This is a genomic window from Streptococcus mitis (assembly GCF_002096845.1).
GTDB classification, from domain to species: Bacteria; Bacillota; Bacilli; order Lactobacillales; family Streptococcaceae; genus Streptococcus; species Streptococcus mitis_A.
This window is the reverse complement of sequence record NZ_NCVK01000059.1, coordinates 115,343-170,826: the sequence shown is the minus strand read 5'-3', so window position 1 is coordinate 170,826 and position 55,484 is coordinate 115,343. Positions and strand designations below refer to the sequence as shown.

At 40.7% G+C, this 55,484-nt stretch carries 52 protein-coding genes, 2 pseudogenes and 1 other annotated feature (1 of these 55 cut by a window edge); of the genes and pseudogenes, 16 read left to right on the top strand and 38 right to left on the bottom strand.

What is annotated here, in order from left to right:
- Nucleotides 1-96: 96 nt before the first annotated feature.
- The 4 genes and pseudogenes from B7695_RS09405 to rpsO all read right to left on the bottom strand — a co-directional run.
- Nucleotides 97-234, bottom strand: a pseudogene (locus B7695_RS09405) (ATP-binding cassette domain-containing protein); the annotation flags it as partial.
- A gap of 1 nt (nucleotide 235) precedes the next feature.
- Entirely contained in the window at nucleotides 236-1,282 is a 1,047-nt protein-coding gene (locus tag B7695_RS09400; RefSeq protein WP_084891326.1) for a FecCD family ABC transporter permease, read from the bottom strand.
- A gap of 257 nt (nucleotides 1,283-1,539) precedes the next feature.
- Nucleotides 1,540-2,151: a CadD family cadmium resistance transporter gene (locus B7695_RS09395; RefSeq protein WP_084891324.1), complete on the bottom strand. Its 612-nt coding sequence runs from the start codon at nucleotides 2,149-2,151 to the stop codon at nucleotides 1,540-1,542.
- Nucleotides 2,152-2,940: 789 nt separating this feature from the next.
- Nucleotides 2,941-3,210: a 30S ribosomal protein S15 gene (gene rpsO, locus B7695_RS09390; protein ID WP_001018251.1), complete on the bottom strand. Its 270-nt coding sequence runs from the start codon at nucleotides 3,208-3,210 to the stop codon at nucleotides 2,941-2,943.
- 204 nt (nucleotides 3,211-3,414) lie between these two features.
- On the opposite strand from rpsO, the gene B7695_RS11545 reads away from it, so the two are divergent.
- The 3 genes and pseudogenes from B7695_RS11545 (at nucleotide 3,415) to thrS (ending at nucleotide 6,055) form a co-directional block, all read left to right on the top strand.
- Nucleotides 3,415-3,789, top strand: coding sequence for a hypothetical protein (locus B7695_RS11545; protein ID WP_084891322.1), 375 nt, complete (start codon nucleotides 3,415-3,417; stop codon nucleotides 3,787-3,789).
- Nucleotides 3,790-3,862: 73 nt separating this feature from the next.
- Nucleotides 3,863-4,071 (top strand): annotated as a pseudogene (locus tag B7695_RS11760) (hypothetical protein).
- 40 nt (nucleotides 4,072-4,111) lie between these two features.
- Nucleotides 4,112-6,055, top strand: a complete 1,944-nt coding sequence (thrS, locus tag B7695_RS09380) for a threonine--tRNA ligase (protein ID WP_084891320.1) — start codon at nucleotides 4,112-4,114, stop codon at nucleotides 6,053-6,055.
- Between the two features lie 242 nt (nucleotides 6,056-6,297).
- On the opposite strand, the gene B7695_RS09370 is transcribed toward thrS, so the two are convergent.
- The 4 genes from B7695_RS09370 to B7695_RS09355 all read right to left on the bottom strand — a co-directional run bounded on the left by B7695_RS09370 (nucleotide 6,298) and on the right by B7695_RS09355 (nucleotide 11,590).
- On the bottom strand, nucleotides 6,298-7,347 hold the full coding sequence (locus B7695_RS09370; protein ID WP_084891318.1) for a DUF389 domain-containing protein: 1,050 nt from the start codon (nucleotides 7,345-7,347) through the stop codon (nucleotides 6,298-6,300).
- A gap of 288 nt (nucleotides 7,348-7,635) precedes the next feature.
- Nucleotides 7,636-9,147, bottom strand: a complete 1,512-nt coding sequence (locus B7695_RS09365) for an ATP-binding cassette domain-containing protein (RefSeq protein ID WP_004242726.1) — start codon at nucleotides 9,145-9,147, stop codon at nucleotides 7,636-7,638.
- Between the two features lie 798 nt (nucleotides 9,148-9,945).
- Complete coding sequence (locus B7695_RS09360; protein ID WP_084891316.1) at nucleotides 9,946-10,920, bottom strand: HAMP domain-containing histidine kinase; 975 nt, start codon at nucleotides 10,918-10,920, stop codon at nucleotides 9,946-9,948.
- A complete protein-coding gene (locus B7695_RS09355) occupies nucleotides 10,913-11,590 on the bottom strand; it encodes a response regulator transcription factor (protein WP_000548993.1) in 678 nt (225 codons plus the stop codon). The genes B7695_RS09360 and B7695_RS09355 overlap by 8 nt, the downstream gene beginning before the upstream one ends.
- A 155-nt stretch (nucleotides 11,591-11,745) precedes the next feature.
- Between B7695_RS09355 and B7695_RS09350 the strand changes: the two genes are divergently transcribed.
- Nucleotides 11,746-12,819 (top strand): DUF2974 domain-containing protein, encoded by a 1,074-nt coding sequence (locus tag B7695_RS09350; RefSeq protein ID WP_084891314.1) that lies wholly within the window; start codon nucleotides 11,746-11,748, stop codon nucleotides 12,817-12,819.
- Nucleotides 12,820-12,906: 87 nt separating this feature from the next.
- Here B7695_RS09350 and B7695_RS09345 read toward each other — a convergent pair whose 3' ends face one another.
- From B7695_RS09345 to B7695_RS09335, 3 genes are all read right to left on the bottom strand, one after another.
- Nucleotides 12,907-13,926 carry a YdcF family protein gene (locus B7695_RS09345; protein WP_084891312.1) on the bottom strand — a complete coding sequence of 340 codons (1,020 nt, stop codon included), beginning with the start codon at nucleotides 13,924-13,926 and terminating at the stop codon, nucleotides 12,907-12,909.
- A 68-nt stretch (nucleotides 13,927-13,994) separates the two neighbouring features.
- The gene (locus B7695_RS09340; RefSeq protein WP_001166796.1) at nucleotides 13,995-14,432 is read right to left on the bottom strand and encodes an Rrf2 family transcriptional regulator; all 438 of its coding nucleotides are present in this window, start codon (nucleotides 14,430-14,432) and stop codon (nucleotides 13,995-13,997) included.
- Between the two features lie 75 nt (nucleotides 14,433-14,507).
- The gene (locus B7695_RS09335; RefSeq protein WP_192855774.1) at nucleotides 14,508-15,350 is read right to left on the bottom strand and encodes a metallophosphoesterase family protein; all 843 of its coding nucleotides are present in this window, start codon (nucleotides 15,348-15,350) and stop codon (nucleotides 14,508-14,510) included.
- Between the two features lie 111 nt (nucleotides 15,351-15,461).
- Between B7695_RS09335 and B7695_RS09330 the strand changes: the two genes are divergently transcribed.
- From B7695_RS09330 to B7695_RS09310, 5 genes are all read left to right on the top strand, one after another.
- The gene (locus B7695_RS09330) at nucleotides 15,462-16,112 is read left to right on the top strand and encodes a metal-dependent transcriptional regulator (protein ID WP_084891308.1); all 651 of its coding nucleotides are present in this window, start codon (nucleotides 15,462-15,464) and stop codon (nucleotides 16,110-16,112) included.
- Nucleotides 16,093-16,275 carry a hypothetical protein gene (locus B7695_RS11755; protein WP_084891306.1) on the top strand — a complete coding sequence of 61 codons (183 nt, stop codon included), beginning with the start codon at nucleotides 16,093-16,095 and terminating at the stop codon, nucleotides 16,273-16,275. The genes B7695_RS09330 and B7695_RS11755 overlap by 20 nt, the downstream gene beginning before the upstream one ends.
- The gene (locus tag B7695_RS09320; RefSeq protein ID WP_192855773.1) at nucleotides 16,232-16,942 is read left to right on the top strand and encodes a nicotinamide mononucleotide transporter; all 711 of its coding nucleotides are present in this window, start codon (nucleotides 16,232-16,234) and stop codon (nucleotides 16,940-16,942) included. Before B7695_RS11755 ends, B7695_RS09320 begins: the two co-directional genes overlap by 44 nt.
- Nucleotides 16,943-17,061: 119 nt before the next feature.
- Complete coding sequence (locus B7695_RS09315) at nucleotides 17,062-17,475, top strand: hypothetical protein (RefSeq protein ID WP_084891304.1); 414 nt, start codon at nucleotides 17,062-17,064, stop codon at nucleotides 17,473-17,475.
- An 18-nt stretch (nucleotides 17,476-17,493) separates the two neighbouring features.
- The gene (locus B7695_RS09310; protein ID WP_084891302.1) at nucleotides 17,494-17,907 is read left to right on the top strand and encodes a hypothetical protein; all 414 of its coding nucleotides are present in this window, start codon (nucleotides 17,494-17,496) and stop codon (nucleotides 17,905-17,907) included.
- A gap of 38 nt (nucleotides 17,908-17,945) precedes the next feature.
- Here the strand turns inward: B7695_RS09310 and dtd are convergent, their stop codons facing one another.
- Entirely contained in the window at nucleotides 17,946-18,389 is a 444-nt protein-coding gene (gene dtd, locus B7695_RS09305) for a D-aminoacyl-tRNA deacylase (RefSeq protein WP_084891300.1), read from the bottom strand.
- A 29-nt stretch (nucleotides 18,390-18,418) separates the two neighbouring features.
- Nucleotides 18,419-20,641 carry a RelA/SpoT family protein gene (locus B7695_RS09300; protein ID WP_084891298.1) on the bottom strand — a complete coding sequence of 741 codons (2,223 nt, stop codon included), beginning with the start codon at nucleotides 20,639-20,641 and terminating at the stop codon, nucleotides 18,419-18,421.
- 380 nt (nucleotides 20,642-21,021) lie between these two features.
- On the opposite strand from B7695_RS09300, the gene B7695_RS09295 reads away from it, so the two are divergent.
- Both B7695_RS09295 and B7695_RS09290 read left to right on the top strand, forming a co-directional pair.
- The gene (locus tag B7695_RS09295) at nucleotides 21,022-21,246 is read left to right on the top strand and encodes a hypothetical protein (RefSeq protein WP_345789006.1); all 225 of its coding nucleotides are present in this window, start codon (nucleotides 21,022-21,024) and stop codon (nucleotides 21,244-21,246) included.
- A gap of 126 nt (nucleotides 21,247-21,372) precedes the next feature.
- Nucleotides 21,373-22,002 carry an MBL fold metallo-hydrolase gene (locus B7695_RS09290; protein WP_084891296.1) on the top strand — a complete coding sequence of 210 codons (630 nt, stop codon included), beginning with the start codon at nucleotides 21,373-21,375 and terminating at the stop codon, nucleotides 22,000-22,002.
- Nucleotides 22,003-22,129: 127 nt separating this feature from the next.
- On the opposite strand, the gene pepO is transcribed toward B7695_RS09290, so the two are convergent.
- Nucleotides 22,130-24,022: an endopeptidase PepO gene (gene pepO, locus B7695_RS09285; protein ID WP_084891295.1), complete on the bottom strand. Its 1,893-nt coding sequence runs from the start codon at nucleotides 24,020-24,022 to the stop codon at nucleotides 22,130-22,132.
- A 177-nt stretch (nucleotides 24,023-24,199) separates the two neighbouring features.
- Between pepO and B7695_RS09280 the strand changes: the two genes are divergently transcribed.
- The 4 genes from B7695_RS09280 to tpx all read left to right on the top strand — a co-directional run bounded on the left by B7695_RS09280 (nucleotide 24,200) and on the right by tpx (nucleotide 27,343).
- On the top strand, nucleotides 24,200-24,922 hold the full coding sequence (locus B7695_RS09280) for a metal ABC transporter ATP-binding protein (RefSeq protein ID WP_000619150.1): 723 nt from the start codon (nucleotides 24,200-24,202) through the stop codon (nucleotides 24,920-24,922).
- Nucleotides 24,919-25,767 (top strand): metal ABC transporter permease, encoded by an 849-nt coding sequence (locus tag B7695_RS09275; protein ID WP_000559776.1) that lies wholly within the window; start codon nucleotides 24,919-24,921, stop codon nucleotides 25,765-25,767. Before B7695_RS09280 ends, B7695_RS09275 begins: the two co-directional genes overlap by 4 nt.
- Nucleotides 25,768-25,798: 31 nt before the next feature.
- Entirely contained in the window at nucleotides 25,799-26,728 is a 930-nt protein-coding gene (locus B7695_RS09270; protein ID WP_084891293.1) for a metal ABC transporter substrate-binding protein, read from the top strand.
- A gap of 123 nt (nucleotides 26,729-26,851) precedes the next feature.
- The gene (gene tpx / locus B7695_RS09265) at nucleotides 26,852-27,343 is read left to right on the top strand and encodes a thiol peroxidase (protein WP_000256026.1); all 492 of its coding nucleotides are present in this window, start codon (nucleotides 26,852-26,854) and stop codon (nucleotides 27,341-27,343) included.
- A 95-nt stretch (nucleotides 27,344-27,438) separates the two neighbouring features.
- On the opposite strand, the gene B7695_RS09260 is transcribed toward tpx, so the two are convergent.
- The 18 genes from B7695_RS09260 to pbp2b all read right to left on the bottom strand — a co-directional run bounded on the left by B7695_RS09260 (nucleotide 27,439) and on the right by pbp2b (nucleotide 50,590).
- Nucleotides 27,439-30,147 carry an FtsX-like permease family protein gene (locus tag B7695_RS09260; protein ID WP_084891292.1) on the bottom strand — a complete coding sequence of 903 codons (2,709 nt, stop codon included), beginning with the start codon at nucleotides 30,145-30,147 and terminating at the stop codon, nucleotides 27,439-27,441.
- A gap of 1 nt (nucleotide 30,148) precedes the next feature.
- The gene (locus tag B7695_RS09255; RefSeq protein ID WP_084891290.1) at nucleotides 30,149-30,850 is read right to left on the bottom strand and encodes an ABC transporter ATP-binding protein; all 702 of its coding nucleotides are present in this window, start codon (nucleotides 30,848-30,850) and stop codon (nucleotides 30,149-30,151) included.
- A 281-nt stretch (nucleotides 30,851-31,131) separates the two neighbouring features.
- The gene (locus B7695_RS09245; RefSeq protein ID WP_084891288.1) at nucleotides 31,132-33,543 is read right to left on the bottom strand and encodes a glycoside hydrolase family 95 protein; all 2,412 of its coding nucleotides are present in this window, start codon (nucleotides 33,541-33,543) and stop codon (nucleotides 31,132-31,134) included.
- Between the two features lie 52 nt (nucleotides 33,544-33,595).
- Nucleotides 33,596-34,288, bottom strand: coding sequence for a phosphoglycerate mutase (locus B7695_RS09240; protein ID WP_000240129.1), 693 nt, complete (start codon nucleotides 34,286-34,288; stop codon nucleotides 33,596-33,598).
- Between the two features lie 165 nt (nucleotides 34,289-34,453).
- Nucleotides 34,454-34,972 carry a hypothetical protein gene (locus B7695_RS09235; protein ID WP_084891286.1) on the bottom strand — a complete coding sequence of 173 codons (519 nt, stop codon included), beginning with the start codon at nucleotides 34,970-34,972 and terminating at the stop codon, nucleotides 34,454-34,456.
- 403 nt (nucleotides 34,973-35,375) lie between these two features.
- Nucleotides 35,376-38,168 carry an isoleucine--tRNA ligase gene (ileS, locus tag B7695_RS09230; RefSeq protein ID WP_084891284.1) on the bottom strand — a complete coding sequence of 931 codons (2,793 nt, stop codon included), beginning with the start codon at nucleotides 38,166-38,168 and terminating at the stop codon, nucleotides 35,376-35,378.
- A gap of 45 nt (nucleotides 38,169-38,213) precedes the next feature.
- Nucleotides 38,214-38,426: a binding site (T-box leader), on the bottom strand.
- Nucleotides 38,421-39,302, bottom strand: a complete 882-nt coding sequence (locus B7695_RS09220) for a DivIVA domain-containing protein (RefSeq protein ID WP_345789005.1) — start codon at nucleotides 39,300-39,302, stop codon at nucleotides 38,421-38,423. It overlaps the preceding feature by 6 nt.
- 8 nt (nucleotides 39,303-39,310) lie before the next feature.
- Complete coding sequence (locus B7695_RS09215) at nucleotides 39,311-40,096, bottom strand: YlmH family RNA-binding protein (RefSeq protein WP_142358887.1); 786 nt, start codon at nucleotides 40,094-40,096, stop codon at nucleotides 39,311-39,313.
- The gene (locus tag B7695_RS09210; protein ID WP_000576513.1) at nucleotides 40,093-40,356 is read right to left on the bottom strand and encodes a YggT family protein; all 264 of its coding nucleotides are present in this window, start codon (nucleotides 40,354-40,356) and stop codon (nucleotides 40,093-40,095) included. The genes B7695_RS09215 and B7695_RS09210 overlap by 4 nt, the downstream gene beginning before the upstream one ends.
- A complete protein-coding gene (locus B7695_RS09205) occupies nucleotides 40,356-40,895 on the bottom strand; it encodes a cell division protein SepF (protein ID WP_084891280.1) in 540 nt (179 codons plus the stop codon). Before B7695_RS09205 ends, B7695_RS09210 begins: the two co-directional genes overlap by 1 nt.
- 9 nt (nucleotides 40,896-40,904) lie before the next feature.
- The gene (locus B7695_RS09200; protein WP_084891278.1) at nucleotides 40,905-41,576 is read right to left on the bottom strand and encodes a YggS family pyridoxal phosphate-dependent enzyme; all 672 of its coding nucleotides are present in this window, start codon (nucleotides 41,574-41,576) and stop codon (nucleotides 40,905-40,907) included.
- A 4-nt stretch (nucleotides 41,577-41,580) separates the two neighbouring features.
- Nucleotides 41,581-42,840 (bottom strand): cell division protein FtsZ, encoded by a 1,260-nt coding sequence (ftsZ, locus tag B7695_RS09195; protein ID WP_000144273.1) that lies wholly within the window; start codon nucleotides 42,838-42,840, stop codon nucleotides 41,581-41,583.
- Nucleotides 42,841-42,856: 16 nt separating this feature from the next.
- The gene (gene ftsA / locus B7695_RS09190) at nucleotides 42,857-44,230 is read right to left on the bottom strand and encodes a cell division protein FtsA (RefSeq protein WP_084891276.1); all 1,374 of its coding nucleotides are present in this window, start codon (nucleotides 44,228-44,230) and stop codon (nucleotides 42,857-42,859) included.
- A 219-nt stretch (nucleotides 44,231-44,449) separates the two neighbouring features.
- Entirely contained in the window at nucleotides 44,450-45,154 is a 705-nt protein-coding gene (locus B7695_RS09185; protein WP_084891274.1) for a YwaF family protein, read from the bottom strand.
- 94 nt (nucleotides 45,155-45,248) lie between these two features.
- Entirely contained in the window at nucleotides 45,249-46,622 is a 1,374-nt protein-coding gene (locus B7695_RS09180) for a UDP-N-acetylmuramoyl-tripeptide--D-alanyl-D-alanine ligase (protein WP_084891273.1), read from the bottom strand.
- 84 nt (nucleotides 46,623-46,706) lie between these two features.
- Nucleotides 46,707-47,750, bottom strand: a complete 1,044-nt coding sequence (locus B7695_RS09175; RefSeq protein WP_084891270.1) for a D-alanine--D-alanine ligase — start codon at nucleotides 47,748-47,750, stop codon at nucleotides 46,707-46,709.
- A gap of 175 nt (nucleotides 47,751-47,925) precedes the next feature.
- Nucleotides 47,926-48,522 carry a recombination mediator RecR gene (recR, locus tag B7695_RS09170; protein WP_000966739.1) on the bottom strand — a complete coding sequence of 199 codons (597 nt, stop codon included), beginning with the start codon at nucleotides 48,520-48,522 and terminating at the stop codon, nucleotides 47,926-47,928.
- Between the two features lie 10 nt (nucleotides 48,523-48,532).
- On the bottom strand, nucleotides 48,533-50,590 hold the full coding sequence (gene pbp2b, locus B7695_RS09165; RefSeq protein ID WP_084891268.1) for a penicillin-binding protein PBP2B: 2,058 nt from the start codon (nucleotides 50,588-50,590) through the stop codon (nucleotides 48,533-48,535).
- A 193-nt stretch (nucleotides 50,591-50,783) separates the two neighbouring features.
- On the opposite strand from pbp2b, the gene B7695_RS09160 reads away from it, so the two are divergent.
- On the top strand, nucleotides 50,784-51,635 hold the full coding sequence (locus B7695_RS09160; RefSeq protein WP_084891267.1) for a MurR/RpiR family transcriptional regulator: 852 nt from the start codon (nucleotides 50,784-50,786) through the stop codon (nucleotides 51,633-51,635).
- 61 nt (nucleotides 51,636-51,696) lie between these two features.
- Here B7695_RS09160 and B7695_RS09155 read toward each other — a convergent pair whose 3' ends face one another.
- From B7695_RS09155 to B7695_RS09130, 6 genes are all read right to left on the bottom strand, one after another.
- On the bottom strand, nucleotides 51,697-52,047 hold the full coding sequence (locus B7695_RS09155; protein ID WP_000384864.1) for a type II toxin-antitoxin system RelE/ParE family toxin: 351 nt from the start codon (nucleotides 52,045-52,047) through the stop codon (nucleotides 51,697-51,699).
- On the bottom strand, nucleotides 52,037-52,324 hold the full coding sequence (gene relB / locus B7695_RS09150; protein WP_000951984.1) for a type II toxin-antitoxin system RelB/ParD family antitoxin: 288 nt from the start codon (nucleotides 52,322-52,324) through the stop codon (nucleotides 52,037-52,039). Before relB ends, B7695_RS09155 begins: the two co-directional genes overlap by 11 nt.
- 96 nt (nucleotides 52,325-52,420) lie before the next feature.
- Complete coding sequence (locus B7695_RS09145; RefSeq protein ID WP_084891264.1) at nucleotides 52,421-53,305, bottom strand: ROK family protein; 885 nt, start codon at nucleotides 53,303-53,305, stop codon at nucleotides 52,421-52,423.
- 17 nt (nucleotides 53,306-53,322) lie between these two features.
- A complete protein-coding gene (locus B7695_RS09140) occupies nucleotides 53,323-54,240 on the bottom strand; it encodes a dihydrodipicolinate synthase family protein (RefSeq protein WP_001281499.1) in 918 nt (305 codons plus the stop codon).
- A gap of 172 nt (nucleotides 54,241-54,412) precedes the next feature.
- A complete protein-coding gene (locus B7695_RS09135) occupies nucleotides 54,413-55,057 on the bottom strand; it encodes a YesL family protein (protein WP_084891262.1) in 645 nt (214 codons plus the stop codon).
- 19 nt (nucleotides 55,058-55,076) lie between these two features.
- On the bottom strand, nucleotides 55,077-55,484 hold the 3' portion of the coding sequence (locus B7695_RS09130; protein WP_084891260.1) for a NanQ anomerase/TabA/YiaL family protein. 45 nt of this gene lie beyond the right edge of the window; the window shows 408 of its 453 coding nt (coding positions 46-453); its start codon lies beyond the right edge, outside the window; the stop codon is at nucleotides 55,077-55,079.

Genomic DNA, 55,484 nt, shown 5'->3' with positions numbered 1-55,484 from the left:
CTGACATCCATAGTTAACTGATTATCAAGCATGATTTCACCTCATCTCTAGTATAACAAAAAAGCCATCAAGTTGATGACTTTTTCAGTGGGCTCGTTTAAGCAGGCTGGTTTTTCCACTTCCATTTGGTCCTAGTATCGTGTGAAATTGATGCCCCTCAACTTTAAGAGAGACTCCTTTGAGGATTTTTTTCTCTCCTAGTCCAAAATGGATATCTTGACAAATCAAGTCCATATCAGACCCTCACCTCCCTTCGCCTACCTCCAACAATGTAGATAAAGAAGGGAGCACCTACTAAGGCTGTGAAAATACCAATAGGAAGCTCTGCGTTTGGAATGATGATACGAGAGAGTACGTCTGCCCAGATGACAAAGAGGGCACCCAGCAAGGTTGCAACAGGAAAAAGCCTCTTGTAATTCGTTCCTACTAACCCTCGAGCTAAATGTGGAGTAATCAGACCGACAAATCCAATAATCCCACAGGTTGCCACTAAGACTGCTGTCAGCACAGCCACCATTGTCACATAAAGATACCAATAAAAGCGTAAGGGAATCCCCAAAGTTAAAGCAGCCTCATCTCCCATCATCATCGCATTGAAAACACGATACTGAGTAGAGAAAAATAGAAAGGCTATTCCTACTACTATAGTTGGCAGGATTAAGTCTGCCCAGGAAGTCCCAGCGAGCGATCCCATGGTCCAAAACTTAATGGTCATCACACTATCCGCATTAGCGCCAACTGATATAATAAAGTTTGAAAAAGCCAGAAAGAGAGCGTTGACCACCGTTCCTGATAAGATCAGACTGGAAGTCGTCATCCTTCCCTGCATAGAGGCAATGATGAGGACAGCAATTGTTGCCAAAATAGCTCCAAGAAAAGCTCCAAGGCTAATCATCACTTTGAAACCAAGAATGATGCTCAAGGTTGCCCCTAGAGTTGCACCCGCAGATATTCCTAAGACATAAGGCTCTGCGATGGGATTGTTCACTGTAGACTGCATCACGCTACCACACATAGAAAGACCAGCCCCCACTATCAAACCTAACAATACTCGGGGGAATCTCATGTTCCATACAATGGCAAGAGTAGACTTGGAAACCTCTCCTATCTCAAGAGAAAATCCCAACCTGCTCAAAATAATCCGATAGGTATCTCCTAGATCAATCGCAACAGATCCCATTGAAACTGCTAGAAAGAGAGAAATCCCTAAAATACCTAGCAAAACAACTAAAAGTAACACAAATTGCTGGTCTTGTCGGCTTCCAGAAAATTTGGAAAGCATGCAAACCTCCTTTGATAGAATCTTAAAAATTTAGAAAATTCTAATGAAAAGTATACCATATTTTCAACTGTGTAACAAGCTATGGAAAAAATACAATTAAAATCAGAAAAATTATGGTTGGTTTTTCCATACAGTGCTAGGAACCGTAACCAAAGATAATACTTGAGCATATCGAGGTAAGGTGACAGCATAAAAAGCCCTCTGAAGTCAGAGAGCTGATTTGAGCCCGGGCTAAAATCCTAGTGAAACAAAAAAATCTACACGATCAGAAAAGTCTCTATCGTGCCATTTTCATACATGATGTATAGTCCAAGTAGAATGAATACTAAGGGCACAATGATTCGCTCGTATTTTTCAATTGTCTCGAATATTAACGGAATAGAGGATAACCCCCGACTAATCTCGCAAAAGATAATTATGCCGATTACAAACACAAGCAACGCCACGAGGGTCTGTGACCAATCTAACGAAGCAAAATAAGGTATATAGATACCTAAATTATCTCCGCCAGACGCAATTGTCAGCAATGTAACTGTCCAAAACAGTTGATTTGCCTTGCTTTGTTCTAATCTTTCAATAATTTCTTCCTCTTCTTCCTCACCTTCTCCAACAATTGCAAAGCGAATCCCTAAATAGATAGGGATTAAACCAAGCAATCCAACCATCCATTCTTCAGGCACGAAATTAACGACATACGCAGCAACTAAACTCGCCCCTACAAGTAAGCCTGTGCCTAGATATTGTCCCGCATAAATATGCCATTTTTGTTTATTCTGTGATAGCTGTGCAAATAAAATAAATAAAATAATTAAATAATCGATACTGGTGGAAATATAAACACCAATAGCAGATATGATTGTCTGTCCCATAAAAAAACCTCCTGTATTGGTCAGTAATAAATCAGTAGATTTTAGGAAAGCACAGACACATTAATTTAGCTATCGCTAGTGGGTAATGTCGAACATAGGAAAGCATTTTACTCCTCCTCAAAACGTCGTTACAAAGTAATTTCTAACTGGAATTCGTGACTACTTCCATGTAAAGTATAACACATTATACTTTACTTCGTAAAGTGTAGGCTCTCCGAGGGGGCTTGCAGACAGCTACTCGGCTTTTCAAGCCGAGTAGCTACGCACCTTTATGGTGTAATTAGCTGATACCATTTGAGGTTTTTGTAGTCTCCAAAATTGTGACCGATAAAACCTCAATAAAAAAGCCCTCTGAAAATCAGAGAGCTGATTTGAATCCGGGCTAAAATCCTAGTGAAAAAGATGAAACTCCTTGTGTTCATCGAACACGGTGTCCTTTCCCTATTTTCATACGGATTTTTAACGCCCTTAGCATCATAATTCTTGCTGGATAAACCGTTTATAGACTAGGCGGTAAGCCGAAGATTGTACAAAATTTTTAGTGAAACAAAAAAAACTCCCCGAAGGGAGATCATTCTGGTTTATTTTACCTTACAGTGCTAGGAACCGTAACCGAAGATAATACTTGAGCATACCAAGGTAAGGTGACAACGTAAAAAGCCCTCTGAAAATCAGAGAGCTCCAGTCTTGCTGGATAACCCGTTTATAGACTAGGCGACGAGGCGAAGATTGTACTAATGGTACATCGAGCCGAAGCCAACGAAGTATAGAAACGGTTTAGACGCAAGATTAGCGACGAAGTCCTAGAGAGTTAATCAACTCACGGTAACGGTTAACGTCGTTTTTACGCAAGTATGCAAGCAAGTTACGACGGCGACCGATTTTCTTCATCAATCCACGATAAGTAGCGTGGTCTTTTTTGTGTTGTTTGATGTGTTCGTTAAGGTGGTTGATTTCCCAAGTAAGGACAGCAACTTGAACCTCTACTGAACCTGTATCACCTTCGTGACGTGCATATTGTGCGATAATTTCATTTTTTTTCTCTTTTGAGATTGCCATGATGTTTCTCCTTTTTATTTGGCTTCATCCGAGTGACAGGTTGGCATGCCTGTAACCAAGAAGAAGTTATTTGTCTTTACGACAATCCCTATTCTACCAATAACTAACTTCTTTGTCAACAGATTTACTTTCTTGTTTTAAACATGCTATAATAATCATAGTAAGAAATCCAAGTTGTCTGTTTTTTAAAACGAGGTGATTATCATGCGTAGATTCTATTCCCATCTCCCCTACTATCTGGTCATATTTTTCTTTTATTGGCCACTTTATCAGTTGTTATCACTAATTATTTCTGACCCCCTTTTGCTCAAGAGTCTCTACGTAAATAATATTCTCTTCTTTACACCTCTGGTAATCTTGATTATATCGCTACTCTATAGCTACCGTTTCCGTTTCTCACTTTGGTGGTTAATTGGTAACGGACTGCTCTTTTGCTTTACTATCATAACTTTTGGTAAGTTTATACTAATTTACTTGCTAATCTATGAAACCTTGGCTCTGGTGGGCATGGCTTCCGGTATTGGCATCAAGCATATTCTACAAAAAATGAAAAACAAAAAACTTTCACAAAATCCTTGAAAAATCTCACAATCATGCTATAATAATCCATAGAGACAAGTCACTTAGTCCCTTTCTACTAGAGAGTGCGTGGTTGCTGGAAACGCATAGGAAGCCTAAACTGATACTACTCTTGAGTTTTTTATGAAAACATAAAACGGTGGCCACGTTAGAGCCAATCAGAGGTGTCCCTCTCTTTTGAGGTACATAAATGAAGGTGGAACCACGTTGCGACGTCCTTTTGAGGATGTCGCTTTTTGTTTTTCTAACTTTCACAATCCTCTGTCCCTGTTTTCAGAATAGGGTTCACACATTCGTCAATAATATAAGTAAGGAGAACATCATGATTAACATTACTTTCCCAGATGGCGCTGTTCGTGAATTCGAATCTGGCGTTACTACTTTTGAAATTGCCCAATCTATCAGCAATTCCCTAGCTAAGAAAGCATTAGCTGGTAAATTCAACGGCAAACTCATAGACACTACTCGTGCTATCACTGAAGATGGAAGCATCGAAATTGTGACACCTGATCACGAAGATGCCCTTCCAATCTTGCGTCACTCAGCTGCTCACTTGTTCGCCCAAGCAGCTCGTCGTCTTTTCCCAGACATTCACTTGGGAGTTGGTCCAGCTATCGAAGATGGTTTCTACTACGATACTGACAACACAGCTGGTCAAATCTCTAACGAAGACCTTCCTCGTATCGAAGAAGAAATGCAAAAAATTGTCAAAGAAAACTTCCCATCAATCCGTGAAGAAGTTACTAAAGACGAGGCACGTGAAATCTTCAAGAACGACCCTTACAAGTTGGAATTGATTGAAGAACACTCTGAAGACGAAGGTGGTTTGACTATCTATCGTCAGGGTGAATATGTAGACCTTTGCCGTGGGCCTCACGTCCCATCAACAGGCCGTATCCAAATCTTCCACCTTCTCCATGTAGCAGGTGCTTACTGGCGTGGAAATAGCGGCAACGCTATGATGCAACGTATCTATGGTACAGCTTGGTTTGACAAGAAAGACTTGAAAAACTACCTCCAAATGCGTGAAGAAGCCAAAGAACGTGACCACCGTAAACTTGGTAAAGAGCTTGACCTCTTTATGATTTCACAAGAGGTTGGTCAAGGACTTCCATTCTGGTTGCCAAATGGTGCGACTATTCGTCGTGAGTTGGAACGCTACATCGTAGACAAAGAGTTGGCTTCTGGCTACCAACACGTTTACACTCCACCACTTGCTTCTGTTGAACTTTACAAGACTTCTGGTCACTGGGATCATTACCAAGAAGACATGTTCCCAACTATGGACATGGGTGACGGGGAAGAATTTGTCCTTCGTCCAATGAACTGCCCGCACCACATCCAAGTCTTCAAACACCATGTTCACTCTTATCGTGAGTTGCCAATCCGTATCGCTGAAATCGGTATGATGCACCGTTATGAAAAATCTGGTGCCCTCACTGGTCTTCAACGTGTACGTGAAATGTCACTCAACGACGGTCACCTCTTTGTGACTCCAGAACAAATCCAAGAAGAATTCCAACGTGCTCTTCAGTTGATTATCGATGTTTATGAAGATTTCAACTTGACTGAATACCGCTTCCGCCTCTCTCTTCGTGACCCTCAAGATACTCATAAGTACTTTGACAACGATGAGATGTGGGAAAATGCCCAAACTATGCTTCGTGCAGCCCTTGATGAAATGGGCGTGGACTACTTTGAAGCCGAAGGTGAAGCAGCCTTCTACGGACCAAAATTGGATATTCAAGTTAAGACCGCTCTTGGAAAAGAAGAAACTCTTTCTACTATCCAACTTGACTTCTTGCTTCCAGAACGCTTCGACCTTAAATACATCGGAGCTGATGGCGAAGAGCACCGTCCAGTTATGATCCACCGTGGGGTTATCTCAACTATGGAACGCTTCACAGCTATTTTGATTGAGAACTACAAGGGTGCCTTCCCAACATGGCTTGCACCACACCAAGTAACCCTCATCCCAGTATCTAACGAAAAACACGTGGACTACGCTTGGGAAGTGGCGAAGAAACTCCGTGACCGCGGTGTCCGTGCAGACGTAGATGAGCGCAATGAAAAAATGCAGTTCAAGATCCGTGCTTCACAAACAAGCAAGATTCCTTACCAATTGATTGTTGGAGACAAGGAAATGGAAGACGGAACAGTCAACGTTCGTCGCTACGGCCAAAAAGAAACACAAACTGTCTCAGTTGATGACTTTGTTCAAGCTATCCTTGCTGATATCGCCAACAAATCACGAGTTGAGAAATAAGAGATAAAATCCTAGCTAGCTAAAAAGCAACAACTGAAACAGCTGTTGCTTTTTATATTTTTACTCAATGAAAATCAAAAAGCAAACTAGGAAGCTAGCCGCAAGCTGTACTTGAGTACGGTAAGGCGACGCTGACGTGGTTTGAAGAGATTTTCGAAGAGTATTATTTAATCCGAGCTAGTAGTGATTGACCAAATCACCACACAAGATTTGCTTTCATGAGTTAGATAAAGTCAATATCCTCAATCCTTGTCTGCTTCATTTTCTTTTACGAGATCTTTTTGTGAATCCTTTTCAGAGAGTTTTTGATCGATATACTTGTTAATGGTTTCATAAAATTCCTTGGTCGTATCACTGTCTAATTTTGTCGAATTATGGACTTGATTGACTTTCAATTGAACAGATTGAATACCGTAAGAGGCTTGTTTTTGGTGGAGCGTTTCTAATTCTTCTTCTGAAATCGGATCTCCAACAACCGTCAAGACCAATTCATTGTTCCTTGACTTATAGACTTGATTAATGACCGTATGATTGGCGAACTCTTTTCCTACAAACTGTTTGATTCCTTCTTTTCGCGCTTGATCTATCGTCAGAGTGACTGCTGAATAGCTGGCTGGAAGAATCAATAATACAATCAAGGATATCAAGCCAATTCTCATTTTAATGTTTAGCTCTTTAAATGAACTTAAGGGAGATTTTCTCATCAAAATTCTGGTTCCAACAATGTTGGTTAGCATGATAAAAACACAGTTGATCAAGAAAAGATAGAGAGCTCCAAATAAAAATCGTACATTTCCATTAGCTAAACCGTAACCTGCAGTACAGATAGGTGGCATCAGAGCTGTTGCAATAGCTACTCCTGGAACGATATTATTTGCTTCTTTTTTCCTTGAGCCAATTACACCTGCTATCCCACCAGCAATAGCAATGAGAACATCCCAAATGGTTGGAGAGGTTCGTGCAATCAATTCGCTACTTTCATAAGATAAGGGAGAAATCCAAAAATACAGAGCTGATACAAGCAAGCTGACCAATACTTGAGTAAATAAAACCTCTAGAGATTGCTTGATTAAACGCGTATCAAAAATAGCTAAACCAAATCCGAGTCCAACAATCGGTGTCATAAGAGGGGAAATCAGCATGGCTCCAATAATAACAGCTGTTGAATTCATATTTAGGCCGATAGAGGCAATAAAAATCGCACACATCAAAATCACTGTATCTCTTAATCGAACATGAAGATCATCATATAATTTCTCACGGTATTCACGTGTTGAATAGTTTCCGGTCATTGGTTACTCCTTTTATTTCATATAGTCTTGTTTCTGCATGGATGATGGTAGAGAGACTTCTATCCAATCTTACATATTTTTCTTCTCACCTGTTATTCTTTTGAAATTATCCTTTAAATATCCGTCAGTCCATTCTTAACATTATATCAAAAATTTTACAGTCTTTCTCTGACGAATCGATCAATTGAACAGATAGATGAAGCAAGAAATTTTTGTTTCCTTATCCGAAGAAGGAAAAACGGTATCAGAAGAACCTTGATACTATGCGTTTTATTCTTTATAATTTAGCTATTTCAAAATTACAAGTTCTCCATTCTTAATTTCCCAAACTTGGTCAAACTTACTTAATAATTCGTTTTGGCGATGTAAAGTAACAATGACGGCACTTGGTAGTTCCAGAACTCTTTCCAATTCCATTTTAAACTGATTAGTATCCAAGGCAGAGAAAGGTTCGTCTAGGATAAGCAATGGATTTTTACGATTTTTCTCACGATTTAAATACATTCGTTGTTGCTGACCACCTGACAGAGATTGTGGTGGAATTTTTTCAAAATCTTCTTCTCTGAATTTTTCATTGAAACTATTGAATAGCGTTACATTATTTTCATAACTCGAAATAAATGTATGTTCTTGTTGCAGAATCATACCGAATCTTCCCCAAAGATGATCCAAAACAAGCCCATCTAGCACAATTTGTCCTTCAAAATCTTCATCTGTTCCATTTAAAATGTTGAGAAGACTACTTTTTCCAGACCCATTCTTACCAATAAGCGCAATTTTATCCCCTTTTTGAATCGTAGCGGAAGTAATTATCAATTTTGATTCTCCCAGTTGTTTGGAAATGTTTTTCAAAGTAATCGTATCAAAAGAATGTTGAGGTGCTTGAACTGAAACGGGTCTCCCAACAATGTTTTGAAAACTCTTGATTACAGGCTTTACGGACTCTAACATTTGTAAATCATAAAGGATTTCCTGTATTGGTTCAGAAAAAGCATTAATATATCCGAAACTCGCCACCACCTCAGGAATACCGAGTTGCTGGTGAGATAGAGAGTAGGCTAAATAAATAAACAGAACAAGACTAATGAATTCAAAAGAAACACCTGTCAATAAGATGCCTGTAATTTTTGTCAAACCATACTTAAAATACTTATCCTGCAAATTCTTTAGAGAACTCTTTTGTTGATTCAAAAAATGCGACATAGTTAGTTTATTTACCAAATGATGTCCCATGAGCAAATCCTCCAAAGTTCGATAGTAATCTCCTTGTTTTTTCAAGTAAACCTGTCTACGATTAGCCGTCAACTTCCCAACGATTTTAGGAATTTGAATACTAATTCCAGTAGAAAAGATTAAAATCAGTGATACAATAGGATTAATTGTTCTGCTAATAATGAAAGCGTAAATGATGATACGTAAAATTTGTTTGATAAAACTCATCAATGGAGGAAGGTAATCCTTTTCCAACGAATCTAGGTCATTAGATTGATAGGAAATATACTCTGCTACTGTTTTCTGCTTGAAATCGTGGTGACTGAGTCCCAGAAGTGAACGAAACCACTCATTTTTCAAAGTAGTCGAAAAGATAATCCCCTGCTTCCAATCAAGTATCATTTGGATATAGTTACAACTCAAATAGCCTGCCACTGACATAGAGTAACCATATAGAGCTACTTGATAATCCCCTTTGATTAATGCCTGCGTGAAATACGGTAACAAAGCTGTGCAGATATTCGATACTACACCAAAAAGAAAATTAAAGAAGAGATACCATCTAATAGTTTTAAGATATGGTAGCATATACGATACTCCTTGCTAATGCGTTTTTTTACATATCGCAGAACAATCTCTACTATTCCTTATTTCAGATAGTACGATACTCGGACATTGAGTGCAATAATTGTAAATCACACAAGTACTGCAGTTTTTACTATCATTCAAAATATAATTTGCTATTTTGTAAAATATAGGTCTATCCCATGTTTCTTTGATAGATGTAAAATGAATATTTCCAATACTTCTATTGAAAGTAAGCTTTTTCAGTTTTTCTAACGATTTAGGCTATTTCGTGACACACCCACAATCCGTGAAAATTCTGGTTATATCAGATTATGTGATTTTCGTAAGAATTTTATATTGTCTCCAATCATGGTAGTCTCCTTTTACTTGATAAAACTATTATAACATTTAGAAATTAAAAACTGGTTCAAAATCAATAGAATGTGTGTATTCGATACATTCAATAAATTCTTGGAAACAGTTCTACACCAGTTACACAAATCTATATACACCTATCTCATTCAAAATAAAAAGAAAGCTGCAGTTCTTTTAATCCTGTATCAACGATTCATTCTGAAATCGAATAGGAGACATTTCCCAAGTCTACAATTCACTTCATCTCAAATTAATTTTTGTAATTCACCCTTAGTTTATAGATTTTATGCTCAACAAAAGTATAAAGCATACAAAACTTCACTTTGAACCAGTATTTATACTATATTCCGTATTAAAAATTCTATTATTGGTTTTGTAAAAAACAGTCTTCAAATATCCTGAAATATAGCAAAAAGAGATTGGGTAAAAACTCATTGTCTCTTCTCACTCAAGGACTAGGTTCACTTGAGCAAACTGAATTCGCACTGTCGTTCCTTTTCCAACCTCAGACTCAATACGAATCTGGTGACCCAGTTCTTCAGAAATTTTCTTGGATAGGTAAAGACCAAGTCCAGATGACTGCTGAGTTAGGCGGCCATTATATCCTGAAAAGCCACGTTCAAAGACTCGGAGGACATCACTGTTTTTTATCCCGATTCCCGTATCCTTGATACAGAGTTCCTGGTCTTCCATATAAATCTCCAGACCACCTTCCTTGGTGTACTTGAGACTGTTTGAGATGATTTGCTCAATGACCACTAGTAGCCACTTTTTATCCGTCACGATTTCTTTATCAAGGTCATGTAGATTGACATTTAGGTCTTTTTGAATAAAGAAAAGAGCATATTTACGAATTATTTCCTTGACCAAGTCCTCAATTTGAACCTGCTTTAAGACCAAATCATCATGGAAACTTTCTAAACGCAGGTACTGTAAGACTAGATTGGTATAGGAGTCAATCTTGAAAATTTCCTGTTCCAACTGCTGCTTCAGTTGGCGGTCGGCTACTTCTGCAACTAAGAGTTGACTAGCTGCAATGGGGGTCTTTATCTGATGGACCCACAAGGTATAGTAATCCAGCAAATCCATCAATTTTCTTTCTGCGTCTGACCTCTGCTGATAAAGTTCTATCTCACGCGCTTCTAATTTTTCTGCTAAAGCTATTTCCAAAGGAGATTTGGCTTCCCTCTCCCCATAGAGAATTTCCTGACGATAGACCTGCATCTCCGCCAATATATCCCAAGTGAAAAATAAGATGGTTACAAAGCAACACAAGAGGAAAAAATAGAGAAAGTAAATTCCCAAACTGGCAAATAAAAACTGAAAGAGCAAAATCAGAAATGTTAAAGAAAGCAGATAGACAAAAAGACGACTACGGGAGCGCAGATAGGCCAGAAAAAATTGTTTCCAATCAAGCATGCTTCAGTCCGTACCCTATCCCTTTCTTGGTCTCGATAAATCCTACCAAGCCCTGCTCTTCCAACTTTTTACGCAAACGAGCCACATTGACAGAGAGGGTATTATCATCAATGAAAAAATCACTATTCCAAAGTTCCCGCATGAGGTCGTCACGCGCTACGATGTTGCCTGCATGCTCAAATAAAACGCGTAAAATCTGAAATTCGTTCTTGGTCAAATTCAAGACTTGCCCTTGATAATGTACATCCATTGATTTGGTATTAAGGATAACACCAGCATATTCCAGTAAACTCTCGTCACGCCCAAACTCATAGGAACGGCGCAACAAGCCCTGAACCTTGGCTAAAAGAACCTGCTGGTCAAAAGGCTTGGTCACAAAGTCATCCGCCCCCATATTGATTGCCATGACAATATCCATAGCCTGGTCTCTCGAAGACAGAAACATGATGGGAACCTTGGAAATCTTGCGAATTTCCTGACACCAGTGATAGCCATTAAACAAGGGCAGTCCAATATCCATGAGGACCAGATGAGGCTCCGACTGGACAAATAGACTCAAAACTTCCATAAAGTCTTCTACCAGAACCACTTCAAATCCCCATTCAGAGAGCATTTTCCCGACCTGTTGACGAATGACCTGATCATCTTCTACTAATAAAATCTTGTGCATGCGCTCCTCCTTTTCTATTATTATAACAGATTTTTCCATGCTAGAAGGCCTGAAACTGAATTTGACATAGCTTGTTTTTAACCAACATAGTGAGGCAAGCCTAGTAGCTAATTTGAGGGAAATTTGATAAGATAAATAAAAAGAAAGGAGCTCTTATGGCCAATATTTTTGACTATCTGAAAGATGTCGCATACGATTCCTTTTACGACCTTCCTTTGAATGAGTTAGACATTCTAGCCTTAACAGAAATCACCTACCTCTCCTTTGATAATTTGGTCTCCACAGCTCCTCAGCGACTTTTAGACCTGGCACCTCAGGTTCCAAGGGAGCCTAACATGTTGACCAGTAAAAATCGCCTCCAGTTATTGGATGAATTGTCTCAACACAAACGCTTCAAAAATTGCAAACTCTCCCATTTTATCAACGACATCGACCCTGAACTGCAAAAGCAATTTGCGGCTATGACTTACCGCCTCACTCTCAATACCTATCTGATTGTCTTTCGTGGGACAGATGACAGTATCATTGGCTGGAAGGAAGATTTCCACCTGACCTATATGAAGGAAATTCCTGCTCAAAAGCATGCCCTCCGATATTTAAAGAACTTTTTTGCCCACCATCCTAAGCAAAAGGTCATTCTGGCTGGGCATTCCAAGGGAGGAAATCTAGCTATCTATGCTACTAGTCAAATTGAGCAAAACTTGCAAGATCAAATCACAGCAGTTTATACCTTTGATGCGCCTGGTCTCCACAAAGAACTGACACAAACTGAGGGCTATCAAAGGATAATGGATAGAACCAAGGTCTTCATCCCACAAGGTTCCATTATCGGTATGATGCTAGAAATCCCTAATCACCAAATCATCGTGCACAGTACTGCCTTAGGTGGTATCGCCCAGCATGATACCTTTAGTTGGCAGATTGAGAACAAACACTTCGTTCAACTGGACAAGACCAACAGTGATAGCCAACAAGTTGACACAACCTTCAAGGAGTGGGTGGCCACAGTCCCTGACGAGGAACTCCAACTTTACTTCGACCTCTTCTTTGGCAGTATTCTTGATGCTGGTATCACCTCTATCAATGACCTGTCTTCCTTCAAGGCTATCGAGCACATTCATCATCTCTTTGTCCAAGCTCAATCCCTCACTCCAGAAGAAAGGGAAACTATGGGTCGCCTTACCCAATTATTGATTGATACCCGTTACCAAGCTTGGAAGAATAGATAATACCTTTCAAAAATAAATGTATACAAAACAAAAGACCTAGAATACATACTTTCATGTGCATTCTAGGTCTTTTAAAATAGAATCTGACTACCAAATAATCCCTTTGTAGGCTATCAAGATGAGGACTGATAGCAGGACATAAAAGGCAAGGAAGAGCCATTTCATCTTGACACAGAGCGCTACGTACTCCCGAATAAAAGCAGATGGTATGTAGTAGCCTGCCGTCCTACATCCGAGGCCATCTCCCTTCATATTTAACTTACGAGCATAGGTGCTGGTACGAAAAACATGATAGTCATTTGTAACAAAGAGAAATTTAGGTTTGGCTACCAGTTTCTCACCAAGTTCCTTAGAAAAGAGAAGGTTCTCGTAGGTAGTCCTTGATTGATCCTCTAGGATAACAACATCTTGGGGAACGTCTGTCTCTTCAAGCAGATAGTTTGTAATGGCCTGCGCTTCAGAAATCTTCTCATCTCCTCCTTGACCACCGCTAGCTATGATTTTGATATGAGGATTCTTAGACTTGTGGTAAGCTTCCACTGCCTTATCAATTCTCCTCTTTAGCAAAGGTGTTACCTTTTCTCCGTCTAACAAACCTGCACCATGAATGATGATAAAATCATAATGCTTCCTCTTAGGAATAAAGAGATACAAGATAGAGTACAGAATAAAAGCCACAAAAGCAAAACCAAAAATAAAGTAAGAATAAGCAATAAATGCAAATAAAATATTTAGAAAGTGATTGGTGTAAAATAATTCATGTCGTCCTCCCAATCGAAATGACATCAAAGCAAAAAATAGCAAAATGACTATTCCAAGGAGCATGGAGAGATAATTAGCCTTTGAACGTCCCTCTCGCTTCAACAAAATGACCCCATTATAGATTAGAAAGATGCCACTTAGAAAAAGCAAAAAAGGAAGTAAAATAAAGGGAAATATAAAAAAAGCGAAATGAATCTTCTCATACCCATTTTGATAAAAAAGGTAGCCTAGATAAAAATAACTGGAAATGAGGGATAATAAGAATAATACTGGATTCCACAAACTTCTATTATCCTTCCAAAATGACACTATAAAGGCTAATACAATTCCTATAACGAGATACATTTCTTCCTCCTTTAATGATTCTATTTTATCACAATTTTACATAGAGAAAAAGAGGGCATCTATCCCTCTCACTCCTTCATCTGACTCTCTGCATCGGCCACGACTTGTTCTAGACTGGTCTGACCAAGTTCAGCCTCCATAGCCAGTTGGATTCTCTCCAATTTTTGATCCAAAACATCATGAATATGAGCTCCAACTGGGCAATTTGGATTTGGATTGTCATGGAAACTAAAGAGTTGACCTGTCTTACCAAGACACTCAACCGCTTGATAAACATCTAAAAGACTAATATCCTTGAGATCCTTAACAATCTCTGTCCCACCTGTTCCACGCGCTACTGAAATCAGCTCTGCCTTCTTCAACTGGGACAAGGTCTTTCTGATAATGACAGGATTGACCCCGACACTAGCAGCTAAAAAATCACTGGTCACCTTGCTTTCCTTCCCCTTGAGGGCAATGATTATCAGCATATGAGTCGCAATGGTAAATCTACTTGGAATTTGCATCCTCTTCTCCTTTTTACGAGGCTACCCTGCCTCTACTCTTCCTTTTCTTTTATTATACCCTTTTTAGTTGTAATGTCAATCGTTACCACTTTTCAACCAAGCATCTAATTCCCTATCATAGCCCTCTTTCTGGGCCAATTCTCTCAAAAATTCCTGATGATGAGTATGGTGGATACCATTGACCAGACTTTCATAGTAAACATCAAAATAAGGGAGTTTCAGATCTTTAGCCAGCTGCAATTCAGCTGCCACATCGTAGTCCACCCGTCGGAAATCCATATCTACCAAGCCCTTATCATCAAACTCCAAAATCATATACTGGGCGCGCAAGTCCTTCCGTAACTGAGCATCTAGAAAGAAAGGCTGGCCGATCGAACCCGGATTGACAATCAATTGCCCACCAGTCCCGTAACGAAGCAACTGCTGGTGAATATGACCATAAACAGCAATATCACAAGGCGGGTTGGTCACCAAGCGGTCAAAATCCTCTTGCGCTCCAGTATGAATCAACTCTCGTCCCCAGTTCTTATCAGGCAGATGATGGCTAATTCCTACCGTCAAATCACCAAACTGACGATGAATCTGGAGGGGTTGATTGTGGAGCAGTTCAATTTCTTCTAAGGAAATTTCCTCTAAAACATACTGGCACTGGCGCAATAGATAGCGTTGGCTGGGACGAGTACTATCCAATTCCTTGCGGACACCATGCCAAAGACTGTCTTCCCAGTTTCCCAAAACTCTAGCTGTAATCGGTAGTTGAGCCAACAAGTCCAAAATCCTTCTTCGCCCTGTCCCTGGCATGAGAATATCTCCCAAAAGCCAGTATTCATCCACTCCTAGCTGCCGAGCATCTGCCAAAATAGCCTCCAAGGCGGTGGTATTTCCATGAATATCTGAAAGAAGAGCTATTTTTGTCATATTCATCTCCTCGTTTTTTCTCTTGCAATAAGTATAACATAAAAAGTCACAGCTAGAGAAATCTAGCTTTTTTTGATATACTAGATAAAGATATTAGACAAGAGGAAGCGAATGACCCCGAATAAAGAAGATTATCTAAAATGTATTTATGAAATCGGCATAGACCTGCATAAAATTACCAACAAGGAAATTGCGGCTCGCATGCAAGTCTCTCCCCCTGCCGTAACTGAAATGATTAAACGGATGAAAAGTGAAAACCTCATCCTTAAGGACAAGGAATGTGGCTATCTACTGACAGACCTCGGACTCAAACTGGTCTCTGAGCTCTATCGCAAACACCGCTTGATTGAAGTTTTTCTAGTCCATCATTTAGACTATACAAGTGACCAGATTCACGAGGAAGCTGAGGTCCTGGAACATACTGTCTCTGACCTCTTCGTGGAAAGACTGGATAAACTGCTAGGTTTCCCTAAGACCTGCCCCCACGGAGGTACCATTCCGGCCAAGGGAGAACTTCTGGTTGAAATCAATAACCTGCCACTAGCTGATATCAAGGAAGCTGGCGCCTACCGCCTGACTCGGGTGCATGATAGTTTTGACATTCTCAGTTATTTGGATAAGCACTCACTTCACATCGGTGACCAGCTCCAAGTCCAGCAGTTTGATGGCTTCAGCAATACCTTCACTATCCTTAGTAAAAACGAGGATTTACAAGTAAGTATGGACATTGCCAAACAACTCTATGTCGAAAAAATCGACTAATTTCTCAAGTCCCCTACCAACCCTGAAATTTTTATTTTCAGGGTTTTATTTCTATCATTTGATTTTACTTTCATTTAGTTGTAGAATATTTGTAAAAAAGAAGAAAGATATTTTAACATATGAAAAAATCACTAAAAATTTTTGCGACATCCAAATGGTTTGACCTCTTCGGGGTTTCTTTGGTCGTTGGGATTGCGATTGCATCTGGCTACCTCAACTCCCGTCTCGATAAATTTGTAGACTGGGGACCATGGACAGCTCTTGTTCCCTTTGGATTGATTTCTGTAACCAACGTTGGGATTTCCATGTTGTCCACTCGTTTCACGGGAAAATTAAGCAAATGGGGAAATTACTTTGGCATTGTCAATACCATTTTGTCTGGTAGCATTGATTATATCCTTGGAAATAAAGCGGCCATTATCACCTATCCTGTCACCTTCCTCATTTATACCTTTGCCATAAAGAAATGGGAAGCTTCGCAAGAAGGCAGACCCAACAAAATGAGCCAAAAACAGCTAAAATTAGCGGCCATCATCATTTCCATCATCGCCTTCCTCTTTGCCTTTGTGACCAACTATATCGGTTATGGAGGCAAGATGAATCTCCTTGCCTACGTGACAACTATTGCCTTTGCACTGTCTCTCATTGCCAATGCTTTTAACGCATTGAAACTAACAACTCAGTGGAGCTTTTGGTTGATTTACAATTTTGTTCAGCTGACAAAAGCTGGTATTCAAGGGAATTTTGCCAATATCGGTAAATACATCTTTTATATCCTCAATGCAATTGGAGCTTTATTTGTCTGGAACGATGAAGAAGTGGAACAATAAGAGGGAAATCAAATAAAGAAATCTAACAGAGTCTCCTTACTAAAATTTTTTATCATTTTAGTTGAAACTTCCATTCTTTTGGAGTAGAATGAAGCTAGATAAAAGAGGGAGGTCATCTTATGAAAAATCTCTTTAGAATCCATTTTACAGCAATTGCAGTCATCGATTTGCTACTATTCGCAGTTTTTAGCAAAAGACCCGAGACAGCTTTCGAATGGCTCTTGCTCACTGGTTTTATTTTCCTCCTTGCTCAGGGACTCCTGCTATTTCGCTTGGTCGTCCGACTCAAACATCAATTCGCTGAGATTTATCCTAAAATCAATAAAAAGATTCGCTTCTACTATTTAGGGGTTCTCACCATTGATTTTCTATTTTTTGCCCTTTTAACCTTCGTTAGTTCTCAGCGTTCTCCCTCTCTTATGCCAATTGTCACTGCTTGTCATTCTACTTTATATTATAGGACGGCGGACTACCTAAAAGAAAACTATCTAGACTTTTACAACAAACATATCTCTTTGTGGGAGTGTCTCTAGGGAAAAGTAGGTTTTAGCATGAAAAAAATTATCTACATCAAAACCATTCAACTTCTTGTCATTGATGGAATCATGCTGGCATTTTTGACATTTAAAGGGGGGCTTACTTGGGATTGGATTTTGATTTACAGTGGTTGGCTCATTTTCTTTCATCCTGTGCTATTGACCTATCTGTCCAACCAGCTTTGTGACTACTTTAGTCAACTCTATTCCCAGATTAGACCGCGATTCTGGCGTTTTGCCTTACAAATTCTCCTATGGGATATCCTGATGATTCTCTCCTTGATATTTTTAAGTAGCATCCCACTTTTCCTTCAGGATACCCTCCTCATCCTAGGCCATCTCATCCCTTCCTATCGCACCTGCCAAAGCCTGAAAAGAGACTTCCCCAAGGCCTATCAGAAACAGATTTCATTTTGGAGTATTTTATAATAGATAAGAAAAACCAAGCCGGCTTGGCTTGGTCTTTCTTATCTATTTTTAGTATCTAGGATTATGGTAACAGGTCCGTCATTGACCAGCTCAACCTTCATATCTGCTCCAAAAATGCCTGTCTGAACGGGCACTTCTTGCGCTAATTTTTGATTGAAAGCATCATAGAAGTCTGATGCCATATCAGGCTTAGCTGCCCCTGTAAAGGCTGGACGATTGCCTTTCTTAGTATCCGCAAAGAGGGTAAACTGAGAAATAGAGAGAATTTCCCCCTCAATATCTTTGACAGATAGGTTCATCTTGCCTTCTGCGTCTGAAAAAATCCGCATATTGACAAGCTTTCTCACGGCATAGTCCAAATCTTCCTCTTGGTCCTCTGGTCCAACACCAACCAGCAATAAGAGCCCCTGATTGATTTTTCCCTGAACCTGACCTTCGATACTCACTTGGGCTTTTGTAACCCGTTGGATAATGATTTTCATAATAGCCTTTCTAGTAAGAGCTAGGACAATTAGCCGTTGGTCCGTTTGACAGAGTAAACTTCTGGAACACTCTTAATCTTGTCCACGACCGTAGTCAGCGTCGAGAGGTTAGCAATTCCAAAGGACACATGGATATTGGCAAATTTCATATCCTTGGTTGGTTGGGCATTGACCGTTGAAATATTCTTGGTTGTATTTGAAAGAACTTGCAGTACATCGTTCAACAGTCCTGTACGGTTGAGGCCGTAAATATCGATATGGGCCATATACTCCTTATTTGAGTTTGAATACTGGTCTTCCCATTCTACATCAAGGAGACGTTGCTCGTAGTTTTCTTGGGCGCGCAGGTTCATACAGTCCACACGGTGAATAGCCACACCACGCCCCTTGGTAATATAGCCGACAATATCATCACCAGGAACTGGATTACAGCACTTGGCAATTCGCACTAGGAGACCTGAGGCACCTTCAATGACCACACCACCCTCATGCTTAACCTTGAGGGTTTCTTTGTTTTCAACCTTGATTTCGCCACCTTTGACAAGTTCCTCTGCTTCCGCCTTGGCCTTGGCACGTTCTTCCTCACGGCGTTCCTTTTCAGTCAGACGGTTAAAGACGGTAATGGCACCGATTTCGCCAAAACCAATGGCTGCAAAGAGGGATTCTTCTGTCTTGTAGCTGGTCTTTTGCAGAACTTGGTCCATATGACGCTTGTCCATGAATTTATTGGCCACATAGCCGTTTTCTTGGAACTGAGCCATCAGCATTTCACGACCCTTGTTGACAGACAATTCCTTATCTTGATTTTTAAAGAACTGACGAATCTTGTTGCGGGCCTTGCTGGTCTTGACCATGTTGAGCCAGTCACGACTCGGCCCAAAGGAGTTGGGGTTGGTGACAATTTCAACCTGATCCCCTGTCTTGAGCTTGGTTGTCAGTGGAACCATGCGACCATTTACCTTGGCACCAGTCGCTTTTTCACCAACTTTAGTATGGATTTCGTAGGCAAAGTCAATCGGTCCTGAATCTTTTGGAAGAGAACGGACAGCTCCATCTGGAGTAAAGACATAAATCTCCTCAGCCAGATAGTTTTCCTTAACAGAGTCCACAAATTCCTTGGCATCATCGGCCTGGTCTTGGAGCTCCATCATCTCCTTAATCCAGTTCATCCCAATAGCAGATTCCTTGCTGTTAACCTGCCCCTTAACTCCTTTCTTATAAGCCCAGTGAGCCGCAACCCCGTACTCAGCCACCTCGTGCATGGCTTTAGTTCGAATCTGGAACTCAATAGGTCCTTTTGGCCCATAAACAGTCGTATGGATAGACTGGTAACCATTGGCCTTGCGGTTAGCGATATAGTCTTTGAAACGACCAGGCATGGGTTTCCAAAGCTCATGCACATAACCAAGCATGGCATAAACATCACTTTGGGTATCCAAAATACAACGAATAGCAATCAGGTCATAGATTTCCTCAAACCGTTTTCTCTTATCCTGCATTTTGCGAAAAATCGAGTAAATATGCTTGGGACGACCGTAAATCTTCCCTTTCAAGTGACGATCTGTCGTATATTCCTCTAATTTTGTGACTACCTCATCCACCAAGGCTTCACGCTCTCTGCGCTTTTCCTTCATCATATGGGTAATCTTGTAAAACTCCGTTGGGTTGAGATAACGGAAAGACAGGTCTTCTAATTCCCATTTGACGCTAGAAATCCCCAAACGGTGAGCAAGTGGTGCATAGATTTCCATAGTTTCTTTGGAAATGCGCTCCTGCTTGTCTTTTCGAAGGTGTTTCAGGGTCCGCATATTGTGCAAGCGGTCAGACAGTTTGACCAAGATAACACGGATGTCCTCAGACATGGCCATGAGCATCTTGCGGTGGTTTTCCGCTAATTGCTCCTCGATTGATTTGTACTCGACCTTACCAAGCTTGGTAACCCCATCAACGATTACCCGTACATCAGGACCAAACTCTCTTTCCAAATCGTCCAAGGTCGCATCAGTATCTTCCACCACATCATGCAAGAAACCACAAGCTACCGTTACAGCATCCAGCTTGAGTTTGGCTAAAATACCTGCCACTTGGATAGGGTGAATGATATAAGGCTCACCTGACTTGCGGTATTGACCACTATGGCAATCCACCGCATAGACCAAGGCCTTATGGACAAAATGGACATCCTCTTCCGTTAAATATTCTTTGGTTAAAGCGACAACTTCTTCGCCTGTTAAATTCACTTCTTTTGGCATCTCTACTCTCCAATTCTTCCTACCATTTTATCACTTTTTTAAGAATATGAAAACTAGATTGGAACAGAATAAGAAAAAAATAATTCAGAATTGATTGACAATTCTGAATTATTAGTCTATAATATATTACGAAGTTAGATTTTAAACTTAGGTGATAGAAGGAGAGATAGAAGAACGGAAACCATATTGTAACCGAAAGACTTTCTGACTTCCCCAATTCCATTGAAGATACGAAAGATAAACGATGGAACTCGTGTCACATACACTGGTACCTTGACTGGATTTTGGAATTAAAAATCCTCAAGATGCTTTCTTTTATCCTTTAGTTTATAAGGAGAACGCCTATGAAAAAAACTGCTATTTCTATCTTTTCTCTCCTAGTGTTAGGAGTTTGCTGCCTGTTCCTATTCAGCCAGCAAAGCTATAAAAAAACAGTCGTTCAATACTATGCTAACGACCAGAACCTGCCCAATAGGATAACTTATAGTGAATATAGTGACAAACGAGAAGCCAACTACGGTGGCACTCTAAACATCACGTCTATCAAACAAGCTAATGACGGAGTTTATGCAACCTATGAAGGGCAATTGACACCTCTCCAATAGTGATAAATTGATAACCAGCCTGTCTTCATCTAGTCATGCTGGTTTTTAAGTTCATTCTAAATCCTTACCTATTTTCCCCAACTGTGCTATACTTAATTTAGTACATTCTTTGAGATTGGAGCTAGTATGAAAATCCATAAAACTGTGAATCCTGTTGCCTATGAAAACACCTATTACCTAGAAGGCGAAAAGCACCTCATCGTTGTAGATCCTGGTAGTCATTGGGAAGCCATTCGTCAGACAATAGAGAACATCAACAAACCAATCTGTGCCATTCTATTGACCCACGCCCATTATGACCATATCATGAGTCTGGACTTGGTTCGCGAAACTTTTGGCAATCCTCCTGTCTATATCGCAGAGAGCGAAGCCAGCTGGCTCTATACTCCTGTCGATAATCTCTCTGGGCTACCTCGCCACGATGATATGGCAGATGTGGTCGCAAAACCTGCAGAACACACTTTTGTCTTTCACGAAGAATACCAACTGAAGGAATTTCGTTTTACTGTCTTGCCAACACCAGGGCACTCTATCGGTGGTGTTTCTATCGTCTTTCCGCAAGCTCATTTGGTCTTGACAGGTGATGCTCTATTCCGTGAAACTATCGGGCGGACCGACCTTCCGACTGGTAGCATGGAGCAACTCCTTCATAGTATCCAGACTCAACTCTTCACCCTACCAAACTATGATGTCTATCCAGGACATGGTCCAGCTACGACCATCGCCCATGAAAAGACCTTCAATCCTTTTTTCTAGCAAGATGGTGACAATGACTATCGCAATTTAAGTACACTATCCAGCAAATCTTTCCATTGTAAAAGGCATCCTATCAAGGTTTTCACACCTGATTGGATGCCTTTTTCTGATGACTAGATTTTTTGCATTACCAAATAATCACGCGCTCTTCTGGTGAACGCCACATACCGTCTCCTTCTTTGACATCATAAGTTGTAAAGAAATCATCGAAGTTTGGTACTTGTACATTGACACGGAGTTTGGCTGGCGCGTGTACATCGACGCTAGCCAAGAGTTTCATAAATTCTGGTCGACCTTTCATGCGCCAGATACGACCGAAGTTGTAGAAGAACTCTTCTGCTGAGAAGTCTGGTTCTCTCTTAGCTGCTTCAAGCGCTGCTGCGATTCCTCCCAAGTCAGCTACGTTTTCTGATACAGTCAATTTACCGTTAATGGTTGCTCCATAAGAATCCTGTCCATCAAATTGGTCAATGACTTTTTGTGTTTTCTCCTTGAAGGCAGCATAGTCGCTCTCTGTCCACCAATCCTTGAGGCTACCATTTTCATCGAAGGAAGCTCCGTTGGTATCAAAGGCGTGGGAAATTTCATGGGCAATAACCGCCCCAATACCACCATAGTTAGCAGAAGATGACTGATGCAAGTCATAGAAAGGTGCCTGTAAAATAGCCGCTGGGAAGACAATTAGGTTCTTCTGTGGATTGTAGTAAGCATTGACCATATGAGCAGGCATGCCCCACTCCTTGTAGTCTACAGGCTGGTTCCACTTACTCCAACTGTGCTTGATTTCCACACGCGCAAAGGCTAGAGCATTGTCAAAAAGACTATCATTTTCATCCACTACCTTGTCCTTATAGCGTTCTGGTAATTCTTCTGGATAACCGATATAAGGCTTAATGACATTGAGTTTGACGATGGCCTTGTCACGAGTTTCAGGAGTCAACCAGTCATTTTTAGCCAAGCGTTCCTTATAGACATCAATCATAGTTGCCACTTTTTTCTCCACATCCGCCTTAGCCTCAGGAGAGAATTTTTCATGGGCATACCAGAGACCCAAGGCTTGTTTGAAAGGACCTTGTGCTAGTTGATAAGCTGCCTTGACCTTGTCTTTGGCTTCTGGAACTCCTGAAAGCGCACGGCTATAGGCACCTGACAAGACACGGATTTCTTCTGTTAAATAGCTGGTTGAGAGATTGACAACACTCAAAATCAAGGTTGCCTTGAGGAGAGGCCAAGCTTCCTCACTGTAGAATTGCTCTGCTGCTTGCCAGAAACGTTCCTCGTCTACGATAACCTTGTCTGGTACTTGTCCAAGAACGGCTTGGAAGAAGTCATCCAAAGGTAGGGCAGGAGCGAATTTTTTGAAATCTCCGTAAGCATATGGATGGTAGAGTTTAGCATATTCTGAACTTTCTTCATTAGAGAGCACTACTGCCGCAACTCGACGGTCCAATTCTAGTCTTTTCTCTAGCAAGTCTTCAATTTCTGCATCAGAGAAATCATAAGCCTTGAGGAGATTTGCACTGCTTTCTTTCCAAAGAGTCAAGAGCTCTTCGCGCTGAGGATGGTCTTCTGCATAGTAAGTCGTATCTGGCAAAATCGTGCTTGGAGCGCTAGCCCATAGAACGTTAATTCTGGCATCCATAAAGTCTGGCGATACACCAAAAGGAAGGAAATTAGGTTTTCCAGCAAGTTCAAACTCTGCTAGTTTGGCAGTGAAATCTGCAAAAGTCTCCAATGCTTGGAATTCTTTAAGAAGAGGCAAAACAGGTGTGATACCGTCAGCTTCTCTCTTGTCAAAATCACGAACTAGGCGGTGGTATTTGACAAAGTTTGCCAAGATAGCATCCTCAGGCACCTCTTCTCCTGCCAACCACTTGTCTGTTGTCTCTAGCATCAGGTCTTCAATTTCCTGATCTAAATCAATAAAACCTCCCGTTTGAGACTTATCTGCTGGGATTTCAGCTGTCTGTTGCCATTCTCCATTGATTGCATCATAAAAATCATCTTGATAACGTGTCATCGTGTTCTCGCTTTCATTTGTACTTGTTTTTAGCTTAACAAAAATTAACTGGGAATGCAATTAAAAATGAACGGATATTTTCTATTGTTTTTCAGTTATTATTTTAATTTTTTCAAAAATTAACTTGACTTAATTTTTTTTTTAAGGTATATTAAGAGACAGGAGGAATACAAGTTTATGATACGTATTGAAAACCTCAGTGTCTCCTACAAAGAAACGTTGGCACTTAAGGATATTTCACTAGTGCTCCACGGACCAACAATTACCGGTATCATTGGTCCAAACGGCGCTGGGAAATCAACACTATTAAAAGGTATGCTGGGAATTATCCCACATCAAGGTCAGGCATTTCTCGATGACAAGGAAGTTAAAAAATCCTTACACCGAATTGCCTATGTCGAACAAAAAATCAATATCGACTACAACTTTCCCATCAAGGTCAAGGAATGCGTCTCGTTAGGACTCTTTCCCTCTATCCCTCTCTTTCGAAGTTTAAATGCTAAACATTGGAAGAAAGTGCAAGAAGCCCTTGAAATCGTCGGCCTAGCTGACTACGCTGAACGGCAAATCAGTCAACTGTCTGGAGGTCAATTCCAGCGGGTCTTGATTGCCAGATGTTTGGTACAGGAAGCCGACTATATCCTCTTGGATGAACCCTTTGTTGGGATTGACTCTGTCAGTGAGGAAATCATCATGAATACGCTGAGAGATTTGAAAAAAGCTGGGAAGACGGTTCTCATCGTCCACCACGACCTCAGCAAGGTTCCCCACTACTTCGATCAAGTCTTGCTTGTCAATCGAGAAGTGATTGCCTTTGGTCCAACCAAAGAAACCTTTACCGAAGCCAATCTCAAAGAAGCTTACGGTAATCGACTCTTTTTCAACGGAGGTGACCTATGATTGCAGAATTTATCGATGGATTGCAAAAATTCCATTTCTTACAAAATGCCTTGATAACAGCCATTGTCATCGGGGTCGTAGCTGGAGCTGTAGGATGTTTCATCATCCTACGCGGGATGTCACTCATGGGAGATGCCATTTCACATGCTGTCTTACCAGGTGTAGCCCTCTCCTTCATCTTGGGCCTTGACTTCTTTATCGGAGCCATTGTCTTTGGACTGCTAGCTGCCATCATCATTACCTACATCAAGGGAAACTCGATTATCAAAAGCGATACCGCCATCGGCATTACCTTTTCTTCTTTCTTAGCCCTCGGTATCATCTTGATTAGTGTCGCTAAAAGTTCAACTGACCTTTTCCATATCCTTTTTGGTAATATCCTGGCCGTCCAAGATACGGATATGTTTATTACTATGGGTGTGGGGGCAGCCATTCTCTTGTTGATCTGGATTTTCTTCAAGCAACTCTTGATAACTTCCTTTGATGAACTCTTGGCTAAAGCCATGGGAATGCCTGTCAATTTCTATCACTACCTTCTCATGGTACTCCTGACTCTCGTGTCTGTGACAGCCATGCAAAGTGTCGGAACTATCCTGATTGTAGCCATGCTGATTACCCCAGCTGCAACTGCTTATCTGTATGCTAATAGCCTGAAAAGCATGATTTTCCTTTCCTCAACCTTTGGAGCTACTGCTTCAGTTTTGGGACTCTTTATCGGCTATAGCTTTAACGTTGCGGCAGGTTCTAGTATCGTGCTCACAGCTGCTAGTTTCTTTCTCATTAGCTTCTTTATCGCTCCAAAACAACGATATTTGAAACTGAAAAATAAACATTTGTTAAAATAAGGGGCAAAACCCCAATAAATTGGAGGATCTAATGAAAAAATTAGGTACATTGTTCGTTCTCTTTCTTTCCGTCATTGCTCTTGTAGCATGTGCTAGTGGAAAAAAAGATGCAGCTTCTGGTCATAAACTAAAAGTTGTGGCTACAAACTCAATCATCGCTGATATTACTAAAAATATTGCTGGTGATAAAATTGATCTTCACAGTATCGTTCCTGTTGGTCAAGACCCACACGAATACGAACCACTTCCTGAAGATGTCAAGAAAACTTCTGAAGCAGACCTCATTTTCTATAACGGTATCAACCTTGAAACTGGTGGCAATGCTTGGTTTAGCAAATTGGTAGAAAATGCCAAGAAAACTGAAAATAAAGACTACTTTGCAGTCAGCGAAGGTGTTGATGTTATCTACCTTGAAGGCCAAAACGAAAAAGGAAAAGAAGACCCACACGCTTGGCTTAACCTTGAAAACGGTATGATCTTTGCTAAAAATATCGCAAAACAATTGAGCGCTAAAGACCCTAGCAACAAGGAATTCTACGAAAAAAATCTCAAAGAATATACTGAAAAGCTAGACAAACTTGATAAGGAAGCAAAAGCTAAATTCAACAATATCCCTGCTGAGAAGAAATTGATCGTAACCAGCGAAGGATGCTTCAAATACTTCTCTAAAGCCTACGGTGTCCCAAGTGCCTATATCTGGGAAATCAACACTGAAGAAGAAGGAACACCTGACCAAATCAAGACCTTGGTTGAAAAACTTCGCCAAACAAAAACTCCTTCACTCTTTGTAGAATCAAGCGTGGATGACCGTCCAATGAAGACTGTTTCACAAGACACAAACATCCCAATCTACGCACAAATCTTTACTGACTCTATCGCAGAACAAGGTAAAGAAGGCGACAGCTACTACAACATGATGAAATACAACCTTGACAAGATTGCTGAAGGATTGGCAAAATAAGCCTCTGAAAAACGTCATTCTCACACGAGCTGGCGTTTTTTTCTATGCCCATATTTCCGGTCAAATCATTGGAAAATTCCGACTGTTTCAGCTAAAATGGAAGAAAAAAGATTGGAGTATCCTATGGTAACTTTTCTCGGAAATCCTGTGAGCTTTACAGGTAAACAGCTACAAGTCGGCGACAAGGCACTTGATTTTTCACTCACTACAACAGACCTTTCTAAAAAATCTCTGGCTGATTTTGATGGCAAGAAAAAAGTCTTGAGTGTCGTGCCTTCTATCGATACAGGCATCTGCTCAACTCAAACGCGTCGTTTTAATGAAGAACTGGCTGGACTGGATAATACGGTTGTCTTGACTGTTTCAATGGACCTCCCTTTTGCCCAAAAACGTTGGTGCGGTGCTGAAGGTATTGAAAATGCCATCATGCTTTCAGACTATTTCGACCATTCCTTTGGACGTGATTACGCCCTCTTAATCAATGAGTGGCACCTATTGGCACGCGCAGTCTTTGTCCTCGATACTGACAATACTATTCGCTACGTTGAATACGTGGACAACATCAACTCAGAACCAAACTTCGAAGCCGCAATTGCAGCTGCTAAAGCCCTATAGAAAAAATCCTCTGTCACAAAGAGTTCCCTACTCTTTGAAACGGAGGATTTTTGCTTACGAGTAAATACAAGTTCAATCAGATAAAAATAGCTATCTTACTCTACAGATTTCAGAGCTTCAAGCATATCAACCTTTCTCAGATGATAATTGACAAAGAAACCAAGCAAGGTCAAAATGATGCTTACTGCTGCCACTGGAATTACATAGACTTCCCAACCTACCTGCGGATAAAAGAGAATAGTCGCAGGCGAAATCATTTGAATCAAAAATTGGTGTAAATAGAAACCTGATACCAGACCAAGTACAATTCCCACAAGGGACAGCACAATCGTCTCACGGTAAATGTAGAAGGTGACTTCATTATTATGAAAACCGAGAACCTTGATAGTGGAGAGTTCACGGATTCTCTCAGCCACGTTGATATTGGTCAGATTGTAGAGGATAACAATAGCCAACAGAACCGATACGATGACCAAGATGGTCATGGTCTGATTGAGTGAGCTAGCGACGGAGTCAAAGAGTCGAATGGCTGAAGCATTCTGGACAACGCTTGACACCGCAGATTGATTCATAAGTAAGCCGGCCTGTCTTTCGATACTAGTAGCACTGGTATCTCTTAACGAGACCAAATAAGTGTTGGCTTGGGGTAGCTGTCCGTAAAGTTGCTCATAGCTAGCCTGACTCATATAAATAAAGTGACCAACGTAGTTCTCAGTAATAGCAGCTACCTTTAGCTCCTTACCTTCAATTTCTAAAGTCTGCCCAACCTTGACACCTGCCAACTGGGCTAGTTTAGCTGTGATGACAACTCCATCTTTTAATGTCAGCTCCTGCTGATGATTTTGCAGATGGATAAAGGGGGTCAAATCCTCCTTCTCTGTCATCATAAGGGTGATGGTCTGAAGAGCAGCCTTGCCTTTGAAATCCTTGTCTAGCGTTTTAGAATAGATTTTCTGGTAGGCTTGAATATCCTGCCCTTTCAACACTTCTTCTAGCTCTGCCTTGTCTTGATTGGTCGCACTAGTATTTTCAGAGACAATCATCTGATACTGTTGGATTTGTTGAAACTGTCTAGACGGAACTCCTGCTACAGAGGATTGGATTCCCAAACCTGCAAAGAGCAGGGCTACAGAACCAGCCACACCAAAGATTGTCATCAACATCCGTTGCTTATAACGAAAGATATTGCGAGCTGTTACCTTATGGGTAAAACTGAGACGGCGCCAAATAAAACCGATGCGCTCCAGTAAAATTTTAGCTCCTTTGACAGGAGGTTTAGGCAGTAAAAGCTGGGCTGCTTCGTCATGAAGTTCTCTCCGAGCCACCAGATAGGCTGGTAACACACTCGCCAACCAACTCAATCCAAGAGCTAGTATGCTATAGGTCCAATAGAACTGAATCTGGGTTTCTCCCACCACCATACCTTTTGTAATGACACTTGAAATCACACTGGCTAGCAAATAATGACCAAGTATACTACCTAGAGCTGTTCCGACAGTCCCAGCTACTAGACCGTAGAGGAGAAATTTAGCGATAATATCCTTACTACGATAGCCCAAGGCCTTAAAAATCCCAGCATGTGTTCGTTCTTCATCCACAAAACGAGTCATAGTTGTGAAGGTCACCATAGCCGCTACGGCATAAAGCACCACAGGAAAGATATTGCCTACTGCCCGAATACTGGCTGAAGCATTACTGTACATGAGGTAGCCTTGATCGCCAGGCATGGTCTGACGATTATATATTTGATACTTGGGTTCAGCCAAATCATCCAAGACTTGCTGATGTTTTTCTAATTTTTCCTTTTCTTGGGCTAGATTTTGTTCAGCCTGCTTTAGTTTGTCCTCTTCCTTGCTCAATTCCTGCTTAGCTTGGGTAAGTTGAGAACTAGCCTGCTCTCTCTGAGCTTGAGGAAGCAAGGCTAGTTGACTTTCCTGCGCCTGTAAACGAGCTTGAGCAGTTGCTAAACGACGCTTGCCTTCCTGCATATTAACCTGCGCCTTGTCAAGATTCTCTTGCCCCTTATCGAGAGACTCTTGCCCTTCTTTTCTCAAGAGTTGCAGACGTGCCTTGCCATTATCTGACAAAGCTTGTTCAAGGTCTTCCTGATGTTGCTTGGATTTTTCTTCATAAGCTGATGAAAAGGCATTTAAGTCTGCTAAATCTTGATATTTCAAACGAGCTATATTGTAAACTTTCTGATCAAACTGACTAGGTAAAATGACCCCGTAGGCTGTCAGAGTCCCGCTTCCACTTGCTGCGTAGCCCATATCTCGCTGAGAGAGGATTTCAGCTGAATCCACAAAACCAGTAATGGTATAAGTATGGTCTTTTAAAGAGGAATGACCCTCTTCTTTTTCTTTAAAACTAATCTCCTGTCCCACGCTGTATTGGCCTTGCAAATGAGTGGCCAAAGCGATTTCCTTGTCTGACTGAGGAAGTCGTCCCTCTCTTAGCTGAAAGGTTGAAATTCGCTCTGGTTTGGAGTACAGCCGAATGGCATCCAGCCCATTTTCCATAGTCACATCTGTCAAATAGCCAAACTCAACCTCTGCGCCCTCTATCTGTTCTAGTTCTTCTTGATCTGTTTGATCCAAACCATAATTAGACATAACTGCCAAATCCAAGGTTTGAGCAATTGTTAAATAAGCATTAGCTGTCGCCTCCATATTGGGACTGGTTACTTTGAGGCCTACTAGGGCTAAAGAACCCAGCATCATCAAGGTCAAGATGGATAAAAAACGCCCCTTGGAGCCTGTGAAGGACTGAATTAAGTCCTTCCAATAGGTTTTTCGCTTGATCATGCTAGTACTCCAAACTGTCGATATCCTGAGGATGCTGGTTGATCACTACATCCTTGACACTGGCATCGTGCATATGAATCACGCGATCAGCAATGGGCGCCAAAGCTCCATTGTGAGTCACGATAATTACTGTCGCTCCCTTTTGACGAGACATGTCTTGGAGAATTTTCAAAACCTGCTTACCCGTCTGATAATCCAAGGCTCCAGTCGGTTCATCACAAAGAAGGATTTTAGGATTTTTGGCTACCGCGCGTGCAATGGAGACTCGCTGTTGCTCCCCTCCAGAAAGCTGGGCTGGAAAGTTATTGAGACGATGAGCCAGACCTACATCTGTCAAGACCTGTTCAGGATTCAAGGCATCTGTCACGATTTCTGAGGCCAGTTCCACATTTTCCTTAGCGGTTAGATTGGAAACTAGATTATAAAACTGAAAAACAAAACCGACATCATTGCGGCGGTAATTGGTCCTCTGGTGGGAACTATAGTCTGCAATATTGCCACCATCAATCCAGATTTCGCCCTCATCATTGGTATCCATTCCCCCAAGAAGGTTAAGAACCGTTGACTTGCCTGCACCAGACGCACCTAGAATGATAACCAATTCACCCTTTTCAATCTCAAAATTCACATCACGATTGGCCACAATCTCCGTGTCCCCAACCTGATACCGCTTGTAACAGTGTTTCATCCCAATATAAGCCATAAGATCCACCCTCTCTCAAACAAATTACTTCCTACTACAATTATAACGCTTTTTCAACTAGATGGAAACTGCTTACATTCTTAAATCCTTATTAAAAGGCAGTTTCAAACTACTGCCTTCTAATACTAAATGAAAATCAAAGAGCAAACTAGGAAGCTAGCCGCAGGTTGCTCAAAACAGCGTTTTGAGGTTGTGGATAAGACTGACAAAGTCAGTCACATATATACGGTAAGGCGACGCTGACGTGGTTTGAAGAGATTTTAGAAGAGTATGACATCTTCTTAAAAAGAAAATTGAACCAGATCGCCTTCTGCTGTTGCTACCGAAATACAATCTTTCTCTATGCATTTCACTTTTGCTTTTTCTTGATTCACTTCAATCACACTATTTTCAATACCTGGATAAGAGACTCGCAAATCTCCCCCACTTCTTGATAAAATACTCAACTGTAAGAGATTTTTATCCGCCCACCTCATGCTAATTTCAAAATGTCCACGTGCCATTAAGCCTGAAACGGAACCTGTTGACCAAGCATCGGGTAGGGCAGCTAGGGGCACCAGATAAGCTGTATGAGACTGGAGCAACATTTCCGCCATACCACTAGTAGCACCAAAATTACCATCTATCTGAAAAGGAGGATGGCTACACCAAAGATTTGGCAAGGTGGATGACTTTAACTGCTCTGCTAATAATTTATGGGCTCGATTGCCATCTCCTAGACGCGCCCAAAGATTGATCTTATTAGCCTTGGACCAGCCTGTGCCGCCATCTCCACGATCATTGAGGCTAGCACGCGCCGCATCAAGATACTCTTGTCCCTTGTAGCTAAAGAGATTTCCAGGATAGAGTCCCACTAGATGGGAAGCGTGCCGATGCTGAGCCTCCACTTTTTCATTTTGAAAATATTGCTCTTCCTCCTCATACCACTCCCTGATTCGACCAGATTGAGTGATTTGAAGAGGATTAAGCAAGTCAAATTTTTCTTTGACTTCCGTCAACAAGTCCGCATCCAGCCCCAATTCCTGAGTAGCCTGAATAAAATCATGAAATAACTGCCAAATCAGAGATTGGTCATAGGTATTGCCAATCGAAATCGGACCATGTTCTGGGGAATAAGATGGAGAAGACACCCAACGATGCGCCTGCTTATCCTCATGTAAAAAAGTATTCCAAAAACAAACCGTTTCCCTCAACATGGGATAAATTTTCTCCCTGAGATAGTCTTGGTCCCTATAAAATGAATAGGCTTCATAAACAGTTTGCATCATCCACGCATTGGCAGCTGGAGACCAACCCCAATAGTAATCCCAACCAGGCGCCGTCCAACCAAAGGGAGTCGCTTGAGTATGAACCAACCAACCATTCTCCTCCCCTTCCTGAGAGACGATTCCTGCATACCTTGCAGCCGCTAGACGACCATAGACTCGCAAATCATCGATATAGTTGATGACCGGAAAGACCGCCTCTAGGAGATTGGTAACATAGGATGGCCAATAATTCATCTGCAGATTGATATTCAGGTGATAGTCCGAATTCCACGGAGGATTATCGACCGCATTCCAGACTCCCTGTAGATTAGCTGGTAGAGCATCTGGGCAATCTCTAGAAGAACTAATCAATAAATACCGTCCATACTGGAAAAACAGTTCCTCCAAAGCCTGCCCCTCTTGTGGCTTATAATTTATTAGCAACTCATCTGTAGTGGATGCGTCAACATCAGCTTCCAAATCCAATTGAACACGCTGAAATAAAGCTTGGTAGTCCTCAATATGCCTTGATTTCAATTGGGCATAGCCCTTTTCTTTAGCTGTGTCCACCAAGTCCTTTACTTGCTGCTCTAAATCTAGTTTATTGCGATAATTACTAGCAGGATTTTGGGCAAAATCTGTCTTAGCCGCCAAGAAGAGATTGGCATAACTGGCTCCTGATATCTGAACCTTATCCGACCAGACTCTAATGTCTCCATCTGTTTCCCAAGCTAGATAACTAGCAAACCGCAGATCATTATCCTTAACCCGCCCCTTCATCAAGATATGAGAAGCAGTGATATCCAGCTGGCACTCTTTGTAATCAGATTTTTCCTGTTCATACTTTCCATCAGAAGCCAAATCACAGGTCAGCGACAGTTCTATAGTAAAATCTAGAGTTTCCGCCCCTTCCTTAGTAAAGCGCTGAATCAAGAGATCATCTGGAAAACTCGCAAAGGCTTCACGTTTAAAATACGTCCCTTTATATGCATAAGAAGTTGTCGCAAGTGCCTTATTGATATTAAGTTGTCTCTTGTAATCCGTCACCTGAGATAAAGTCTTGCCTTGCTTGCTAAACTCAATGTGAATATCCCCAAAGGACAGATAGGTTCCATATTGGCTGGTTTTTGGTCCAACTAGGTGCTGCTCAGCCAGTTCCTTAGCAGTATTGTAGTCTCTCTTCTCCAAAGCCTGACGAATCTCAGCTAAAAAGCTATACTGGTCCTGAAGATTTCCACCCTGATAATAGGAACTATCAGGAAGTGGACCACCAGACCAGAGACTTTTTTCATTGAATTGAATCCGCTCAGCCCCTACAAGACCAAAGACTTTAGCTCCTAAAGAACCATTGCCTATCGGTAAGGCCTCTTCTTCCCAACCCTTATATGTTGTTGAAGCTAGTTGCTTGTAGGCCAATACATAATCTTGTTTTTTATTCCTCATCATACTACCATACTAGCATAAAAAGTCTAGAAATCAATTCTAGACTTACAATTTTTTATTTTCCAAGGTAGTATTCAGAAACTACGTTCAATTTTTCGTCAAATTCGAATACCAATGGTGGGAAGTTAGGGATTTCCACGTCCATGATTTCGTCATCTGACAAACCTTTGATGTGTTTTACAAGGGCACGGATTGAGTTACCGTGAGCTCCTACGAATACGTTTTTACCATCTTTAAGAGCTGGAGCGATTTTATCTTCCCAGAATGGAAGAGCACGTTCCAAAGTCACTTTCAAGTTTTCAGCATCTGGGATTACTGAGTCGTCAAGTGAAGCGTAACGACGGTCTGTGTGAGCTGAGTGCTCATCATCACGGTCCATGTTTGGAGGCAATACATCGTATGAACGACGCCAGATGTGAACTTGTTCATCACCAAATTGTTCAGCAGCTTCAGCTTTGTTTTTACCAGTCAAACCACCGTAGTGACGTTCGTTCAAGCGCCATGATTTTTCAACTGGAACCCATAATTGGTCAGAAGCTTCAAGAGCCAAGTTAGTTGTTTTGATTGCACGTTTCAATACTGAAGTGTAAGCTTGGTCAAATTCGATACCAGCTTCTTTGATCAATTTACCAGCGTCAATCGCTTGTTGTGTACCTTTTTCAGACAAATCAACATCAGCCCAACCAGTGAAAAGGTTAGCTTTGTTCCATTCAGACTCACCGTGGCGAGCAAAAACCAATTTTACCATTAGATGGATTCTCCTTTAAATTTTCCGAGGTTTCCCCTCGTTTATCTATTCTATTTTACACAATTTTTCACAAAAAAGCTAGTCAAAATCAACTAAAAAGAGAGAACTAAGCTAGCTCTCTCAAGTTTTTATCCCATTATAAAACTAAACAAAGACAATAGAAAATCACTTGTTTTTTAAAGCATCAATCATACGATCTGCATTTTGATCTGCATTTTGCATCATACGATCTGTATGTTTTCTCGTATTAGTATCATCATAACGATTTAGAATCAAAGCTTCAATTGTTTCTTTACAATTTTCAAGATTAGCTTTTTCAAATACTACTGCACTAATAACGTGTGATCCACCAGAAGTAAGATTTAAAACAAGAAGAGTTTGAAAAGCACTTAAAACTGTCAATACTCCATAAGCAGCCAAAATCAAACCTCCTACAAATGAATTCCCCATCATAGAAAATCCAATAATTGTAAAGATGACACCCCAAGCAAATGATTTGAAATCAAGACTAAATGAATCGTCTACACTTGCAACTTGTTCTACTGGAATTGTCTTATTCTGAGAACCTAGGGGAATAACTTTTAAAATAGTATTAGGATTTGAAGTTTTAATAAAAACTCCCTCCAAAGCTACAGAAGCTTTCATGTAGAAAGTCAAGTAAGATGTAATAAAGGTTTGTTTCATAATAAAATCTCCTTTTTATTTTTTTTCAAATAAAATTGCATCATATTTGCTAAAAAAAAAAAGTATTTTCTGATATTATAAAATAAAAATTTGTATAATATGAAATAAAATATAATTCTTTTCAGAAATCAAAAACAACTTATAAAAATTTATTGTTGTAAAAACGTGACACAATTTTCCAATCTTATACGCAATATCAAATTCATATTTTATCTTACTGCTGTTAGCTTGCTAACTTTCTCTTTGATTCTTGTTGAGTATAAAAAGTCACACCTCGCAAATTTTCAAAATAAATAAAAATGCATCGTATCAGGTGTTCAAAACCTTGATACAATGCGTTTTATATACTATAAGACTAGTTGTCTTTCCTTCTCAAATTGAGTTTTCCCTGGACTTTTCAACCTTACTTCTCTTCAAATCCTTCTGCGACTGCGTCCGCAAAGTTTTCTTCTACGATGCTTGCACAGTGGTCACAGATGACTGCGTGGTAGCTGCGTTCTGCTGTTGTTGGGTCGATTCGACGGCAACGGTCACATACTTCACCTGCAGCGCGTTCTACTGTGAAGGCTACATCTTCAAAGCTAACGGCAGTTTCTGGAGCTGGTCCTTCTGCGATAGTCAATTCAGACACGATCAAAAGTTGAGCCACATTGCTGTTTACTGCTTCGAGTAGAGTTTTCACCACTTCGTTTGGATAAACTGTCAAGTGTGCTTCAAGTGATTTACCGATTACTTTGGCATTACGAGCTTCTTCCAAGGCTTTTTGAGCTTGTCCACGGAAGTCCATGAAGGCAGCCCATGTATCCAAGATTTCTTCTTGATTAGCAAAAGTTTCTGCTTCTGGTAATTCTGACAATTGAACAAAATCTTCGGCTTCAAACTCTAGATATGACCAGATTTCTTCCGCAGTGTGAGGAAGGATTGGTGTCAAGAGTTTGGTGATTTTGACAAGAATGTCATAGAAGACAGTCTGCATTTGACGGCGTTCCAATGATTTGGCACCTTCGATGTAAACAACATCTTTGGCAAAATCAAGGTAAAAGGCTGACAAATCAACGTTGATAAAGTTCACCAAAGCCTTGTAGATTGTCAAGAATTCAAAGTTTGCGTAAGCATCACGAATGGTCTTGACAAGCTGGTTAAAGCGAATCGTCATGTACTTATCAACTGAGCGAAGTTCTTCGTAAGCTACTGAATCTTGAGCTGGGTTAAAGTCAGATGTATTGGCAATCAAGAAACGAAGGGTGTTACGAATCTTACGGTAAGTTTCAGAGACTTGGCTCAAGATATCCATAGAGATACGTACGTCATTGCTTGAGTCAACACTTGTTACCCAGAGACGCAAGATTTCCGCACCAAATTGTTTTTCAACATCGCTTGGAGCAATGGTATTTCCAAGAGATTTAGACATCTTCTCACCTTTACCATCAAGGGTAAAACCTTGTGACAAGATTTGTTTGTAAGGTGCTACGCCATGGTTGGCAACAGATGTGATAAGTGATGAGTTGAACCAACCACGGTATTGGTCAGAACCTTCAAGGTAAAGGTCAGCTGGATAAGTCAGATTTGGACGATTTACCAAAACACCATTCCATGATGAACCTGAGTCAAACCAAACGTCCATGATATCAGTTTCTTTTTTGAACTCGCCATTTGGTGAACCTGGATGAGTAAATCCTTCTGGCAAGAGGTCTTTGGCATCACGTTCCCACCAAATGCTTGAACCATGTACTTCAAAGAGTTGAGCCACATGTTCAATAGTCTCAGCTGTCATGATAGCTGTACCGTCTTCTGCATAGAAGATTGGAAGTGGAACACCCCAAGCACGTTGACGAGAGATAACCCAGTCACCACGGTCACGAATCATATTATATAGACGTACTTTACCCCATTCTGTATGGAATTTAACTTTATCAATAGCATCCAAGATTTCTTGGCGGAATTTTGAAACAGAGGCGAACCACTGTGGCACTGCACGCCAGATAATTGGTTTCTTGGTACGCCAGTCAAATGGGTATGAGTGAGAGATTTCTTCTTGAGCAAGAAGGAGGTTACCGAGTTTTTCGATAACAGTTGGAACTACCTTTTCATAGAATTGACCTTCAAACTCAGGACCAGCGTTCTTCATCATGATACCACGTTCGTCAACAGTCACTGCGACTTCAAGACCATTAGCAATACCAACATTGTAGTCGTCCTCACCAAAACCAGGGGCTGTATGGACAATACCAGTACCAGAGTCAGTTGTAACGTGGTCACCAAGGATAACCAACTCATCTACAGCTGTATCCCATGGGTGTTCTGTTACGATGTGGTTGAGTTCTTGACCACGGTAAGTTGCCAACACTTGAACATCAGCCCAGCCAAATTTCTCAGACAAGCTAGTCAATAATTCTGCAGCAACCACAAACTTGCGAACTTCACCAGCAGGTTGAACCAAGACGTAATCAATATCCGCTCCAACAGTCAAACCACGAGAAGCTGTGATAGTAAATGGAGTAGTTGTCCAAACAACGATATAAGTATCTGTATCTAGAACACCTTTGCCATCTTTTACCTTATTGGCATAATAAAGTGAAGTCGAAACCAAATCATGGTATTCAATTTCCGCTTCGGCAAGGGCTGACTCAGATGACCATGACCAGTAAACTGGTTTTGCACCACGGTAGATATAGCCTTTATTAGCCATCTCACCAAAGACACGGATTTGGGCTGCTTCATAGTCTGGAGTTAAAGTCACATATAAATTTTCCCAGTCACCTGACATCCCCAAGCGCTTGAAATCATCACGTTGTTTATAAACTTGAGAAAGAGCGTACTCACGACAAAGTTTCAAGTACTCAACCAAGTCCATTTCTTTGCGCTTAACACCTTGCTTTGCCAAAACTTGCTCGATTGGCAGACCATGAGTATCCCAACCCGGGATATAAGGTGAGTTGAAACCTGACATAGACTTAGAACGAATGATGATATCTTTTGAGATATGATTCATGGCATGTCCAACGTGGATATTTCCGTTTGCGTATGGAGGGCCATCATGCAAGACAAAATGCGGTTTCCCTTCATTTAGTTCTTGACGACGTTGGTAAAGTTTTGCATCTTCCCATTCCTTTTGCCAAACTGGCTCTTTGGTAGGAAGTCCTGCACGCATTGGGAAAGCTGTTTTCCCAAGGTTAAGGGTATCTTTGAGTTTCATGGTATCTCCTTTATAAATAATAACAAATTAAAAACCACGACTGTCAAAAAGGACGAAAATCGTGGTACCACCTTTATTCGGAAAAAGATTTAGTCTTTCTCCCTCTTTTCCCGTAACGTGGGGAACGTCAAATCTTACTAGCTTCAGACTTGAGTTTTTGAGAGGATAATCTTATCATTAGGGATTACAGGACTCACACCATCTCCTGCTCGCTGGAAATATAAGGATAATATATTGTTCTCAGATTATTTCTTATAAAATTGTAACGGATTCTTGCGGTGCATCAAATCCTGGTGCTGAATCAAACGTTTCTGTAGCTGGTGTTGGAGCCGAAGGATGTACTGGAGCTACTTCTGGTTCTTCATACATTGGACCAACTGGATGAGCTGTCTCTTCTTCAATTTGAGGACTCGATACAGGAGTTGGGTTTTCCACTTCCTGTTTAGCTTGAGCTTCAAATTCAGCCAATTCTTTATTGGCTGCCTCAATACGAGCCTGTAACTCTGTCATTTCTTCTGGAGAAAATTGACGTGTCATATCAATTGGTTCTTCTTCAATTGGAGATGGAATCGGTTCTCCAAGTACTTCGCTAACCACTTCTTTAAAGGCTTCATCACTGGTTTGAAGATAAGTAGCTGTTGGACGAAGAATATCTTCCCAGTCTGAAGATTCAACAATAGCCAACTGACTCTCAATTGTAGATTTGAGACGTTGGTGGAAGACACGACTCTTGTTCTTCAATTCTTCAGTTTCAACAGCAACTTTCTTAGCATTATCAGCAGCCTGACGAAGAATTTCATTTGCCTTGTATTTTGCTTCTTCCAATAATCGATGTGCATCCTGTTCAGCTTGATGAATAATATTATTTGAACGATCGTGTGCTGTTTGTTTCACTCTCTCAGCTGTATCTTGGGCAATTAATACAGACTGGCTCAACGAATCTTTCATCTCATCAAAGTAAGACAAACGCTCTTCCAAATTTTTAATATGTAAATCCTTATCATGATTAGAACGAACCAAATCTTCATAATCACGAACTACAATATCTAAAAATTCATCTACTTCTTCTGGATCAAAACCTCTAAAACGTGTGCTAAAGGTTTTATCTTTGATTTCTAACGATGTAATTGGCATATTTTTCCTCACTTACTTAATAATAACTGGACTGTTATTTTTTTCTTCTCTTTTTTAGTTTGTCCCTTATCTTGAAGCAACCTCAAACGCCCAATTTTTCTCACACTAATCAAGTCTCCAACTTGAACAGTATAATCTGATTTGTCTACCACATGATAATTTACTTGGACAAGTTTTTTTTCAATTAACTGGTTTGCTTGATTCCTAGATAGTTTCAAAACATTTGATAAAAGAACATCTAATCTAAAACTAGACACGCATAAATCCAGCTCTCTATACTGTTCTAGCTTATCTATTTTCTCGGTGAAAGGACGTTCCTCCAGCGAAACAGGTATACGGCCAATTTTCTTTAATCCATCTTGAAAGAGAAGAAGAAACTGCTGATTAATCATAATCTGCGCCCGTTCTTCATCTACTAGGATATCTCCAAAAAGTTTCCGTTCAATCCCCAATTGATTGATGACTGTCCCTAAAATCTTAGCATGCGTTAAGTGTTCAAATTTATTGGAATACACTATTTCCTGGAGAGATATTTCAAAATCTGAAAACTCTGGCTGGAAATAATCTGGGTATAATAAAACTCGAACATACTCACTTGAGACGAATTCCCCACTACTGCTACAAGCAAGACCATAGGTTTTGGCTAAAATTTTTAATAGCTTCTCCTGATGAGGATTGATAAAAGGAGTTAAAGAAGGAGCATAGCTATCTTCTACCTTCTTTATCCATTCCATTCCCTTATCAAGAAAGGGACGATCTTCTATAGAGAAATGCTGGTAAATCCCTTTATTCATCCTATCATCGCCAGAAAACGGACTAGGTTTTCTCCTAAAAATCGAACCAAAACAATCGCAACCCAAACAGATAAATCAAGACCTGCTATCTGTAAAGGCAGACGTTGCAAAGGAGCAAGCACTGGTTTTACCAATGCTACAATCCAACGACCCAAACTGGATTCGTAGGCGCCTGGAAACCAAGACATGACAGCAAAGGCCACCAAAATCAGGGAGTAAATATCCACTGCATTATAAATCATACGAATTAAAAAAATCATTATCGTACTCTATTTCGTCTCATATCAAAATCAAACTCACCCTGTTGATCTTCATCTGGTAAACGAATATCTTCTACATTCACAATAACATTCACTGGTGTTAACAGATACATAGTAGATGCTACCTTTTTCAGATTTCCAGCTAAAACATGGCAAGCTCCATCCAAATAGTCCAAACAACGACGGGCCTGTACCTCTGTCATATACTGAAAATCAATTAAAATACTTTCGTTTCCTGCCAATAAATCAACAATTTCTGTTGCATCTTCATATTTTCTAGGATAACGAACATCAATTGTTACTTTTTCAGTAGAATGCTGATTTTGCTTTGCTAACTCTTGTTGACGTGCATGCAGTCTAGTAATATTAGTTTCTTTTGTACTACTTGTGCTTGGTGTTTGATTCGTTGAGAGAGCCTTTTCCTGTGTAGAATTTACTGGAGTTAGAATAGGCTCATCTCGTTTTTCATTAGGGAGACTTAAATCCTCATCCTCCGTAAAATAATCTATAAATCTATCGAATCTATCTTTTAAAGACATGGTTCTCTCCTACTTAAAAAATGCTGTACCTATACGAACAAAGGTGGAACCGAATTGAATCGCTTCTTTATAATCACGACTCATTCCCATGCTTAAGTCGGTCATAGGCATACTTGGAATTTGTTTTTCTTGGATTTCTCTTTGCAAATCTTGGGTCGCCTTGAAAATTTCTTTCAACTGCTCACTGCTAGCCTCAAAAGGTGCCATCGTCATTAAACCAACATATTCAATCTTATCTAGTTTGGCTAACTCTGGCAAGACTTCCAATAATTCTTCTCTCGAAAAACCGTGTTTACTTTCTTCTTTAGAAATATTCACCTGAATGAAACACTTGATGACTCGGTCACTTCTTTTTTGAATTTCCTCTGCTAGCTTTACTGAATCCAAGGCATGAAAATAATCAACGTATTGAATGACATCTTTCACCTTACGTCTTTGCAAGGTACCAATCAAATGCCAGGTCACATCTCGATCTTTTAAAGCTTTATATTTCTCTAGAAACTTATCTACACGATTTTCACCGATATGATGAACCCCTAGTGGAAGCAAGGCTTCCGCTGTCGGTACATCTACATACTTGGTAACTGCAATGACAGAGACTGAGCCACTCTCGCGATGAGCACTCAGACTTGCTTCTGCGACTTCCCGAAAAACACGTTCTGTATTTTCTTTTACATTCATTTACTTAACGATTTTTGAAAAATGGAGGTGTATCCAACTCATCTTCATCTTGCGAATTTGGAATTTCAAAACGTTCTACCGGCGACACTACTGAATCAGTCGGACGAACAATTGTCTCGCGACGTAAATCCCAATCACCAAAAGCAGATCCTTGAGCTTGTTCCGAGCGACGTTGATTTTGTTTTGGCAATTCAGCCGTTTCTGCCATATCAAAATGACGATCAAAGCCATGTGAATGAGCTGGTTTTACTGTCTCACGGTAGTTAGTAGTCGGTCTAGCTTGTGGAGCAACAACCTTCTCTACGCGGTCTTGACGAACACCTGTTGCAACAACTGTTACACGAATTTCATCACGCATACTTTCATCAATTGAAGTACCGAGCCAAATGTTCACTCCTTGACCTGCTGCCTGGTTCACAATTTGTGAAGCCTCTTCAGCCTCAATCAAGGTTAAGTCAAGACCACCAGTTACGTTGACAATCACATCTTCTGCTCCATCAATTGTTGTTTCAAGAAGTGGAGAGTAAATTGCCTTACGTGCTGCTTCTACCACACGTTCTTCTCCACTACCGATACCAATCCCCATAAGAGCATTCCCTTTGTTTGCCATTACCGTTTTCACATCGGCAAAGTCAAGGTTAATCAATCCTGGATTAGTAATCAAATCGGTAATTCCTTGAACACCTTGACGAAGAACGTTATCTGCCTCGCTAAGAGCTTCAAGAAGTGGAGTTTTCTTATCAACAATTTCAAGCAAGTTGTTGTTTGAAATAATCAATAGAGTATCTACATGCTCACGAAGTTGGTTGATTCCTTCAACAGCAAATTGTCCACGCTTGCTTCCTTCAAAACCGAAAGGACGTGTCACAACACCAACTGTAAGAGCACCTAAATCTTTGGCGATACGAGCAATAACAGGAGCAGCTCCAGTCCCAGAGCCTCCTCCCATACCAGCAGTGATGAAGACCATATCTGCGCCACTGATAGCTTCCGTCAGTGTTTCTTCGCTTTCTTCAGCAGCCTTACGACCAACCTCAGGTTGACCTCCTGCACCCAAACCACGAGTCAATTTAGGCCCCAACTGAATAACAGTCTCAGCTTTTGTACTACTCAATGCTTGTACATCTGTGTTTGCTGCAATAAATTCTACGCCTGTAACACCTTCGTCGACCATACGGTTGATGGCATTGCCACCACCTCCACCGACACCAATTACTTTAATCACTGCACCTTGAGCAGCAGCTGTATCAAATGAAAATGTCATAATTTATTTTTCCTCTTTATTCGTCAAACATGCTTCCGATCAAGCCACGGAAACGATCTGCTAATTTCGGTTTATTTTGTGAAGCTTGTTGGAAATCCGCCATTGGTTCTGTAGGCGCCACCGGCTCTACTTCTGGGGTAGGGGCTGGTTGAACAGGCGTTGATTGTACAAACTGAGCTGTTTTCTGAATCATTCCCCCAAAACTAAGCGGTTGTTGGAATAATCCTTCATCACCCTTGACTGCTCGTTGAGCCAAGAGATGCACTTCTGTCAATTGTCCCGCGAATTCTGATAGACTAATCACATGCGCAAAGGCTGGATTACGAATTCCAACTTGGTTTGGAACATAGAGTTTCACACGAACACCAAAAACTTCTTGAGCAAGCTCCACAATACCCGGTAAAATAGCCGTTCCACCAATCAAAACAATGCCACCAGGAAGATCCAATAAATGTCTTCTGTCTAAGTCTTGTTTGATTTGTTCAAAAATATGCTTAATTCGTGCAGAAATAATCTCTGACAAGTAATTTTCTGTTACTTCAACAGGTTCTACTTCCCCGATCACTTCGACTTGGAATGTTTCTTTACTTGCGAGAGGAGGATAAGCCTCTCCATAGTTTAATTTCAAACCTTCGGCTAGTTTCTGTGATGTCTTCAAGACTTTAGAGATATCCTTAGTTACATAATCTCCGCCTTCTTGGAGAATATTGGTAAACTGGAGTTCTTGGTTACGGATTGTAGCAACAGTCGTCTGGCCTGCCCCCATATCAATCACTGTAGCACCAAATTCACGTTCACCTTCGTTCAAAACTGATTGAACCATTGCTAGTGGTGAAATAATAATATTTTCGACCTGAACACCTGCACGTTCAACTGTCTTACGTAGGTTATGTAAAATAGTGCGAGGACCTGTATAAAGTAAGCCACGCATTTCAAGGCGAACCCCCATCATACCACGTGGATCACGAATCCCTTGAAAACCATCCACAATAAATTCTTCAGGAATAAAGGTAATGACTTCACGATCAGGTGTCATACTCTTTGTCAAAGCTGATTTTACAACATTTTCGACATCTTGATCCATAATTTCCTTGGTATCAGATGTTACTGGAATCATTCCTTGAGTTGGTTCTACCTGTAAGAGATTAGCTGGTAAACCAACATTCACTGATTTAATTGAGATGCCTGCTTTTTCTTCTGCTTGGGAAATTGCTGATTTGATAGCAGTTGCTGCTGCATCAATATCAACAATAATTCCATCCTTTACACCTTTACTTTTGGCATTACTCACGCCAATTACATTTAATTCACCATTTCTCTGCTCAGCTACAAGCACCTTGACAGAGCTTGTTCCAATATCTAGACCTGTAAAAAAGCCTTCTCTAGCCATTACATCGCATCCTCTCTATCTTCCAAGTTTCTAACTTCGTAATATTCAATAGCTAAACGTAGGCATAGCTATTCACAGAATATTATAACACAAAAAATCTCATCGTGCTCAGTTTTTTCCTAAATTTACCAGCCAATTTTTTAGTTTTTCTGTTCAGAAATTCATTCACTGTAAACTTTGTCAACAATCTGTCTATTGTACAAAAAAGAAAGCTCATTTCTAAGCTTTCTTTGCAATCATTTTTTCTGCTTCTTGTTCTAAAAATAGTTCCAAAATTTTCTTTGTCAACGTAATCGCCGCTGACAAGGCCAGAGAAACGATTAAATAATTAGCTACTAAGCCGTGGTCTCCAACCAATGGCGGTTTGGTCAAGAATCCGTAATCTCCACCTGTTACCAAATTGACCACAAAAATTAAGGCATTTAATGCAAAGGTCATGAGAAAAATTCTTTTCACATCTAGCATTCTCGCATCGTACTGTCTCAAGAGATAAACCAGTGAGTTCCCCAAGAGAGCTAAGTGGCCAAAGATAAAGGACAAAATGGCAATATGTGGGAAAGGATAGGGATCTGGCACTGGATAAACAAAGGCAGCTAATGTCCCAAATGTTCCTAGTAATGCAAAATACTGCCTATATTTAGACTGACCAGGAAGCAAGAGCACCACAAACATAGCCATACGGCAATGATAAAAGGGTAAACTTTCTGACAGTGGCATATGATTGACCCCATACCAACCATAAAGAAGGATTAACTGAACGGCCTGCAAGATTTGGAAAAATCGTTGGTAAACCTTCTTTTCACGATAACGATAGGCTGTATAAAAGGTCAAGGCTAATAGTGTAAATATACTCACGTACCAAAAAAGGTCAAATTTGGGTGGTTCTGTTGCTTGGGTCGTAAAGAAAATATCCCATAAATTCATCTAGTCTTCCTCATGATTCAAAATTTTCCTGCATATTATTATACCATGCTATTTGTCAAAAATGGATTTAAAAATACGTAAATGTTTGACAAAATTACTTGCCTTCAGTTTCTAAACTTTCTACCAACTTGGCTAGATTCATAGAGTTAGAGCCTTTTAGCAAGATTTGATCATTGGCACTGAGGCTTTCCTTAACCTGCTTGACTAGGTCTTCAAATTGGTCTTGGTCTTCTGTTTTCTTGAAGTAGTAAACGTGGCCAATTGGGAACATTTGACTAGCCAATTGGGCTAATTCAGCAATATCTTCTCCATAGAAAATCACGGTATCAAGCACATCTGGCGAGAGGCTCAAAATCATCTGGTTATGGAGTTGAATAGACTGGTCACCAAGTTCCTTCATGTCCGCCAAGACAGCGATTTTCTTGCCACCTTCGTTGGCTGGAATGGCAGAGAAAGTCTCTAAAATCAGCTTCATAGCAGTTGGATTGGCATTGTAAACATCTGATAAGATATCTGCTCCATTGGCTGCTTTCTTCCATTCGGTACGGTTACGCGTCAATTCAAGGTTTTGGAAAGCCTTATGAATTTGCTCCTCTGAAACCCCTTCTTGTAGGGCAACATAAGACGCAATCATGGCATTAGTGGCATTGTACTTACCAGTCACTGGCAAATCGAGGGCTTGTTCCAAGAAATTAGCCTTAAAGGTCAGACTGTCCTTGCGCTCAATCAAGTCTGTGATTTCCAGCTCTGCTCCTTGCCCAAAACGAACCATCTTTTTATCAGCTGGCAAGTAGTCCTCTACAATAGAGTCAGCCGGTGCCAAAAGCAAAGAACCTGATGCCATACCATCTGCAATTTGCATTTTTCCTTTAGCAATTTCAGAACGATCTTTGAAAAAGGCCAAATGAGCCTCTCCAACCAAGGTCACGATGGCTGTTTTTGGATGAGCCAATTCAGACAAGAGATGAATATCTCCCAAGTGATCCTGTCCCATCTCCAAAACCAACTTTTCTGTCCCTTCAGGCATATGGAGAACTGTGTAGGGAAGGCCAATCTCGTTATTATAGTTGCCTTGTGTTTTGTAGGCTTTGTAGGTTGTTGATAGCAAGTGAGCTAACATATCCTTGGTCGTTGTCTTACCATTTGAACCTGTGACCGCAAAGACATCAACAGCTGTTTTTTCAAGATAATAGGCAGCTAGGGATTGAAAGGCAGTCAAAACATCATCTACTAAAATATAAGGATGATTTGCAATCTCTTTCTCAGACAAGGTTACTGCTGCACCATTTTCAAAGGCTGTTTCGATAAAGCCATGACCATCACGCGCACCTTTGAGGGGCACAAATAAATCCCCTGCCCCAATCAAACGACTATCAAACTCAGCCTTTTCTAACTGGATGTCCTCAAAGATGCTGACATCATTTTTGGCTCCTACAACTTGGGCCACTTCATGAATTGTTAATTTCATTTCTACTCCTTTAAAAAGGGTTGAAGTCCCAGAACTCTAATCACCTGGCAGTGATAGTTCTGGCTTCTACCCTCTCTTTCATTTTTATAGCAAATGCGCTTCGCGCTTGTCAAAACTTTCCTTGGCAAGGTCAACCAATCGCTCGATTAGGTCTGGGTAGCTGATTCCCATATTGTCCCAAAGTAGTGGGTACATAGACCACTGGGTGAAACCTGGCATGGTATTAAGCTCGTTTAGGAATATCTCTCCCTTATCTGTATAGAAGAAATCGCAACGAGAGAGACCGAGGCCACCAATGGCACGGAAGGCTGTTTCCGCATTTCGACGCATGACAGCTACCACATCATCACTGATTTTAGCTGGGATATCCATGGTAATCTTGTTGTCAATATACTTGGCATCGTAGTCGTAGAAGGCAACATCCTTGACTACTTCTCCTGGTAGGGTGCTTTTGACATCGTAGTTGCCCAGTAGACCAACCTCGATTTCACGAGCATTCACTCCTTGCTCAACCAAGACACGGCTGTCATATTGGAAGGCAAGTTCCAAAGCTTGGCGGAGTTCTTCTTGATTTTCAGATTTAGAAATACCGACACTAGAACCCATGTTTGACGGCTTAGTGAAGACTGGATAAGTCAATTTTTCTTCCACTTCAGCGATTTTAGCAGTCACATCATCGCCTTCAACGATGGCCACATAAGGAACTTGGGCAATGCCAGCAGATTCCAACACACGCTTAGTAGTGATTTTATCCATGGCAAGGCTTGATGACAAGATGTTGCAACCAACGTAGGGCATTTTCAAAACTTCTAAGAATCCTTGAACAGAGCCATCTTCTCCCATCGGACCGTGAAGGACTGGAAAGACAACTGCCCCTTCTTCGTAGATGGCACTTGGTGCAACTTGCTTATCCCAATCAATGGTCGCATTAGTCATGAGACGGTCTTCTTGCCCCGGAATCTGGCTAAATTCCTGCGTTTTGATAAAGTCACCTGACTGGCTGATGAAGAAAGTCTTGACTGTGAAACGATCGTAGTTAACCGCACGCATGATACTTTCCGCTGAAAGGACAGAGACTTCGCGTTCCGCACTCCGTCCACCATATAAAAGAATAATCGTTTGTTTCATATTACTTGTCCTAATTCTACTAGAATACTCGCTCTTTAGTATATCATATTTGCTTCTTTTTTGAAACTTGAACCTGCTCCTACTCATCACACTATACAAAAAGAGGCCGATATGAACGATTTTCAGCCTCCTTGATTTTTTTATAAATGAATGGAGTTCGTAAATTTGTCTACACTTACAACTCTGTTCGATTTTCAATGGCTCGTAAGAGTGTAACTTCATCCGCATACTCGATATCTGCTCCCACAGCGAGGCCTCGTGCCAGGCGCGTAACCTTGATCCCAGCTGGCTTGAGCAAACGTGAAAGATACATGGAAGTCGCTTCCCCATCTGCTGTGGCATTAGTTGCTACGATTACTTCTGAAACCTCACTATCCATCAGACGAGTCATGAGGCTCTTGAGATTGATATCATCTGGACTAATGCCATTCATGGGAGAAATGAGACCATGCAGGACATGGTAAAGTCCGTGGTATTCCTGAATATTTTCCATGGCAGCGACATCGCGGCTATCCTCCAGGACCAGAATCGTAGACTGATCACGGCTAGGATCGGTACAGATAGAGCACGGGTCTTCATCTGTTAATCGTCCACAAATAGAGCAATAGGTCAATTCTCGCTTGGCTGCAAGAAGATTTTTTGCAAATTCATTGACGTCGTCATCCGGCATTCCAATAGTATAAAAGGCCAGTCGAGTTGCTGTCTTAATCCCAATACCAGGAAGTTTGGAATAACTGTCAATCAACTTAGCAATAGGTGTTGGATAAAGCATGGCTTCCTTTCTAATTCATTGGATGGTGTTGGTTATATAAATTGATAATGTCGCGAGCAATTGCTGGCCCAACATTTTTGGTTAAATTGGTATTATGAGGAAAGACTACTGCAACTGCAATTTGAGGATTTTCTGTTGGAGCATAGGCCACGGCATTGGTATTATTAGCTTCTTGACCACCAGCTACATAGCTTTCACCTGTACCGGTCTTACCACTGATAGAAACAGTGGCGCCATCTGAAAACGCCCGTCCTGTCGTAAGGGGACTAGTTCCATGCGATACTTGGTAAAATCCTTGGTGCAAGATTGCCATATCTGATTCAGAAATATTGACCTTGTTGATTTCCTTGGTATCTATTGCTTGGATTAATTCCCCAAGGCCACCCTTATCATTGTTGTCGTATATTCCCTCGACAATATGTGGAGCTAGACGAACACCATTGTTAGCAATAGTTGCAACGTACTGGGCTAATTGCATCGGTGTGTAGTTATCAAACTGGCCAAAAGCATTAGTAATGAAATTGGCAAAGTTATACTCTTTGGGAACCAATCCAGTAGATTCATCTGGTAGGTCAATCCCAGTCGCAGAACCCAAACCATATTCACCAAAGGTTGAACGCAATTTCCCCATAGCAGACTCTAGATTGCTGGTGCCGACAAACATATTGGGTTGATAGGTCTGGCCCATGATTCCAAGAGCGGTTTGAACCACGTAAGCATTGGATGAATACTCCAAGGCTTCCACAGCTGTAATAGGAAAAGATCCATATGCCAATTTATACCAAGAATAAATTGGAGCTGAACCTTGGAAAACAATAGGCTGATCTGTTAAGGTTTGGTTTCCTGATAAAACACCATTTTCCCAACCTGAGCTGATGGTAGCGGCCTTAACAACCGAACCTGGGACAAAGACATTGGTTACCGTTCCCAAGGAATCAGGCGTCAACTCTCCCGTTTTCAGGTCATGTTTGAGTCCTGACATAGACAAAACAGCACCTGTTTTGGGGTTAAGGGCGACTGCATACACACCCTCAGAATACTTGGCTCCACCATTTCCTAGCTCGGAATTGAAATAACTTTTCAGCAAAGCATCCACGCTATCTTGGAAGGCCAAATCAATGGTCAGTTTGATATTGTTTCCCTTACTACCTTCCTCAATTGTGTCCACGCTTTCCATATTGCCATATTTATCCAGATGGATTTCTTTTACCGAGCGTTTTCCTTGTAAGGTCTCTTCATATTGCTTTTCCAAATAGGAGGTTCCAACACGGTCATTTAGAGAATAGCCTTTTTTAAGATAGGATTCTGCTTCTTCCGCTGGGAGACCAGCTTTTTCACTGGATACACTCCCTACTATAGAAGAAAGGGAAGTTTCCAAAATCTTTCGATCCCAAGAAGTAGAAATACTAATGCCAGGCATCTCCTTTGAAATAGAGGCAATAACAGCCACCTGAGAATCATTTAGAGGATCTGTCGCAATGGTTCCTGTCGCAAAGTTTCCAACAGCATTTAACTGACTAAAAAGATAGATTTCTTTCTTTTCATCCTCTGTATAGTTTAGTTGACTTGTTGGGACACTATCGACCGCATTGTTATACAGTTCTGATTCGGATAGGCGATTGCCATCTGAATCCAATCGTTTCTCACTCGGGAGAGCTTCCACTGTTTTTTTATAGATTTCAGGATCAGCCAAATAGTAATCAGCCAGCTGGCGTTCTGTCAAATTTGGCGAGCTAATACTCACATAAGTCAGTAACTTTTTAGCTATTTCTTTTAAGTCTGTAGCCGTCATTTTATTGCTACGCGTAAAGGAAACAACCTGCTTTAACGTATTTTCTACCAAAGGTTTTCCACTAGCATCATAGATTTCCCCACGAGCAGAACTGGTTGTGACCTTGGTCTGACTAGCTGAGGCTAGCTTTTTTTCGTAAAAATCCTTGTTCAAAACCTGCATATACAACAAACGACCAATAATGGTCATAAAGAGTAAAATGACGATTGAAAACAATAAATTAAGCCGAATCGGAATCGAATGGCTGTTAAATTTTCTCATACAAATCAGTCTCATTTCTAACTTAAAATCTTACTCTTAATTGTACCACAATTTGAGCAGAAAATTATGGAAAAGAAAGAAGCTTTTTTTCGTTTTTACAGTAAGATACGTTTTTATTTATCCATCCCTATATTATATGTTATAATGAATGTAAAAGTTCAATAATCTAGTCTTTTTCCAACACGACTCATTTAAAGGAGCCTTCCCTATGGACAAACCAGATATCGCAACTATCATTGATTCACATTTTGAAGAAATGACAGACCTAGAGCAAGAAATCGCTCGCTATTTTTTGCAAGCTGAAACGATTACAGATGATTTATCTTCTCAACAAGTCACCCAAAAATTACATATTTCTCAAGCTGCTCTGACCCGCTTTGCTAAAAAGTGTGGCTTTACTGGCTACCGAGAATTTATTTTCCAATACCAACATCAGGCAGAAAATCAAGCCAACCAAGTCTCCAAGCACAGTCCACTGACCAAACGAGTCCTCAGAAGTTATAGCAATATGAGGGAACAAACACAAGACTTGATTGACGAAGTCCAACTAGAGCGAATTGCCCAATTAATCGAAGATGCTGAGCGTGTCTACTTCTTCGGAACAGGGAGTTCTGGCCTTGTCGCTCGTGAAATGAAATTGCGCTTCATGCGTCTGGGTGTGGTCTGCGAGGCCTTGACCGATCAAGACGGCTTTGCCTGGACAACCAGTATTATGGACGAAAATTGTCTCGTACTTGGTTTCTCACTTTCTGGCACAACACCTTCTATTTTAGATAGTCTATTAGATGCCAAGGAGATGGGGGCGAAGACTGTACTCTTTTCAAGTGTTCCCAATAAAGATAGCCAGGCCTATACAGAGACCGTTCTCGTTGCTAGCCACAGCCAACCTTCCTACATCCAACGAATATCCGCTCAACTTCCTATGCTCTTCTTTATTGATTTGATTTATGCCTACTTTTTGGAAATCAATCGCGAAAGCAAGGAAAAAATCTTTAATAGCTACTGGGAAAATAAAAAACTCAACGGCTATCGTAGACAAAAACGTGTCAGAAAATCCTAGTTTGGCTGAGCCAAACTAGGATTTTTATTCATCACCAAACATACCTCTTCTAGATTATGAATTAGTCATATCTTGACTTAGTCTTGAATAATTTCATGTAATCACTTTTTGAAGGGAGTAAATAAGCAAGTCTGACGGTATCCTCAACAATTGTATACAATACGATGTAATCCTTACTCAAGGTCAATCCTCGCGTTTGGTAGCGAGGGTCTAATTTCTTACCAAATTTTTCATCGGCATCAAATCCAGCTTGGGGGAAAATTTCTAGACGATTAATATCTTTTCTGATACTCGCCACTTTTCGTCTCGCAGCCTCTACAGAACCGATTTCCTCTGCTATATACTGATATATTTTATCCAAACTATCAATCACTCTAGGAGAATACAAAATCCTATACTTTTTATAATCCATAGCGTGTCACAACATCCTCATCTGTCAAGTAATTTCCAGCCTCAATCTTAGCATAACTTTCTTGAACTTCTGCTTGTAATTGTCTAAACAAATACTCCTTCTCTAATTCCTCTTCACTCAGTAAATCTACTTCATTTGTTACGGCAACATTCTTTAAAAATAATCTGAGTGCCGATGAAAGAGAGAGATTTTGTTCTTTTAACACTTCCATGGCATCATTTACCAATTCTCTATTAGCTTGGAAGGTCACAATTTTATTTGAATTCGCTATAGCCATTTTATATAACTCCTTTATATATTTTATTTATTATCTCACAATTATAAAGAAAGTCAAGGGAGCTTAATTAGAAAATCCTAGTTTGGCTGAGCCAAACTAGGATTGTTTTGTTTTAAAATGATAATAAGCGCCCAACATACCTGCTGTATTTTGGTGATGGGCAAATTCTAATCGTGTTTTTTCAGCTAGGCTTGGCACCAAGGATTCCTTCAAGGCTGTACGGATCTTGGGTTTGAGGATTGCCTCTTGTCCCATGATACCGCCACCGAGAATGACTACTTCTGGATTAGCAACGTAGCAAATATTTGCCAGACCTTTCCCAAGGTAATCTACCATCCGGTCAATGCCTTCCATGCAAATTTTGTTTCCTTCAGTGGCTTCCTTAAAGATACGTCTGCCATTCCACTGATCAACTGGATCTCCATGACCTGCTGCTACATACTCCACCAAGGCTGTCGTAGAGGCCAAATCTTGGAAATCTCCATCCTGCATATGCATATAACCGACTTCGCAGGCTGAATTGCTAAAACCATGGAAGACTTTCCCATCCATAATCAAGCAACCACCGATACCGGTTCCAATAGTCAAGCAAAGAGTGACACTCGCTCCTTTACCTGAACCAGATACTGCCTCAGCCAGACCTGCACAGTTGACATCATTTTCAATCTCACAAGGAATAGCAAAGCTAGTCTCGATTTCCTTCTTGAACTTGGTTCCTGCATAATTTGGAATCTGAGGTCCAGCATAGAAAATCTCACCCTTATCAGGGTCCACCATTCCTGCAGAAGAAATGGCAACACCTGCTACTGGGCCTTTTTCTAAATAGCTGGCTACGATATCTTTGGTCTTTTGTAAGATATGAGGTCCACCCTTATGCGCCTCTGTTGGCATTTCATGCGATTCAACAAGTTGTCCTTCTTGGTCAATCAAACCATATTTGATGTTGGTTCCACCGATATCAATTGCAACATAGTGTGTCATAAATACCTCCTTATGGATTATAGGAAGCGCTCCTTGGTTTCACGAATCAAGGCTGCAGCTGCTTCTACAACTGGACGATCTTCTTCAGTCACTGGTGTCAATGGTGAACGAACAGAACCAATGTTCAGTCCTTCATTGATCTTCAAGACTTCTTTAATGACACCATACATATTTCCATGTGCAGAAGTGAGTTTACCAATGATAGCGTTGATAGCGTACTGCAATTCACGCGCTGTTTCCAAGTCTTTGTCAGCAATCAACTGATTGAGTTTCAAAAAGAGTTCTGGCATAGCACCATAAGTACCACCGATACCTGCTTTTGCACCCATGAGACGACCACCTAGGAACTGTTCATCTGGACCATTAAAGACGATGTGGTCTTCTCCCCCAAGGCTCACAAAGGTTTGGATATCTTGAACTGGCATAGAAGAGTTCTTAACACCGATAACACGTGGATTCTTCAACATTTCTGTGTAAAGGCTTGGAGTCAAAGCAACTCCTGCTAATTGAGGAATGTTATAAATCACGTAGTCTGTGTTTGGTGCTGCAGAACTGATATCGTTCCAGTATTTAGCAACTGAATACTCAGGCAAGCGGAAGTAAATAGGTGGAATCGTTGCAATAGCGTCTACACCCAAGCTTTCTGCATGGCGAGCAAGTTCCATACTGTCTTTAGTATTGTTGCAAGCAACGTGAGCAATGATGGTCAATTTACCTTTGGCAACTGCCATGACTTCTTCCAAGATTAACTTGCGGTCTTCAACGCTTTGGTAGATACATTCACCAGAAGAACCATTGACATAAAGACCTTGAACACCTTTATCAATGAAGTATTGCACCAAGGCACGTGTGCGCTCTGGACTTACTTCTCCTTGATCATCATAACATGCGTAGAAGGCTGGAATGACACCTTCATATTTTTTTAAATCTGACATAGATTTTCTCCTAAGATTTATTTTTTTCTGCTAACAGCAGGATTTATTCTTTACGTGTTTAGTATACACCTTGTGAAAAACGCTTTCAATATCTTGTGTACACTTAGATTTTAGTTTCGATATGATTTTTGAAATGTTTATGGCTTGAAAGTAGTTTCATAGACAAGCCATCCTATTGGTATTTTGCGAAAATTTTCTCCATCAATCCAGTCTGGATAAAAACTAATAAGCCAAATCCAAAAAGCAGGAAGGCTGAGCCACCTAAAAGTAAACTGAAGGCGGACAGATAAAGAACCATCACAATGAGAAAGAGAATAGCTAACATGAGGAAGAACCAAGGAAAGTTAAAACTTGCCAAGATAAGTCCTTTTTGTAACACTTCTTTCCAAGTCAAATCATAGCGTGCGGCGATGGGATAGCTAGCCAACATCACGATAGTGAGGAAGATAAGAACGCCTAGACAAATAGCTTTTACCATTTGGAAAGGCATAGCTGTCTGACCCCAGAAGAGATAGAGATCTGAAAGAGCAAGAAATACAATTCCTAACTCCAACAACCCCAACTGAAAACCTAGTTTCAGATTTTGCCTAAAAACTCTTAGATAGATTTTAAAGACAGGCACACGTCTGCTCTTCTTAATCTCAAACATAGTCTCGTAGAGACTAATTTTGGCCACTCCAATCGTCACGATGGGCAAACAAGAGACAACAAAAAGAAGATTGGCTGTCACGATATCCAAGACTTTCTCACTAAAACGCATGAGAAAGTTATCTGTATCAAATGCTGCCTTGATAAGGCTTACTCCTTTTTGTGCCATGTTTGCTCCTCCTGATTTTTTAATCAATCAAAATTTTAAAGAGATATTTGCGAACCTTATCTTCCATACCTGCATAGCCATTTGGCTGGTGTGGTTCTCCTGGAAAGAAAATCGCAAAATTGTGATAACCCAACAAAAGTGGGTAGTTTTCGTGACAATGAACAAAGCCAATGTCACTCGCTTCGTCGAATGCTACTGCTTCATCTTTGATACGTGAACCGTAACTCGAATATTCATGTCCTTCTACCAGCAAATGCAAATCTGCATAGTTTTTATGATGCTCAAATTGATCATTTTCAGCTTGATTGAGGACATTTTCCTGAACAACTAGAAAGACCTTGTCCCCGTCAATCTCATACTTACCTAATTCGAAAGAATCCTTACGGTGCTGGTAGAGATAGTCGATAGCCTTGTCTAGATTGGGATG

Coding starts and splice junctions, on each gene's coding strand:
- B7695_RS11545 (WP_084891322.1), top strand. CDS start 3,415: ATGCGTAGATTCTATTCCCATCTCCCCTACTATCTGGTCATATTTTTC.
- B7695_RS09135 (WP_084891262.1), bottom strand. CDS start 55,057: ATGGCACAAAAAGGAGTAAGCCTTATCAAGGCAGCATTTGATACAGAT.
- dtd (WP_084891300.1), bottom strand. CDS start 18,389: ATGAAAATCATTATCCAACGGGTTACAAAAGCCCAAGTGAGTATCGAA.
- ftsZ (WP_000144273.1), bottom strand. CDS start 42,840: ATGACATTTTCATTTGATACAGCTGCTGCTCAAGGTGCAGTGATTAAA.
- B7695_RS09215 (WP_142358887.1), bottom strand. CDS start 40,096: ATGAATAAAGGGATTTACCAGCATTTCTCTATAGAAGATCGTCCCTTT.
- B7695_RS09260 (WP_084891292.1), bottom strand. CDS start 30,147: ATGATCAAGCGAAAAACCTATTGGAAGGACTTAATTCAGTCCTTCACA.
- B7695_RS09310 (WP_084891302.1), top strand. CDS start 17,494: ATGAAAAAAATTATCTACATCAAAACCATTCAACTTCTTGTCATTGAT.
- B7695_RS09145 (WP_084891264.1), bottom strand. CDS start 53,305: ATGACACACTATGTTGCAATTGATATCGGTGGAACCAACATCAAATAT.
- B7695_RS09205 (WP_084891280.1), bottom strand. CDS start 40,895: ATGTCTTTAAAAGATAGATTCGATAGATTTATAGATTATTTTACGGAG.
- B7695_RS09400 (WP_084891326.1), bottom strand. CDS start 1,282: ATGCTTTCCAAATTTTCTGGAAGCCGACAAGACCAGCAATTTGTGTTA.
- relB (WP_000951984.1), bottom strand. CDS start 52,324: ATGGCTATAGCGAATTCAAATAAAATTGTGACCTTCCAAGCTAATAGA.
- B7695_RS09395 (WP_084891324.1), bottom strand. CDS start 2,151: ATGGGACAGACAATCATATCTGCTATTGGTGTTTATATTTCCACCAGT.
- B7695_RS09185 (WP_084891274.1), bottom strand. CDS start 45,154: ATGAATTTATGGGATATTTTCTTTACGACCCAAGCAACAGAACCACCC.
- B7695_RS09330 (WP_084891308.1), top strand. CDS start 15,462: ATGACCCCGAATAAAGAAGATTATCTAAAATGTATTTATGAAATCGGC.
- B7695_RS09140 (WP_001281499.1), bottom strand. CDS start 54,240: ATGTCAGATTTAAAAAAATATGAAGGTGTCATTCCAGCCTTCTACGCA.
- B7695_RS09180 (WP_084891273.1), bottom strand. CDS start 46,622: ATGAAATTAACAATTCATGAAGTGGCCCAAGTTGTAGGAGCCAAAAAT.
- B7695_RS09335 (WP_192855774.1), bottom strand. CDS start 15,350: ATGACAAAAATAGCTCTTCTTTCAGATATTCATGGAAATACCACCGCC.
- B7695_RS09210 (WP_000576513.1), bottom strand. CDS start 40,356: ATGATTTTTTTAATTCGTATGATTTATAATGCAGTGGATATTTACTCC.
- B7695_RS09355 (WP_000548993.1), bottom strand. CDS start 11,590: ATGCACAAGATTTTATTAGTAGAAGATGATCAGGTCATTCGTCAACAG.
- B7695_RS09255 (WP_084891290.1), bottom strand. CDS start 30,850: ATGGCTTATATTGGGATGAAACACTGTTACAAGCGGTATCAGGTTGGG.
- B7695_RS09240 (WP_000240129.1), bottom strand. CDS start 34,288: ATGGTAAAATTGGTTTTTGCTCGCCACGGTGAGTCTGAATGGAACAAA.
- thrS (WP_084891320.1), top strand. CDS start 4,112: ATGATTAACATTACTTTCCCAGATGGCGCTGTTCGTGAATTCGAATCT.
- B7695_RS09280 (WP_000619150.1), top strand. CDS start 24,200: ATGATACGTATTGAAAACCTCAGTGTCTCCTACAAAGAAACGTTGGCA.
- B7695_RS09300 (WP_084891298.1), bottom strand. CDS start 20,641: ATGCCAAAAGAAGTGAATTTAACAGGCGAAGAAGTTGTCGCTTTAACC.
- B7695_RS09275 (WP_000559776.1), top strand. CDS start 24,919: ATGATTGCAGAATTTATCGATGGATTGCAAAAATTCCATTTCTTACAA.
- B7695_RS09235 (WP_084891286.1), bottom strand. CDS start 34,972: ATGAAACAAACCTTTATTACATCTTACTTGACTTTCTACATGAAAGCT.
- ftsA (WP_084891276.1), bottom strand. CDS start 44,230: ATGGCTAGAGAAGGCTTTTTTACAGGTCTAGATATTGGAACAAGCTCT.
- B7695_RS09370 (WP_084891318.1), bottom strand. CDS start 7,347: ATGACCGGAAACTATTCAACACGTGAATACCGTGAGAAATTATATGAT.
- recR (WP_000966739.1), bottom strand. CDS start 48,522: ATGCTTTATCCAACACCTATTGCTAAGTTGATTGACAGTTATTCCAAA.
- B7695_RS09290 (WP_084891296.1), top strand. CDS start 21,373: ATGAAAATCCATAAAACTGTGAATCCTGTTGCCTATGAAAACACCTAT.
- B7695_RS09160 (WP_084891267.1), top strand. CDS start 50,784: ATGGACAAACCAGATATCGCAACTATCATTGATTCACATTTTGAAGAA.
- B7695_RS09360 (WP_084891316.1), bottom strand. CDS start 10,920: ATGCTTGATTGGAAACAATTTTTTCTGGCCTATCTGCGCTCCCGTAGT.
- B7695_RS09175 (WP_084891270.1), bottom strand. CDS start 47,750: ATGAAACAAACGATTATTCTTTTATATGGTGGACGGAGTGCGGAACGC.
- rpsO (WP_001018251.1), bottom strand. CDS start 3,210: ATGGCAATCTCAAAAGAGAAAAAAAATGAAATTATCGCACAATATGCA.
- B7695_RS09345 (WP_084891312.1), bottom strand. CDS start 13,926: ATGTATCTCGTTATAGGAATTGTATTAGCCTTTATAGTGTCATTTTGG.
- B7695_RS09155 (WP_000384864.1), bottom strand. CDS start 52,047: ATGGATTATAAAAAGTATAGGATTTTGTATTCTCCTAGAGTGATTGAT.
- tpx (WP_000256026.1), top strand. CDS start 26,852: ATGGTAACTTTTCTCGGAAATCCTGTGAGCTTTACAGGTAAACAGCTA.
- B7695_RS09350 (WP_084891314.1), top strand. CDS start 11,746: ATGGCCAATATTTTTGACTATCTGAAAGATGTCGCATACGATTCCTTT.
- B7695_RS09270 (WP_084891293.1), top strand. CDS start 25,799: ATGAAAAAATTAGGTACATTGTTCGTTCTCTTTCTTTCCGTCATTGCT.
- B7695_RS09245 (WP_084891288.1), bottom strand. CDS start 33,543: ATGATGAGGAATAAAAAACAAGATTATGTATTGGCCTACAAGCAACTA.
- B7695_RS09220 (WP_345789005.1), bottom strand. CDS start 39,302: ATGCCAATTACATCGTTAGAAATCAAAGATAAAACCTTTAGCACACGT.
- pbp2b (WP_084891268.1), bottom strand. CDS start 50,590: ATGAGACTGATTTGTATGAGAAAATTTAACAGCCATTCGATTCCGATT.
- pepO (WP_084891295.1), bottom strand. CDS start 24,022: ATGACACGTTATCAAGATGATTTTTATGATGCAATCAATGGAGAATGG.
- B7695_RS11755 (WP_084891306.1), top strand. CDS start 16,093: ATGTCGAAAAAATCGACTAATTTCTCAAGTCCCCTACCAACCCTGAAA.
- ileS (WP_084891284.1), bottom strand. CDS start 38,168: ATGAAACTCAAAGATACCCTTAACCTTGGGAAAACAGCTTTCCCAATG.
- B7695_RS09340 (WP_001166796.1), bottom strand. CDS start 14,432: ATGCAAATTCCAAGTAGATTTACCATTGCGACTCATATGCTGATAATC.
- B7695_RS09320 (WP_192855773.1), top strand. CDS start 16,232: ATGAAAAAATCACTAAAAATTTTTGCGACATCCAAATGGTTTGACCTC.
- B7695_RS09200 (WP_084891278.1), bottom strand. CDS start 41,576: ATGAATGTAAAAGAAAATACAGAACGTGTTTTTCGGGAAGTCGCAGAA.
- B7695_RS09365 (WP_004242726.1), bottom strand. CDS start 9,147: ATGCTACCATATCTTAAAACTATTAGATGGTATCTCTTCTTTAATTTT.
- B7695_RS09315 (WP_084891304.1), top strand. CDS start 17,062: ATGAAAAATCTCTTTAGAATCCATTTTACAGCAATTGCAGTCATCGAT.